Source organism: Janthinobacterium sp. BJB401, from assembly GCF_013372745.1.
GTDB lineage: Bacteria > Pseudomonadota > Gammaproteobacteria > Burkholderiales > Burkholderiaceae_D > Janthinobacterium > Janthinobacterium rivuli.
Map to the genome: position 1 here is coordinate 1 of NZ_JABXFH010000046.1, position 49,623 is coordinate 49,623.

At 62.4% G+C, this 49,623-nt stretch carries 45 protein-coding genes and 2 pseudogenes; 23 read left to right on the forward strand and 24 right to left on the reverse strand.

The window, feature by feature from the left end; genetic code table 11:
• The first annotated feature begins 337 nt into the window (after window positions 1–337).
• The 3 genes from HWE17_RS23000 to HWE17_RS23010 all read left to right on the forward strand — a co-directional run bounded on the left by HWE17_RS23000 (window position 338) and on the right by HWE17_RS23010 (window position 3,808).
• Window positions 338–1,630 (forward strand): sensor histidine kinase, encoded by a 1,293-nt coding sequence (locus HWE17_RS23000; protein ID WP_176390372.1) that lies wholly within the window; start codon window positions 338–340, stop codon window positions 1,628–1,630.
• A gap of 68 nt (window positions 1,631–1,698) precedes the next feature.
• Window positions 1,699–2,457 (forward strand): LytTR family DNA-binding domain-containing protein, encoded by a 759-nt coding sequence (locus HWE17_RS23005; protein WP_035825940.1) that lies wholly within the window; start codon window positions 1,699–1,701, stop codon window positions 2,455–2,457.
• A gap of 160 nt (window positions 2,458–2,617) precedes the next feature.
• Window positions 2,618–3,808, forward strand: coding sequence for a PAS domain-containing sensor histidine kinase (locus tag HWE17_RS23010; protein WP_176390373.1), 1,191 nt, complete (start codon window positions 2,618–2,620; stop codon window positions 3,806–3,808).
• Between the two features lie 46 nt (window positions 3,809–3,854).
• Here the strand turns inward: HWE17_RS23010 and HWE17_RS23015 are convergent, their stop codons facing one another.
• From HWE17_RS23015 to HWE17_RS23025, 3 genes are all read right to left on the reverse strand, one after another.
• Window positions 3,855–4,802: a porin gene (locus tag HWE17_RS23015; RefSeq protein ID WP_099401055.1), complete on the reverse strand. Its 948-nt coding sequence runs from the start codon at window positions 4,800–4,802 to the stop codon at window positions 3,855–3,857.
• Between the two features lie 309 nt (window positions 4,803–5,111).
• Complete coding sequence (locus tag HWE17_RS23020; protein ID WP_176390374.1) at window positions 5,112–5,762, reverse strand: class I SAM-dependent methyltransferase; 651 nt, start codon at window positions 5,760–5,762, stop codon at window positions 5,112–5,114.
• A gap of 62 nt (window positions 5,763–5,824) precedes the next feature.
• Window positions 5,825–6,766 (reverse strand): CysB family HTH-type transcriptional regulator, encoded by a 942-nt coding sequence (locus tag HWE17_RS23025; protein ID WP_035825933.1) that lies wholly within the window; start codon window positions 6,764–6,766, stop codon window positions 5,825–5,827.
• Between the two features lie 160 nt (window positions 6,767–6,926).
• Between HWE17_RS23025 and HWE17_RS23030 the strand changes: the two genes are divergently transcribed.
• From HWE17_RS23030 to HWE17_RS23065, 8 genes and pseudogenes are all read left to right on the forward strand, one after another.
• Entirely contained in the window at window positions 6,927–7,700 is a 774-nt protein-coding gene (locus tag HWE17_RS23030; RefSeq protein WP_034782225.1) for a sulfite exporter TauE/SafE family protein, read from the forward strand.
• Window positions 7,701–7,781: 81 nt separating this feature from the next.
• Window positions 7,782–9,470 (forward strand): nitrite/sulfite reductase, encoded by a 1,689-nt coding sequence (locus HWE17_RS23035; protein ID WP_176390375.1) that lies wholly within the window; start codon window positions 7,782–7,784, stop codon window positions 9,468–9,470.
• Window positions 9,463–10,023 (forward strand): DUF934 domain-containing protein, encoded by a 561-nt coding sequence (locus HWE17_RS23040; RefSeq protein WP_176390376.1) that lies wholly within the window; start codon window positions 9,463–9,465, stop codon window positions 10,021–10,023. The genes HWE17_RS23035 and HWE17_RS23040 overlap by 8 nt, the downstream gene beginning before the upstream one ends.
• Window positions 10,024–10,032: 9 nt before the next feature.
• On the forward strand, window positions 10,033–10,749 hold the full coding sequence (locus HWE17_RS23045) for a phosphoadenylyl-sulfate reductase (protein WP_035825926.1): 717 nt from the start codon (window positions 10,033–10,035) through the stop codon (window positions 10,747–10,749).
• A 33-nt stretch (window positions 10,750–10,782) separates the two neighbouring features.
• Window positions 10,783–11,700 (forward strand): annotated as a pseudogene (gene cysD / locus HWE17_RS23050) (sulfate adenylyltransferase subunit CysD); the annotation flags it as partial.
• On the forward strand, window positions 11,700–13,016 hold the full coding sequence (locus tag HWE17_RS23055; protein WP_176390378.1) for a sulfate adenylyltransferase subunit 1: 1,317 nt from the start codon (window positions 11,700–11,702) through the stop codon (window positions 13,014–13,016). The pseudogene cysD and the gene HWE17_RS23055, both read left to right, overlap by 1 nt.
• A 28-nt stretch (window positions 13,017–13,044) precedes the next feature.
• The gene (cobA, locus tag HWE17_RS23060) at window positions 13,045–13,809 is read left to right on the forward strand and encodes a uroporphyrinogen-III C-methyltransferase (protein ID WP_176390379.1); all 765 of its coding nucleotides are present in this window, start codon (window positions 13,045–13,047) and stop codon (window positions 13,807–13,809) included.
• Window positions 13,810–14,055: 246 nt separating this feature from the next.
• A complete protein-coding gene (locus HWE17_RS23065) occupies window positions 14,056–14,706 on the forward strand; it encodes a hypothetical protein (protein ID WP_176390380.1) in 651 nt (216 codons plus the stop codon).
• On the opposite strand, the gene HWE17_RS23070 is transcribed toward HWE17_RS23065, so the two are convergent.
• From HWE17_RS23070 to lptF, 4 genes are read right to left on the reverse strand one after another with little or no spacing between them, the layout of a single operon-like run.
• Window positions 14,703–15,671 carry a stealth family protein gene (locus HWE17_RS23070; protein ID WP_255206364.1) on the reverse strand — a complete coding sequence of 323 codons (969 nt, stop codon included), beginning with the start codon at window positions 15,669–15,671 and terminating at the stop codon, window positions 14,703–14,705. The genes HWE17_RS23065 and HWE17_RS23070 overlap by 4 nt on opposite strands.
• Entirely contained in the window at window positions 15,668–16,075 is a 408-nt protein-coding gene (locus tag HWE17_RS23075) for a sirohydrochlorin chelatase (protein WP_176390381.1), read from the reverse strand. Before HWE17_RS23075 ends, HWE17_RS23070 begins: the two co-directional genes overlap by 4 nt.
• The gene (gene lptG, locus HWE17_RS23080; protein ID WP_035825911.1) at window positions 16,075–17,244 is read right to left on the reverse strand and encodes an LPS export ABC transporter permease LptG; all 1,170 of its coding nucleotides are present in this window, start codon (window positions 17,242–17,244) and stop codon (window positions 16,075–16,077) included. Before lptG ends, HWE17_RS23075 begins: the two co-directional genes overlap by 1 nt.
• Complete coding sequence (lptF, locus tag HWE17_RS23085; protein ID WP_099401048.1) at window positions 17,241–18,386, reverse strand: LPS export ABC transporter permease LptF; 1,146 nt, start codon at window positions 18,384–18,386, stop codon at window positions 17,241–17,243. Before lptF ends, lptG begins: the two co-directional genes overlap by 4 nt.
• A gap of 67 nt (window positions 18,387–18,453) precedes the next feature.
• Between lptF and HWE17_RS23090 the strand changes: the two genes are divergently transcribed.
• Entirely contained in the window at window positions 18,454–19,947 is a 1,494-nt protein-coding gene (locus HWE17_RS23090) for a leucyl aminopeptidase (protein WP_176390382.1), read from the forward strand.
• Between the two features lie 93 nt (window positions 19,948–20,040).
• On the opposite strand, the gene HWE17_RS23095 is transcribed toward HWE17_RS23090, so the two are convergent.
• The 4 genes from HWE17_RS23095 to HWE17_RS23110 are packed head-to-tail and all read right to left on the reverse strand — an operon-like array spanning window position 20,041 to window position 21,653.
• On the reverse strand, window positions 20,041–20,568 hold the full coding sequence (locus tag HWE17_RS23095; RefSeq protein ID WP_070282795.1) for a hypothetical protein: 528 nt from the start codon (window positions 20,566–20,568) through the stop codon (window positions 20,041–20,043).
• An 11-nt stretch (window positions 20,569–20,579) separates the two neighbouring features.
• On the reverse strand, window positions 20,580–21,050 hold the full coding sequence (locus HWE17_RS23100) for a CreA family protein (protein ID WP_176390383.1): 471 nt from the start codon (window positions 21,048–21,050) through the stop codon (window positions 20,580–20,582).
• A gap of 32 nt (window positions 21,051–21,082) precedes the next feature.
• The gene (locus HWE17_RS23105; protein ID WP_034782199.1) at window positions 21,083–21,271 is read right to left on the reverse strand and encodes a DUF1653 domain-containing protein; all 189 of its coding nucleotides are present in this window, start codon (window positions 21,269–21,271) and stop codon (window positions 21,083–21,085) included.
• A gap of 10 nt (window positions 21,272–21,281) precedes the next feature.
• Entirely contained in the window at window positions 21,282–21,653 is a 372-nt protein-coding gene (locus HWE17_RS23110) for a hypothetical protein (protein ID WP_034751548.1), read from the reverse strand.
• A gap of 569 nt (window positions 21,654–22,222) precedes the next feature.
• Between HWE17_RS23110 and xth the strand changes: the two genes are divergently transcribed.
• Window positions 22,223–22,987, forward strand: a complete 765-nt coding sequence (gene xth, locus HWE17_RS23115; protein ID WP_176390384.1) for an exodeoxyribonuclease III — start codon at window positions 22,223–22,225, stop codon at window positions 22,985–22,987.
• On the opposite strand, the gene HWE17_RS23120 is transcribed toward xth, so the two are convergent.
• Window positions 22,984–26,643 carry a bifunctional diguanylate cyclase/phosphodiesterase gene (locus HWE17_RS23120; protein ID WP_176390385.1) on the reverse strand — a complete coding sequence of 1,220 codons (3,660 nt, stop codon included), beginning with the start codon at window positions 26,641–26,643 and terminating at the stop codon, window positions 22,984–22,986. The two genes, xth and HWE17_RS23120, sit on opposite strands and share 4 nt — an antisense overlap.
• Window positions 26,644–26,854: 211 nt before the next feature.
• Between HWE17_RS23120 and prpR the strand changes: the two genes are divergently transcribed.
• From prpR to HWE17_RS23145, 5 genes are all read left to right on the forward strand, one after another.
• Window positions 26,855–28,486 (forward strand): propionate catabolism operon regulatory protein PrpR, encoded by a 1,632-nt coding sequence (prpR, locus tag HWE17_RS23125; RefSeq protein ID WP_176390386.1) that lies wholly within the window; start codon window positions 26,855–26,857, stop codon window positions 28,484–28,486.
• A 24-nt stretch (window positions 28,487–28,510) separates the two neighbouring features.
• Window positions 28,511–29,455, forward strand: a complete 945-nt coding sequence (locus tag HWE17_RS23130) for a phytanoyl-CoA dioxygenase family protein (RefSeq protein WP_176390387.1) — start codon at window positions 28,511–28,513, stop codon at window positions 29,453–29,455.
• 90 nt (window positions 29,456–29,545) lie between these two features.
• Window positions 29,546–30,418, forward strand: a complete 873-nt coding sequence (locus HWE17_RS23135; protein WP_176390388.1) for an alpha/beta fold hydrolase — start codon at window positions 29,546–29,548, stop codon at window positions 30,416–30,418.
• Window positions 30,419–30,421: 3 nt separating this feature from the next.
• A complete protein-coding gene (locus tag HWE17_RS23140; RefSeq protein WP_278318142.1) occupies window positions 30,422–31,471 on the forward strand; it encodes a sensor histidine kinase in 1,050 nt (349 codons plus the stop codon).
• Complete coding sequence (locus tag HWE17_RS23145) at window positions 31,468–32,187, forward strand: LytTR family DNA-binding domain-containing protein (RefSeq protein WP_176390389.1); 720 nt, start codon at window positions 31,468–31,470, stop codon at window positions 32,185–32,187. The genes HWE17_RS23140 and HWE17_RS23145 overlap by 4 nt, the downstream gene beginning before the upstream one ends.
• A 5-nt stretch (window positions 32,188–32,192) precedes the next feature.
• On the opposite strand, the gene HWE17_RS23150 is transcribed toward HWE17_RS23145, so the two are convergent.
• The 3 genes from HWE17_RS23150 to clpS all read right to left on the reverse strand — a co-directional run bounded on the left by HWE17_RS23150 (window position 32,193) and on the right by clpS (window position 38,330).
• Entirely contained in the window at window positions 32,193–35,558 is a 3,366-nt protein-coding gene (locus HWE17_RS23150; protein ID WP_176390390.1) for a S41 family peptidase, read from the reverse strand.
• Between the two features lie 172 nt (window positions 35,559–35,730).
• Window positions 35,731–38,031, reverse strand: coding sequence for an ATP-dependent Clp protease ATP-binding subunit ClpA (gene clpA, locus HWE17_RS23155; RefSeq protein WP_035825884.1), 2,301 nt, complete (start codon window positions 38,029–38,031; stop codon window positions 35,731–35,733).
• Window positions 38,028–38,330, reverse strand: coding sequence for an ATP-dependent Clp protease adapter ClpS (gene clpS / locus HWE17_RS23160; RefSeq protein WP_034751577.1), 303 nt, complete (start codon window positions 38,328–38,330; stop codon window positions 38,028–38,030). Before clpS ends, clpA begins: the two co-directional genes overlap by 4 nt.
• Before the next feature lie 321 nt (window positions 38,331–38,651).
• Here clpS and HWE17_RS23165 point away from each other — a divergent pair, with 321 nt between their 5' ends.
• A complete protein-coding gene (locus HWE17_RS23165) occupies window positions 38,652–38,855 on the forward strand; it encodes a cold-shock protein (protein ID WP_010395943.1) in 204 nt (67 codons plus the stop codon).
• A gap of 90 nt (window positions 38,856–38,945) precedes the next feature.
• Here HWE17_RS23165 and icd read toward each other — a convergent pair whose 3' ends face one another.
• Window positions 38,946–40,199: an NADP-dependent isocitrate dehydrogenase gene (gene icd, locus HWE17_RS23170; protein WP_176390391.1), complete on the reverse strand. Its 1,254-nt coding sequence runs from the start codon at window positions 40,197–40,199 to the stop codon at window positions 38,946–38,948.
• 280 nt (window positions 40,200–40,479) lie between these two features.
• On the opposite strand from icd, the gene HWE17_RS23175 reads away from it, so the two are divergent.
• The 3 genes from HWE17_RS23175 to HWE17_RS23185 all read left to right on the forward strand — a co-directional run bounded on the left by HWE17_RS23175 (window position 40,480) and on the right by HWE17_RS23185 (window position 42,053).
• Window positions 40,480–41,043, forward strand: coding sequence for a pseudouridine synthase (locus tag HWE17_RS23175; RefSeq protein WP_096234386.1), 564 nt, complete (start codon window positions 40,480–40,482; stop codon window positions 41,041–41,043).
• A 107-nt stretch (window positions 41,044–41,150) separates the two neighbouring features.
• Window positions 41,151–41,477 (forward strand): hypothetical protein, encoded by a 327-nt coding sequence (locus HWE17_RS23180; RefSeq protein WP_176390392.1) that lies wholly within the window; start codon window positions 41,151–41,153, stop codon window positions 41,475–41,477.
• Window positions 41,478–41,609: 132 nt separating this feature from the next.
• Window positions 41,610–42,053 carry a DUF192 domain-containing protein gene (locus HWE17_RS23185; protein WP_176390393.1) on the forward strand — a complete coding sequence of 148 codons (444 nt, stop codon included), beginning with the start codon at window positions 41,610–41,612 and terminating at the stop codon, window positions 42,051–42,053.
• 157 nt (window positions 42,054–42,210) lie between these two features.
• On the opposite strand, the gene rpsT is transcribed toward HWE17_RS23185, so the two are convergent.
• A complete protein-coding gene (gene rpsT / locus HWE17_RS23190; RefSeq protein ID WP_010395935.1) occupies window positions 42,211–42,477 on the reverse strand; it encodes a 30S ribosomal protein S20 in 267 nt (88 codons plus the stop codon).
• Window positions 42,478–42,785: 308 nt separating this feature from the next.
• Here rpsT and murJ point away from each other — a divergent pair, with 308 nt between their 5' ends.
• Window positions 42,786–44,333 (forward strand): murein biosynthesis integral membrane protein MurJ, encoded by a 1,548-nt coding sequence (gene murJ / locus HWE17_RS23195; RefSeq protein WP_176390394.1) that lies wholly within the window; start codon window positions 42,786–42,788, stop codon window positions 44,331–44,333.
• Window positions 44,334–44,486: 153 nt separating this feature from the next.
• Here the strand turns inward: murJ and HWE17_RS23200 are convergent, their stop codons facing one another.
• The 7 genes and pseudogenes from HWE17_RS23200 to HWE17_RS23230 form a co-directional block, all read right to left on the reverse strand.
• Window positions 44,487–44,981: an FxDxF family PEP-CTERM protein gene (locus tag HWE17_RS23200; RefSeq protein WP_035825867.1), complete on the reverse strand. Its 495-nt coding sequence runs from the start codon at window positions 44,979–44,981 to the stop codon at window positions 44,487–44,489.
• Between the two features lie 245 nt (window positions 44,982–45,226).
• Window positions 45,227–45,871 (reverse strand): type II secretion system protein, encoded by a 645-nt coding sequence (locus HWE17_RS23205; RefSeq protein ID WP_176390395.1) that lies wholly within the window; start codon window positions 45,869–45,871, stop codon window positions 45,227–45,229.
• 5 nt (window positions 45,872–45,876) lie between these two features.
• The gene (locus HWE17_RS23210; RefSeq protein ID WP_176390396.1) at window positions 45,877–46,266 is read right to left on the reverse strand and encodes a type II secretion system protein; all 390 of its coding nucleotides are present in this window, start codon (window positions 46,264–46,266) and stop codon (window positions 45,877–45,879) included.
• 3 nt (window positions 46,267–46,269) lie between these two features.
• Complete coding sequence (locus HWE17_RS23215) at window positions 46,270–46,761, reverse strand: type II secretion system protein (protein ID WP_176390397.1); 492 nt, start codon at window positions 46,759–46,761, stop codon at window positions 46,270–46,272.
• Window positions 46,758–48,779 (reverse strand): secretin N-terminal domain-containing protein, encoded by a 2,022-nt coding sequence (locus HWE17_RS23220; protein ID WP_176390401.1) that lies wholly within the window; start codon window positions 48,777–48,779, stop codon window positions 46,758–46,760. Before HWE17_RS23220 ends, HWE17_RS23215 begins: the two co-directional genes overlap by 4 nt.
• Window positions 48,779–49,309, reverse strand: coding sequence for a hypothetical protein (locus HWE17_RS23225; protein ID WP_176390398.1), 531 nt, complete (start codon window positions 49,307–49,309; stop codon window positions 48,779–48,781). The genes HWE17_RS23220 and HWE17_RS23225 overlap by 1 nt, the downstream gene beginning before the upstream one ends.
• A pseudogene (locus tag HWE17_RS23230) lies at window positions 49,306–49,623 on the reverse strand (hypothetical protein); the annotation flags it as partial. The gene HWE17_RS23225 and the pseudogene HWE17_RS23230, both read right to left, overlap by 4 nt.

Here is a 49,623-nt window from a genome sequence, read left to right on the forward strand (position 1 = left end):
TGTTTGTCAGCTGCGAAGAAGGAAGAGTATGAAGCATTTCGCTAAATCCGTCAACTCCTTCTTTTTTCACCCTGCTTTACTCAGCATTTGCATGCGTCGTTCAGCGAGGGGGCGAATTATAGCCCTGCTCCGTGTGCCCCGCAAGCGCTATTTTTCCGCCCTCACCGCCCAGCAAGCATAGTCTTCACTTCAAGCGCCTTTTTGTGCAGCCTGTCGCAATCGGCTGGCGTAGTTCGTGGTCTTTAGGCACAGTGGCAACATCAGACTCTGACGCTACTCAACAAGGGGTTAAACTTGCCCGCCGCGTCGATTAACTCTTGTACTTGAAAGTGCTCCCATGCTTCCGATTTCCAGCCTGCCCCACTTGTTGAAAACCATCCTCGCTTGGTTGCAACGGGCATTCGACGCGACGACGACCTGGGTCACCCAACTGTCCTGGTGGAAATTCTTCCTGTTCGCTGCGCTGGCCCTGATCGCCGGTTCCATTTTGCAAGATGAGCTGTTCTCGTCCAGCCCGGACGAAGAAGTAGTCATCAAGTCGCATAAACGCAGCAGCAAGGGTTCGGGTGAAACCAATATCCTGATCGACGATACGGGTATTCACTTCAATCCCCGCAACAGCAAGAACCGACGCAGCAGCGCGGCCGATGCAGCCAGCGAGCCGGCCGATGCCACCGAGGCGGACGCACAAGCCAGTGCCGTGCCCCCTGAACCACCGGAGCCGCCGGCCGCCCCTGCCAAGCCCAGCTATCCAGTAACGACGAATGCCTCGGGCGAAGAAGTCCATATTGAATTGCCGCCACAAATCGGTGAAGAGTTGTCGAATGCCATCGAAGAAGCGGTCGATGATGCGGCGGAACAAAAAGTGTCGCGCTATCACCAGCAAGCCTCGACCTGGTTCAAGAGCTTTGTGTCCTTGCTGGTCTTGGCCCTGTTCGCCATGAAAGCCCTGGTCGGCGGCAAGAAACGTGCGGAAGCGGAAACCGTCACGGCGAATGAGGCGGCCGAACGGGAATCCATGCAGCGCCAGCTCAGCGAAGCAAAGATGCAGATGATGCAGGCGCAAGTCGAGCCGCACTTCCTGTTCAACACGCTTGCTTCCGTTGAACACCTGATCCAGGTCGATCCGCCGCGCGCGGCCAAGATGCAGCGCAGCCTGATCCAGTATCTGCGCGCCGTGCTGCCGCAAATGCGCGACAACGCCCTGATTACCAACCTGGGCCGCGAAGCGGACATGGTGCAAGCGTACCTGAACCTGCTGAAGATGCGCATGGAAGAACGCCTGACCGTCGACTTCCAGATTCCCGATGGCCTGCGCAGCGCCGCCTTCCCGCCCATGATGTTGCAATCGATGGTGGAAAATGCCATCAAGCACGGCCTGGAAGTCAAACCGGAGGGTGGCACCCTGCGCATCGTGGCCGAAGTGGCGCACAGCAAGCTGCGCGTCACGGTGACCGATGACGGCCTCGGCTTTGGCGTGGTGCCCAGCGATGGCACGGGCCTCGGTTTACCCACCATCCGCGAGCGCCTGAAGCTGCTGCATGGCGATGAGGGCAGCCTGACCATTACGCCAAATCAACCGTCCGGCGTGTGCGCCGTGATCGAAGTGCCATATCAATTGTCCAAATAAGACAGAGTAGTTGATAAAAACGCTAAATCATTGAATAATCAATCTTCGCCTGTTCACACTTGAGACCTATGCCTACCGCTATTATTGCCGACGACGAAAGACTGATGCGCGACCAGCTGCGCCTGCGCCTGGGCCAGGCCTGGCCTGAACTGGAAATCATCGGCGAAGCCAAGAATGGCGACGAAGCGATCGAACTGGTGGAGCAACTCAAGCCGGACTTTGCCTTCCTCGATATCCGCATGCCGGGCAAAACGGGCATGGAAGCGGCGCAAGTGATAGGCGGCAAGACGCATATCGTCTTCGTCACGGCCTATGATAGCCACGCCGTCGAAGCCTTCGAGCGGGGCGCCGTCGACTACGTGCTCAAGCCGCCCGAGCATGAGCGCTTGCTGGTCACGGTGGAACGCCTGAAAACGCACTTGAACAAGCCGGCTCTGGACGTCAACAGCAGCGTCACGGCCATGCTGTCGCAGCTGGCGGAGAAAATCACGGCCAAGCCCACCTATTTGCAATGGATACAGGCCAGCATCGGCCAGGACTTGCGCATGATCCCCGTGGAAGAAATCCTGTTCTTCCGTTCTGACGAGAAATACACCTGCGTGCAAACCGCCAAGTATGAGGCGCTGATCCGCAAGCCCGTGCGCGACCTGGCCGAAGAGCTCGATCCTTCGCTGTTCTGGCAAATCCACCGCGCCACCCTGGTCAACGTGAATGCCATCGAAGGCGTGACGCGCGACATCCGCGGCCGCCACCTTGTGCTCATCAAAGGCAAGTCCGACAAGCTCGAAGTGAGCCGCAGCTTCCTGCACCTGTTCAAGCAAATGTAAGTCCCTCGCCGCCGCCCGGCCCTGGCCGGCGCGGCGCATGCCTCTCTTCTTTCCCCTTCCTGCGCCACATCAAGCCGCGCCGCGCCAACAGGCATAGGCTAAAGTCCTGTCCGCCATTCCTGTCTTGCCTGCCTTCGCACACGTTCGCAAGGAGAAGCCCATGCCTGACCGAGGCAGTTCCACACTGCTGCGTATCCTGCCGCTCGGCATGGCGGCGGCGCTTTTGCTGTGCTTGTTTCCTCCCCTGAAAGCCCGCCGGCAACGGCAGGCGCGTGGCCAGGCCATCATCGACAGCGCCAGCGACGCCATCATCAGCATCGACAGCCGGCAAATCATCCTGCATGCGAACGCGGCGGCAGCCAGATTGTTCGGCGACACGCCGGCCGGCATGCGCGGCATGCGCCTGGGCCAGTACATCCTGCGCGACTTGCGCACCCTGGGCGGCCTGGGCAAGCACGAGGGCGATCCGCCGTTTGGCGACATCAACCTGGAGCTGCGCCTGACGGGCCGGCGCACCACCGACTACACCCTGACGGGACGGCGCAGCGACGGCGCCATGTTTCCCCTCGAAGGCTCGCTCTCGGCCATGCTGGAAGACGGCCAGAGCGTATTTACCATCATCGTGCGCGACATCAGCGCGCGCCAGCAGATGCATGAACAACTGGCCCGCTCCTTTTCGCAATTGCGCGAATTGTCGAGCGCGCTGCAATCGATCCGCGAGGAAGAGCGCAAGCATATCGCGCGTGAACTGCATGATGACTTGGGGCAACTGCTGGCCACCTTGCGCGTCGACCTGACCCTGGTGCGCCAGCACACGGACACCACCGCGTCCCTGCAGGCGTTGCTGCACAGCATGGATGGCTTGCTGGTAACGGCCATCACCTCGTTGCGGCGCATCGCCAGCAACCTGCGCCCACGCGCGCTCGATGAAGGGGGGTTGTATTTTGCGCTGCAAAAACTGCGCCACGACTTCCTGCTGCGCCGCGCCATCCATTTCGACTTGCTGGCCGACGAGGCCGACCTCGTGCTCGACGATGCGCGCAGCACGGCCATCTACCGCATCGTGCAGGAAGCGCTGACGAATATCGCGCGCCATGCCGAGGCCAGCCACATCACCATCGCCCTGCACCGCATCGATTCCTCGCTGGCCATCACCATCCAGGATGACGGCCGCGGCATCGCCGAACACGACCTGGAAAAGGCCACGGCCCTGGGCTTGCTGGGCATGCGCGAACGGGTATGGGGCTTGAACGGCAGCATCCATATCGGCGCCGATAGCGAACTGGGCGGCACTCGCATCGAAATCTCGCTGCCCATGCATGCGGAAGCGGCGGAAGCGGCCACGCCATAAAAAAGGCGCCCGCAGGCGCCTTCTACTTCGTCACATCGAATGCTGCTTAGAACTTGTGTGCCAGACCGATCTGGTACGAGGTCAGGGACTTGACGCGCTCGCGGCCAGCGTAGGCGTACACGTCGGTACGCTTCGACAGGTGGTAGTCGTAACCGACGCCGAATTCCTTGATGGTGTCCTGATCCTTGACCTTGTTGTTGCTTTGCTCTTGCTTGCCATACGACACTTTGGCATCGCCGCCGCCAACCGTGTAGTTCAGGCCGATCAGGTAGGACTTGAATTCGCCGTTGGCAGCCACCTTGGTGTCGCCCTTCGAGTAGGCGGCCGTGATCTTGGCCGGGCCGAATTTATAGCCGCCACCGATGGACCACAGGTCAGGCTTGGCGGCCGTTGCCGTTGCTTGTACGGCTTTTTCGTAGCCGGCGTGCAAGCTGATCGGGCCGTTGTCGTAGGTTGCCAGGCCAATCACGCCCGCGTCAGCGCTGTTGACTTCGCTCAGCACGTATTGCAGGCTGCCCACGAAACCGTCAAAGCTTGGGCTGTTGTAGGTCACGGCATTGTTGACGCGCGACGAGCCGACGCCCGAACGCAGCAGGGTTTCATTGTTCTTGCCGACCACGCCGTAGGTGTTGAATGGGTCGACGCGGGCGATGGTGCCATCGACCAGGTTCTTGGTGCGGCCCAGGATGGCGGTACCAAACGCGCCTTTCAAGCCCACGTAAGCTTGACGGTCGAACAACACGCCTTTTTGCGCGCCGGTGTCAGCCAGGAATTCACTTTCCAGGTTGAAAATTGCGGACAGGCCGCCACCCAGATCTTCCGTACCCTTGAAACCGAGGCGCGACGCGTTGTTTTCACGTTGTACCGTCGGCTGGCCAGTGGTCTTGGCAATACCGAGGTCAACCAGGCCATACACGGTGACGTTCGATTGTGCTTGTGCCGTAGCTGCTGCGAAGGTGCCGATGATCAATGCTGCCAGAGTAATTTTTTTCACTTGAGATTCTCTACATTAGGTTGGACAAGAATGGTGCTGCTCAGCTGCTGAACCGAATCATGCCCACCAAATACTTCAACAATATGACATCGACAAGATGTTGTTTTTTGGCACAACATCGTGTCAGATAAAAACAACAGGCGAAAAAAAACCGCCCGAGGGCGGCTCATGCGGCGGCAAGGCCTATTTACCGTAGGTCGGATTAGCGTGGCAAGGCCACGCGTAATCCGACAACATTGTTGGCAAGGCGGCGGTGTCGGATTACGCGGCTGCGCCGCTAATCCGACCTACCATATAGACAGATCAGCTTTATTTCAGGCGGCAGCTCAGCAGCCAGTAGTATTCCAGGCGCTTCATGCGGATTTCACGGGCCGAGTGAGCAAACTTCTTGCGCAGGTGGCTGTCCGATGGGAAATTCTTCAGCACTTCATAGCGCTCGCCCCCATCCGTCGTGCGGAACTGGTGGGTGTTGCCTTCCAGGTCGGTGCGCGCGATCACGGTGCTGCTGCCGTCGACATAGGAATTGTCGATCAGCACCAGCATGATGTCCTTGCCCAGCTTGCTGCGCAATTGCTTCAGGTATTTATCCTGGTCTTCACGCTTGACGTGCGACCACCAGAAACCGGCGAACACGGCCGTGAACTTGCCCAGCAGATCGTCGGGCAAGTTAAAGGCGTCGAGCTTGGCGAAACTGACGTTGTCCGGCAAGCCGCGCGACTGGGCCAGCGCCAGCATTTCATCGTTGATATCGGTGGCCAGCACGGAGTCGGCCGACTCGGCGACCACTTCCGTCCAGTAGCCGGTGCCGCAAGCCAGTTCCAGCACGGTGTGGCCTTCCAGCACGTCGGCGACCTTGTCGCGCAACACTTCCAGGTCTTCCTGGCGTTCGGGCTTGGCATAGACGCGCTCGTACTGCTGCGCGATGGTGGCGTAATATTTGGCAAGCTGATCGGTAATCATTGTTTCTTCTCTTCTTAAATAATCTTGGCCAGGCAACTCGCCCGGCCGACTTCCTGCATTGTTTATAGTTCGTAGTGCTCTTTATCACCGCTCATCGCCTGCTCGATGAGCTTGCGGTTCAGGGTCGGCGTCAGCAACTCGATAAAGGTATAAATATAGCTGCGCAAATACGCGCCTTGCTTGACGGCCACGCGCGACACATTCATGCCGAACAGGTGGCCGACAGGGATGGCGCGCAAGCCTTTGTCGCGCTCGGCATCGAAGGCCATACCCGCTATGATACCAATCCCCATGCCCAACTCGACATAAGTCTTGATCACGTCCGCATCAATGGCTTCGAGCAAGATGTCCGGCTTCAGGCCGCGCAGCACGAAAGCATGGTCGATCTTGTTGCGTCCGGCGAACGCGCTGTCATAGGTAATCAGGGGGAAGGCGGCGATTTCTTCCAGGGTCACGGACTTCGATTTGAGCAGCGGATGGTCGACCGGCACCACCACCACGTGCTCCCATTGATAGCATGGCAAGGTGATCAAGCCATCGATGGCGGCAATCGATTCCGTGGCGATGGCCAGGTCGGCCTGGTCGCGCTGCACCATCTCGGCGATCTGGCGCGGATTTCCTTGCAGTAAAGATAATCTTACTTTCGGGAACTTCAGCATGAAAGCTTGCACGACCTTCGGCAGGGTGTAGCGCGCCTGCGTGTGCGTGGTGGCAATGGTAAAGCTGCCGCTGTCCTGCGCCGCGAATTCCTTGCCGATGCGCTTCATGCTGTCGATTTCCTGCATGACCAGCTCGACCGACTCCAGCACCAGGCGGCCTGGCTCCGTCAAGCCGCGGATGCGCTTGCCATGGCGCGTAAAAATATCCACGCCCAGCTCTTCCTCCAGCTCGATGATGGCTTTCGATACGCCCGGTTGCGACGTAAACAAGGCCTTGGCGGCGTCCGTCAGGTTGTAATTCTGCCGGACCGCTTCGCGCACGAAGCGCAGTTGATGGAGATTCATTGCTGGTTTGCCCTAGATTGCCGTGATTTGCCGAGTTTCCGCCCCACCCATGATTTTGCGTTCATGCATATACGCATATCGCATATAAGCAAATGCGTACTTAGTAGTTTGGAATAAACACTAAGTTTATTACTATTGCGGGTACTTTGGGGGTGCAAGCATGACTTTGTCTTATATAGTCTCAGGATTTGCCGTAGGATTACTCGTAGGAATGACCGGCGTGGGCGGCGGCTCGCTGATGACGCCGCTGTTAACCCTGCTGTTTGGCGTGCCGCCTTCCGTGGCCGTGGGCACCGACCTGGCGTTCGCCTCGATCACCAAGAGCGCCGGCACCCTGACGCACCGCCTGCGCGGCACCATCCGCTGGGATATCGTCAAGCGCCTGTGCATCGGCGCCCTGCCCGCCGCCGTCATCGCGACCCTGGCGCTGAAATCGTTCGGCACCCTGTCGCCGGAAATCGGCCAGATCATCCGCTACTCGATCGCCGGCTCCGTGCTGCTGACCGTCGTGGCACTGATTTTCAAGGGCCGCATGCTGGCCTGGATCAACGCGCACCCTGAGAAACAATTGCAAGGTAATAAGCTTGCCGCTGCGACCATTATTTCCGGCGCCGTGCTGGGCGTGCTGGTGACGGTGTCGTCGATCGGCGCCGGCGCCATCGGCGCGACTTTGCTGGTGATGCTGTATCCACGCATGAGCTCAGCCGAAGTGGCGGGCACCGACATCGCCTACGCCGTGCCTCTGACGGCCATCGCCGCCCTGGGCCACTGGTGGCTCGGCTCCATCCACTGGGAATTGCTGGCCTCCTTGCTGGTCGGCTCCCTGCCCGGCATCACGCTCGGTTCCTGGGTTGCCCGCTCCGTGCCGGAAAAGTTTTTAAGAGTGCTGCTGGCGATGACCTTGACCGGCGTGGCAGTGAAGCTAATCTATTAATTACCGAACAAGTGACAAGAGCAGTATCAAGAACATAATCCCAGGCAATCTTCCAGCACCCCGGCTTTTTTAGGAATTGATATGTACCATTACGATCAGTACGACCACCTCATCATCAAAGAGCGCATCGCCCAGTACCGAGACCAGGTTGCGCGCCGTATCGCCAATGAACTGACGGAAGAGGAATTCATTCCGCTGCGCCTGCAAAACGGCCTGTACATGCAACGCCACGCCTACATGCTGCGCATCGCCGTGCCGTACGGCTTGCTGTCGTCGACGCAGATGCGCATGTTCGCGCACATCGCGCGCAAGTATGACCGCGGCTATGGCCACTTCACGACGCGCCAGAATATCCAGTTCAACTGGATCGAGCTGGAACAAACGCCCGATATCCTGACGGACCTGGCGTCCGTGGAAATGCACGCGATCCAGACGTCCGGCAACTGTATCCGTAATACAACATCGGACCCGTTCGCCGGCGTGGCGGCCGATGAAATCATCGATCCGCGCCCGTACGCGGAAGTGTTGCGCCAGTGGAGCACCTTCCACCCCGAGTTCATCGCCCTTCCCCGTAAATTCAAGGTCGCCATCAATGGCGCCGAGGAAGACCGCGCCGCCATCGCCGTGCACGACATCGGCTTGACGGCCGTGCGCAACGCCGCTGGCGAAGTGGGCTTCAAGGTGATGGCCGGCGGCGGCATGGGCCGCACGCCGATCCTGGGCAGCGTCGTGCGCGACTTCTTGCCGTGGCAGCATTTGCTGACGTACATCCAGGCCATCATGCGCGTGTACAACTTGCACGGCCGCCGCGACAACAAATACAAGGCGCGCATCAAAATCTTGCTGAAAGCCATCGGCGTGGAAGAATTCACGCGCCAGGTGGAAGCGGAATGGGTCGACTTGAAGGACGGTCCGGAAACCCTGACGGCCGAGGAAATGCAGCGCGTGGCGGACTTCTTCAATCCGCCTGCCTACCTGGCCCTGCCGGAACTCGACTACAAGAATGAACACGCAGACAACAAGGCATATGTGAACTGGCTGGCGCGCAACGTCAAGCCGCACCAGCGCCCCGGCTACGTGGCCGTGGTGCTGTCCCTGAAGAAAACGGGCGTGCCGCCCGGCGACGCGACGGCCGAGCAGATCGACTTCGTGGCCGACCTGGCAGACCGCTACAGCTTTGGCGAACTGCGCGTGACGCACGAGCAAAACCTGGTGCTGGCCGACGTGGAACAGTCGAAACTGTTCAAACTGTGGCAGGAAGCCAAGGCGCACGGCCTGGCCACGCCGAACATCGGTTTGCTGACGGACATGATCTGCTGCCCCGGCGGCGATTTCTGCTCGCTGGCCAACGCCAAGTCCTTGCCGATCGCGGCCGCCATCGCGGAACGCTTCGACAGCATCGACTTCCAGCACGACATCGGCGAGATCGAACTGAACATTTCCGGCTGCATCAATGCCTGCGGCCACCATCACGTGGGCAGCATCGGCATTCTCGGCGTCGACAAGGATGGCAGCGAATGGTATCAAGTGTCGATAGGCGGCGCGCAAGGCAACAACGCGGCCATCGGCAAGATCATCGGACCCTCGTTCTCTTCCCTGCAGATGCCTGAAGTCATCGGCCGCCTGCTGCACGTCTACGTGCGCGACCGCCATGAAGGCGAGCGTTTCGTCGACACGGCCCAGCGCCTGGGTGTGGCGCCGTTCAAGGAACACGTATATGCAACGCCGATCACGGTCGGCAACCTGGTGGGAGAAGACGAATATGTTTGAAGTACGCGAAGAAATCATCAAGAACGCCGCCGTGGTGCCAAATACCTGGGGCTTGCTGCGCCTCGATGAAACCGACACGCCGGAAACGGTGGTCGTGCCTGCCGGCAAGGTCATCGTGCCGCTGCCCGTATGGCAAGCCCAGCGCGAGACCCTGACCGCCCGCCTGCCCGACATCGGCGTGTGGCTGGCCAGCGACGAGCGTCCGGAAGAGTTGGCGGCTGATGTGGCGCAACTGCCCGTCATCGGCGTGGACTTCCCGAAATTCACGGATGGCCGCGGCTATTCCATCGCCTTCAACCTGCGCGCCCGCCTCGGTTTCCAGGGTGAATTGCGGGCGATTGGCGACGTGCTGCGCGACCAGCTGTTTTCCATGCACCGGGTCGGCTTTGACGCGTATGCGACACGCCCCGACCGCAGCATCCATGACGCCCTGAAAGGTTTATCGGTCTTTTCGGAAAGCTACCAGGCGTCGTGGGATCAAAAATCGCCGCTGTTCCGCCGCCACCAGCGCGAAGGCCAGAATCCTGACCTCGACAACGCGGCCGGCATCTGAGAACCCATCATGAGCGACTTGACTTCTTTGATTGACGCCACCGAGCAAACGCTGACACGCATCGCCGCGGATTTTTCGCCGGCTGTGTTCGCGTCCAGCCTGGCAGCCGAAGACATGGTGCTGACCGACATGATACTCAAGGCAAAGCTGCCCATCGGCATCTTTTCCCTGGAAACAGGCCGGCTGCACCAGGAAACCCTGGCCGTGCTCGACAAGGTCAAGACCCGTTACGACCACGACATCACCCTGTACCGCCCGCAGCCGGAAGCCGTCGCCGCCTACGTGGAACAAAATGGCCTGAACGCGTTCTACAACAGCGTCGAGATGCGCCGCGAATGCTGCCGCATCCGCAAGGTCGAGCCGCTGGGCCGCGCCCTGGCCGGCAACAAGGCCTGGGTCACGGGCCAGCGCCGCGCGCAATCCACCACGCGCGCCGAATTGCACGTGCAGGAAGACGACGCGGCCCACGCCATGACGAAATTCAATCCGCTGGCGGACTGGTCGGAAGAAGACGTGTGGGCCTACATCCGCGCCAACGACGTGCCCTACAACGCGCTGCACGACCAGGGCTACCCGTCGATCGGCTGCGAACCGTGTACGCGGGCCGTCCAGCCGGGCGAAGATGTGCGCGCCGGACGCTGGTGGTGGGAAAACCCGGACTCCAAGGAATGCGGCCTGCACATGGTGGACGGTAAGTTGATACGCATCAAATCCGTGGCAGCCTGAACAGACACAACAGACTCAGCAGAACAAGAAAGCACCCATATGAGCAATATTTTGAACCAGCGTCACCTCGACAGCCTTGAATCGGAAGCCATCCACATCATGCGCGAAGTGGCGGCCGAATCGGCCAACCCCGCGCTGCTGTTTTCGGGCGGCAAGGATTCCGTCGTCCTGCTGCGTTTGGCCGAGAAAGCCTTCCGCCCAGGCAAGTTTCCATTCCCCCTCGTGCATATCGACACGGGCCACAACTTCCCGGAAGTCATCACCTTCCGTGACAAGAAAGTGGCGGAACTGGGCGAGCGCCTGATCGTCGGCTCCGTGGAAGACTCGATCAAGCGCGGCACCGTGCGCCTGCGCAACCCGGCCACGGATTCGCGCAATGCGGCCCAAGCCGTGACCTTGCTGGAAACCATCGCCGAACATGGCTTTGACGCCTGCATCGGCGGCGCGCGCCGCGACGAAGAAAAGGCCCGCGCCAAGGAACGCATCTTTTCGTTCCGCGACGAATTCGGCGCCTGGGACCCGAAAGCCCAGCGTCCGGAACTGTGGGACCTGTATAACACCCGCGTGCATCCTGGTGAAAACATGCGCGTCTTCCCGATCTCGAACTGGACCGAACTGGATGTGTGGCAATACATTGCCCGCGAAAAGCTGGAATTGCCGCCGATCTACTTCGCGCACGAGCGCCAGGTGATCCCGCGCAACGGTTTATTAGTGCCGTTGACGGATCTGACGCCGCCGCGCGAAGGTGAAACGGTGGAAACGCAAGTCGTGCGCTTCCGCACGGTGGGCGACATCTCGTGCACCTGCCCCGTCTCGTCCGATGCGGCCACCGTCGACGCCATCATCGCCGAAACGGCAATCACGCAAATCACGGAACGTGGCGCCACCCGCATGGATGACCAGACTTCCGAAGCCTCGATGGAAAAACGCAAGAAAGCAGGGTATTTCTAATGAACGCAGCACTCCAGAACACCTCCTCCACCGACAGTTTAGAGCGCGGCATGTTGCGTTTTATTACGGCCGGTTCCGTCGATGACGGCAAGAGCACCCTGATCGGCCGTTTGCTGTTCGACAGCAAGGGCATCTTCGCCGACCAGCTCGACGCCATGTCGCGCTCCAAGCACAAGCGCACGGTGGGCGACACGGTCGACCTGTCGCTGCTGACGGACGGCCTGGAAGCGGAACGCGAGCAAGGCATCACCATCGACGTGGCCTACCGTTACTTTGCCACGCCGAAACGCAAGTTCATCATCGCCGACACGCCGGGCCACGAGCAATACACGCGCAACATGGTCACGGGCGCGTCCACGGCTGACGCCGTTATCATCCTGATCGACGTGTCGAAAGTGAAATTCGGCGACGACGGCAGCGTGGAATTGCTGATCCAGACCAAACGCCATTCAACGATCGCCCACTTGCTGCAGATCGAGCACGTGGTCGTGGCCGTCAACAAGATGGACCTGGTCGACTACGATGAAACGGTATACAACCGTATCGTCGCGGCCTACCGCACATTCGCCCAGTCGCTGGGCTTGAAGGACATCACGCCGATTCCATTGTCCGCCTTGACCGGCGACAACGTCGTCGAGCGCGGTGACAAGCTGGGCTGGTACACGGGCCCGACTTTGATCGAGCTGCTTGAGTCCTTGTCCGTCTACGACGAATCGCACGACACGCCTTTCCGCTTCCCGGTGCAGCTGGTGGCGCGCCACAACGGCCACGAAGCGAACGACTTCCGCGGCTACATGGGCCGCATCGAGGCGGGCAAGGTCAGCATCGGCGACACCCTGGTGGTGCAGCCATCGGGCCAGACGGCCACCGTCAAGGATATCGTCACCCTGGACGGCTCGCTGAGCACCGCCGTGGTGGGCCAGTCCGTCACCCTGCTGCTCAATGAATACCTCGACATTTCGCGCGGCGACTTGCTGGCGAGCAGCGAGCGCCCTGCCACTCTGCTGAAACAGGTGGTGGCCGACGTGTGCTGGCTGTCGGAAGACGCACTGGACCTGCGCCGCAAGTACTGGATCAAGCACGGCACCAAACAGACGGCGGCAAAAGTGACGGCGATCGAATCGATCCTCGACATCAATACGCAGCAGCGCCATCCGGCCGAAGGCTTGAAACTCAACGACATTGCCCGCATCAGCCTGAATGTGCAGCAGGCTCTGGCGGCCGACGCGTATGCCGATATCCGCGCCACCGGTGCCTTCATCCTGATCGATGAAGTCACCCACCAGACGGTCGCGGCCGGCATGGTTCGACTCTAACCCCGCATCGTCCAGGAAAGGCAGCCATATGAACAGCTCCCCATCTCTCCCCGGCAAGGTCTACCTGATCGGTGCCGGCCCCGGCGCGCAAGACCTGATGACCTTGCGCGGCGCGCGCCTGCTGGCGCAAGCGGACGTCGTGCTGCACGACGCGCTGGTCACCGAAGAGATGCTGGAGCTGTGCCCGCAGGCGCAAAAAATCCTGGTCGGCAAGCGCTGCGGCCAGTTGTCGACGGCGCAGGCGTTCATCAACAAGCAACTGGTCGACAACGCGCGCAAGCACGCCGTCGTCGTGCGCCTGAAAGGGGGCGACCCCATGCTGTTCGGCCGCGCCGACGAGGAATTGCGCGCGCTGGAAGAGGCGGGCATCGCCGTCGAAGTGGTGCCCGGCATCACCACGGCCCTGGCGGCGGCGGCGGCTACGCAGCAGCCGCTGACCAAGCGGGGCGTGTCGCGCAGCGTCGCCTTCTTTACTTCCAGCACGGCGCCGGGCGAACCGGACCAGACGCGCATTCCCGACTGCGACACCCTGGTGCAATACATGGGTGGCCGCGAAGCCATCGCCACGGCGCAGCGCCTGCTGGCGCAAGGCCGCCGCGCCGATACCCCGGTGGTGGTGATTGAAAACTGCAGCCGCCCGGACCAGCGCATCGTGCGCCTGCCGCTGAGCGCCCTGGCGCATGGCCTGGGCGACACCCACGGCCCCGTGCTGGTGATGCTGGGCGACGCCATGGCCGCGCGCGCGCACCAGGCCATCGACAAAACGGCCGCTTTTCTGGCGCGCCATGCCTGATTAAACACAGCGTATTTTACCGACTTTAAAGTCAGTAACCGACGTCTTCAGAGGAAACATGATACGATGCTGACGCATCTTTTCTCGAGAAGTTGTTGCGTGATAGCAATAAATTCACGCTTCGCCCCGCCATAGCGCTTGCCATGCGGTTTCCCGGTTGACGGGAAGCACTGGCAATCTCCCCGAAAAAAGCTGCGCCCGCAGGCTGCAATACCGCGCCGCGCAACTTTAGCCTTACGATCACACATGAATTTCACCTCCGTGCGCGAAGCCCTGACTTCGCTCAGCCGCAGCAATGTCGGCGTTGCCAGCGCTGTGCTGCTCAGCATGCTCGCCTCCATCGCCCTGTGGACAGTGTTCCCGAATATCGACGACGAAAACCATTTGCTGGAGTGGCTGCAAGCGCTGTTCCTGGCCCTGGCCTGCACCGTGCACGGCGTGCGCGCCTGGCAAGAGACTGACCGCCAGTCGCTGCGCTTCCTCATGCACGCAGGCCTGTGCGCGCTGCTGTTCGGCTTCCTGCTGCGCGAACTCGATATCGACCAGTTCGGCACGGCGCCAGCGTGGGCGCAACTGGAAAAAGCCCTGCGCGTGCTGGAATTGCTGATACTGATACGCATACTGATCTTTTTCGCGCCGCGCGCGCGCAAGGTGTTTGCCCATGCCGGCCTGATTTTCACCATGCGCATCACCATCCTGACGGCCATCGGCGGCTTGCTGATGGCCGCCGGCTGGCCGTTCGACAAGAAGGTCTTCCATGGCATGCCGGACGCTTACGCGCTGCTCGGCGAAGAAGTCTTCGAACTGGGCGCCTATTTGCTGCTGTTCCTCGCTTCGCTGTCCGACAGCTCGGCCGCTACCCGCATCAGCCTGGCGCCAAAGAAGAAAGCCGCTTAACCGCTTTCAAATGAAGATGGCAGTGGCAGCAGCCGCTGCAAGGTGGCGGCCACGCGCAGCAGGCGCGGGTCGTCATCATCCGCCTCATCGCAGGTATCGTTGATGCAGAAAAACGGCAAGCTGCCGAAACGCGCCGCCAGTTCCTCCAGCTGTCGCGGCGCCTGCACATCGCCGCTGGCGATATGCAGCGGGTCGAGCATGCGCGAGCGCGCAATCCCCTGATGCACCATCCAGCGCGGCACCAGGTCGGGCAGCAATGCCGGCACCTGCCACGAGCGGAACACCGTCGCGCGCACGCCGGCAAACATGGCCGGCGCCAGCCCTTCCAATGCATGCAGCGCGCTTTTCAGCATGGGCCGCGGCGCATGCGCATACAGGCGCGGTTCATGCAGGTATCCGGCGTACTGCGCCGACAGCCATTGCCGCGACAACGTGGCGCAGTTGGCTGGCGCGGCCACGTCGGCGCGCAAGTCCTGCAGATCATCGTGCAGCGCGCTCTCCGTGAAAACACTCAAACACCCCTCCCCTTCCTCCCCAAACCAGAACGCGGTCTCGAACGGCGCGCCAAAAAATACGTCGTCGTTCAGATACAGGAAGCGTTCGGACAGGCCCGGAATATGGTGCAGATACGATTCGATATGGCCCGAGTCGAACACCGGCAGGGATGCAGCGGGCATCAGGCTCGCATGGTCGATCACCGTCAGGCGCGGTGAGGTGCGCAGCCAGTCGGGCACTTGCCGGTCCGTCAGCAGGTAGATGTGGCCGTGGCCGGGGAAGAAGCGCTCGAGCGCGCGCAGGTTGTAGCGCAGTTCGCCGTTGTCGCGGTAGCGCCCCGCCACGTTGCCATGCAGGGCCAGCTGGCCGGGATGCGCCTGCGCCCAGGCGGCATAGGCGCGCTGCCGGCGCGTGCGCCAGGCGGGATCGGCGCCGTCCACCCACAGGTAGACGATGTCGATGCCGCTCAAGGGAGAATGCTGGAGCCTGGCGCCGCCACGCAGTAATCGGCGATGGCGGCGAGCACGCTGGCGTTCTCGCCCACTGCCTCGACCACCTTCAGGCGCAGTGCCGGATGCTGCTGGCGCAGTTCTTCCAGCAACAGCGGCAAGTCGCGCAGCACATGCCCGCCCTGCCCCAAGAACACGGGCACCACGGTGACGTCCAGGGTGGCGCCGGCGGGCAGCTCGGCCAGCAGGGTCGCCACCAGTTCGGGCAAGCGCGGCGTCATCAGCTCCAGGAAGGCCAGGTGCACGCTGGTGGCAGGCATGCGCGCCTGGGTCAGGTCGCGCAGGCGTTCGAAAGGCGCGGCCCACGATGCGGCGCGCGCGCCATGGGCAAACAAGATCAGTGCCTGTTGCACGTTCGTCTCCATCAGTGCCGCTCCACCCACCACAGGGCGCCCAGCGCCAGCAGCAGATACAGCGCGCTCGGCGCCACCGCCGTCAGGAAGGCCGGCCAGGTGCTGAGCAGCCCAAGATGCGAGAACAGCGTGTTGACCAGCATGAAACTGACGCCGATCATGATGCCGATGAAGATCTTCAGGCTGATGCCGCCGCTGCGCGTATGCATGTAGGCGAACGGCAGCGCCAGCGCCATCAGCACGAAAATGGCCAGCGGATCGATCAGCTTTTTCCAGAAGGCGATGCGGAAACGCTCGGTTTCCTGCTTGTTCTCGGCCAGGTGGCGCGTGTACACGGCCAGTTCGCTGGCCGACATGCGCTCGGGATCGGACGCCGACACCGTCAGGATCTTCGGCGTCACTTCCGACGTCATGTCCTTGCTGGCGCTTTGCACCGTGTGCACCAGGCTCGTTTCCTGTCCATAGTAGTTCGACAGCTTAGGCTCGAAGCCGGGCGAAGTGGCCGCGCTGTTCGAGAACGAGGTTTCCGTCACCTCGGTCAGGCGCCAGATATTATTGCCCTGATACGTCGCGCCCTTGGCCACGGTCAGGGTACGCAAGCGCATGTCGGTGTCGAATTCATACAGCTTGACGTTTTTCAGCTGGCCGTCCGGACGCGCTTCGCCGACATTGAAGAAGCGCGAGCCGGTGACGGTGCCCGTCAGGCCCTCGCTCTTGACCATGTCCTTGGTCCACAGGCCCGAGCGAAACTCGCTCGACACGGCCGCGCCGCGCGACGTCAGCTTGAGGCGTTCGGCCAGCGGCTCCGTGCGCGGCGTGATCAATTCGCCGAAGATGAAGGTGATGACGACGAAGACGATACCGATGCGGAACAGGAAACCGGCCGCCATCGCCGTCGACATGCTCGATGCGCGCATGATGGTAAATTCGGAACTGGCGGCAAACTGCGCCATCGTATAAATGGTGCCGATCAGCGCCGCGATCGGCATCACCTCGTACACGTGACCAGGCACCAGTACCAGCACATACAGGAAGGCGTACTGGATGGTATAGCCGTTGCGGCCCACCTTGGGCAGCTCGCCCGTCAGGTCGATGAAGGCTTGCAGTGCCAAAAAAGCGAGCAGCACGAACAGCACCGCCTGGAATATCGAGACCGCAAAATAGCGCTGTAAAATCTTCATTTCGATGCCGCTTTACTTGGTTTGCCGGCGCGGCGCGCGCGCTTGAAAGCCGCCAGCAGGACCAGCGGATGATAGCGGTGGTTCACATTCAGGCGCCACGCGAACAGCGCCACCACGGCCAGCGCCGCCAGCAGGTGCAACGGCCACCAGGCCAGGCCAAAGCTCAGGCGGCCCTGCTTCACGCTCGCTTCGATGACCTTGATCAGATTGCTGTACGTAAAGAAAATCAGCAAGGCGATGATCAGGTTGGTCGAACTGCCGGCACGCGGATTGACAAAGCCCAGCGGAATGGCCAGCAGGATCAGCATCAGGCCGATCAGGGGCGCGCTGACCCGCCACAGCAATTCGGCCATGGTGTAGGGATTCGCATTGGCGACCAGCGCCATGGTGCTCATGGCGCGTACGCCCAGTTCCGCGCCCAGTTCCTGCTGCTTGCTCTCGATGCGCATGATGTACTGTTCGAATTCCATGGTCTGGAAGTCCGCTTGCGTCGGCACGCCCTGGTAGCGGCGGCCGCTCTTGAGCACCAGGAAGCGTTCGCCCTTGGCGTCGGTATTGATCACGCCTTCCTTGGCGACGACGACGACGGCGCTGCCTTTTTCATCGACGGTATTGACGAAGACGTTTTGCACCACGGTCTTCTCGCCGCTGACGCCCTCGACAAAGAAGATGCGGTTGCTGCCGGCCGATTCGCGGAACTGGCCCGGCGTGACTTTCTGCAGGTCTTCGCGCTTTTCAAAGCGCGCCACATATTCATCGCTTTTCTTTTGCGCCCACGGCGTGGCGTACAGGCTCAGGACGCCGGTGGCCAGCACCAGCGGCAGGCCGAAGCTGAGCACGGGCCAGATCCAGCGCGACAGGCTCAGGCCGGAGGCGAACCACACCACCATCTCCGACTCCTTGTAGCTGCGCGTGACGACCATCAGCACCGAAATGAAACCGGTGAGGATGATGATGGTGGGCAGCTGCATCAGGGCGGAAAAAACCATCAGCGACATGACGTCGGACGACGCAATCTTGCCGCCCGCCGCCTTGCCGAGAATACCGATCAGCATCCAGGTGAGCAGGATGCTGAACAAAACTGTGAAGGTGGCCCCGGCGGCACTAGCCAATTCACGTCGAAGGGCGCGTTGAAAGATCATTCGGAGTTTATAATTCGGGTCAGTTAGTTGAGTAACACGTTACTAGTAAATGAAAACGGAGAACCAAATGGACTTTAGCATAAAAGCATTCGATACCAAGAGCACCCTCGGCACGGCCAAAAGCGGATGCATCGCGGTTGCGGTATTCGAAAACAAAAAACTGTCGCCAGCGGCAAAATCGCTGGACAGCAAGGGTGCGATTTCGGCTGCGCTGAAGTCCGGCGACATCAGCGGCAAGCCTGGCAGCACCTTGCTGCTGCGCGCAGTCGATGGCGTCGTCGCCGAACGTGTTCTGCTGGTAGGCATGGGCAGCGATGATACTGTCAGCGAAAAAAGCTTCACGACCGGCGTACAAGCCGCACTGAAGGCCTTCGGCTCGCTGGGCGCTGCGGACGCCATTATCGCATTACCGCTGGCTGAAGTGAAAGAGCGCGACGTAAATTGGGCAATCCGTTGCGTGGTGCAAGCCGCCCACGACAGCGAATACCGCTGCGACTCGCAAAAAAGCAAAAAAGATCCGGCGCCTGCAGGCGTGCGCAAGATCGTCCTGGCCGCTCCCGCAACAGCAGCGACGCGCGGCGCGCTGGCGCAAGCCATCGCCATCGCCAACGGTTCCGACCTGACGCGCAAGCTGGGCGACCTGCCGGCGAACGTCGCCAATCCGACCTACCTGGCCAACACGGCCAAGCAGCTGGCCAAGGATTACAAGTTCGAAGTCGAAGTACTGGACCGCAAACAGCTCGAAGCGCTGAAAATGGGCAGCTTCCTGTCCGTCACCAACGGCAGCGAGCAGCCGCCGAAATTCATCGTCCTGAAGCACATGGGCGGCAAGGCCAAGGATGCGCCAGTCGTCCTGGTCGGCAAAGGCATCACCTTCGACACGGGCGGCATTTCGATCAAGGCCGGTCCTGGCATGGATGAAATGAAGTACGACATGTGCGGCGCCGCCTCGGTGCTGGGCACCTTCCGCGCCATCGGCGAAATGAACCTGAAGCTGAACGTCATCGGCGTCATCGCCGCGTGCGAAAACATGCCGTCGGGCCGCGCCACCAAGCCGGGCGACATCGTCACCTCCATGAATGGCCTGACCATCGAAGTGCTGAACACGGACGCCGAAGGCCGTCTGGTGCTGTGCGACGCGCTGACCTATGCCGAACGCTTCAAGCCGGCAGCCGTGGTCGATATCGCCACCCTGACGGGCGCTTGCGTCGTCGCCCTGGGCCACCACAACAGCGGCCTGTTTACGCGCAGCGATGCGGCGCATGACCAGCTGGCCAACGAATTGCTGGCAGCGGGCAAGCAGTCGAGCGACACGGCATGGCGCATGCCGATCGAAGAGGCGTACAACGAGCAGCTGAAGTCGAACTTCGCCGACCTGGCCAACATCGGCACGCCAGGCGGCGGTTCGGTGACGGCAGCGGCCTTCCTGGAAAACTTCACCAAGAAGTACACCTGGGCGCATCTGGACATCGCCGGCACGGCATGGAAATCGGGCGGAGCAAAAGGCGCGACCGGTCGTCCAGTTCCCCTGCTGACGACGTTCCTGATCAACCGCGTGTAAGTTGACGCCTTGCCGGCAGCGCCCTGCGCTACCGGCGTCGCGAAGCAGCCGCCATGGTCACTGACCCTGGCGGCTTTTTTTCGTGTGTATGAATCAGTAGACGACGGGATTGGGCAAAGGCGACGGCGCCACCTTGGGCTGCACCACCGTTTCCGGCACGGCGGCCGGCTGCGGCTTCGCGGCGACAGGGGCGGGCGGCGGCGCCAGGCGCGCGGGGTCTTGCATGACGATGGTCAGAATCGATGGATAGTCAAAGCCGGCGCCCGTGTTGCGGTCGACGAAATAGCCGACGCCCAGGGTCAGGATGACATTGCCCCAGACGCTGCCATTGAGTTTGGGATCGATATGGTCGTCCGTCGCGATGGCAGGTGAACCGTGCTTGCGGCAATCGACCTTCAACGGTTCCTGGCTCTTGCGGATGGTGATACGGCCGGGCGTGGTGACGAACCACTTGCCCACGTCGTTGCTGAGGATGCAGCCGGCACCCGTCAGTTCGCGGTTGTCCTGGATGGTTTGCACCAGCACCATTTGCTCGGTGTTACCCGTCAGGGTGGCGCAGCCGCCCAGGCCGAACAGCAGCAGCGTCCTGGCGGCAAGGGCAGCAGACGATGGCACGCGCATGGGAAGCTCGCTTAACGGACGGGAATCGGCTGGTCGCCGGGCACGGCGACGGCGGTGACGCTGTTTTTTGGACTGCCTTCGATCAGGCGGTCGGAATACACGAGGTAGACCAGCGCATTGCGCTTGCTGTCGACCATGCGCACGACGCGTACGTGCTTGAAGAAGATCGAGGCACGCTCGGTAAACACTTCTTCCTGGCGCGGCAGCTTGCCCTTGAATTGCAGCGGCCCCACCTGGCGGCAAGCCACGGATGCATCGGCCTTGTCTTCGGCCAGACCGACGGCGCCCTTGATGCCGCCCGTCTTGGCGCGCGACAGGTAGCAGCTGACGCCAGCGACGCGCGGGTCGTCATACGCTTCGACGACGATCTTGTGGTCAGGGCCGATCAGTTTAAATACCGTATCGACCGAACCGATGGTTTCGGCATGCGCCGCGGCGCAGGCAAAGCCCAGCACCAGAGCGGCAGGCAGCAATTGACGCATGAAAGAATCCCGGGCACGCACGCAGGCGGCCATCAGTTGATGGGAGCGAAACGCTGGACCATGACGCCTTCGACTTCGATCAGTTGAAAGAACACGTCTTTCGGCCGGGTCCAGATGGAACCGTCGGCGGCGCGATAGACGATCATCGGCGTCAGATCCGCTTCCAGCGTGGCTTCGCACACCAGTTCGTAAATGCCGCCTTTATAGTGCCGATAACGCATCGCCGTCCCCTCAAGCCGTTGAATCTTCGCTCTTGTCGTCGGCCAGTGCCTTCTGCTTCTGCTTCAGGCCCTGGATTACTTTCAGTATGCCTTCCATGCCGGCCGCGCCATCGGCGCCGCTGAAGGCGTCGAGCACCTCATTGAGCACCTTGTTGCGCACGGTCGCTTCATCGGAAGACATTTCCAGCGCGCGCTGGGCTTTCGCCGCCTTCTCGGCCGCGCTCACGCGCGGCTTGGCAGCCGTCTTGCCATGCGTCAGAGCAGCCTGCCAGATAACCCAGCGGCGCTGGGTCTCGAAAATCAGGTACTCATCCGGTTTATCTTCTCTTCGCCGCACAATGTGGCCGTCACGCTGCGCCCACGCTTCAAATGCAGTTCGCATTTTCTTCCTTTGCAAATGCTACGCGCAAGTCTCACTATTAAAACTGCAACATTTCAAAATAGTACCATCTATTGATGTCGCAAAACAGTCTCATAGATATAGTACTGCAATTTATATAACAAGTCTGGCGGCGCCAGAGACGGAATTGACACTCCGTCCCCGGCACAGTGGTCATGTAATCGGAATAGCAATTACAACTAATTACAACTGCTTCCTGTTCGGTTCTTCACTTGGCTGTAACAAAGCCGTATGACACAGTTGTTACACGGTGCCATTTTAGTAGTTTTTATCGCGTTTTAGCGAGAAACTTTACACCTTTGTCGCGTTAAACGGCGGGACGCATCCTGCCGCGCCAGCCACTTATGCCAAATCAAACATAGGGGTTGATCAATGATACACAAAAACATAATATTCATGCGCCACGATTGGTTAAGTATAAAGATTTTATCCCTCCTCTTTTTCCCGGCCAGTCAATAAAGCCCATACCGGGCAAGGGGCGCAGGACGCCATCGACACGCATGCGGTAAGATTCGCGCCTATCGCCACCTATTCAAGCAAGGATTTTTCCCATGAAACTCGCCACCTGGAACGTCAACTCGCTCAAAGTGCGCCTGCCGCAAGTGCTGCAGTGGCTGACAGACAACCCGGTCGACATACTCTGCCTGCAAGAGACCAAACTGACGGATGACAAGTTCCCCGTCGCCGAGATCGAGGCGGCCGGCTACCAGGTGGTCTTCAGCGGCCAAAAAACGTACAACGGTGTGGCCATCCTGTCGAAGCTGCCGATCACCGACGTGGTCAAGAACAACCCGCGCTATGAAGATGCGCAGCAGCGCATCCTGGCCGCCACCATCGGTGGCGTGCGCGTCGTCTGCGCCTATGTGCCGAACGGCCAGAGCGTCGATTCGGACAAATACGAATACAAGCTGGGCTGGCTGGCCGCCCTGCACGACTGGCTGGCCGAAGAAGCGCAGCAGCATCCGCAACTGGCCGTCGTCGGCGACTACAATATCGCGCCCGACGACCGCGACGTGCACGATCCCGTCGCCTGGGCTGGCCAGGTGCTGGTGTCGGACAAGGAACGCGCCGCCCTGCAGCGCCTGTTCGACATCGGCCTGACGGACGCCTTCCGCCTGTTCGAGCAGGCCGACAAATCGTTCAGCTGGTGGGATTACCGCCAGCTGGGCTTCCGCCTGAACAAGGGCCTGCGCATCGACCATATCCTGCTCTCGCCTGCCCTCGCCGGCCGCTGCACGGCTTGCGTCATCGACCGCGTGCCCCGAAAATGGGAACAGCCATCCGACCATGCCCCGGTGGTCGCAACGATCGACTAAGCAGGTAACCGCTCCAACAGCGATTGCGCATTGGCAGCTGGCACTGGCGCGGAAAACAGATAACCCTGCGCATAGCGGCAGCCGTTCGCCTGCAGCAGGGCGAACTGTTCTTCCGTCTCCACGCCCTCGGCCACGGCCGACAATTGCAGGCTGTCGGCCAGCGCGATGATGGCCGCCACGATGGCGCGGTCTTCCGCGCTATGTTCGAGATCCTTGATGAAGGCGCGGTCGATCTTGACCTTCTTCACGGGGAAGCGCTTCAGGTAGGCCAGGCTGGAATAGCCGGTGCCGAAGTCGTCGATCGACAGGCGCAAGCCCATGCCGTTGATCTGGCGCAAAATCTCCAGCGTATGCTCGCCGTGCTGCATCAGCGCCGTCTCGGTGATCTCGAATTCCAGCAGCGCCGGATCGATGCCCGTTTCGCGCACCACGGCGCCGATGGCCGCCACCAGACCCTTGTGCATGAACTGGCGCGGCGACAGATTCACCGCCAGCGGCACCGGCTGCAAGCCCTGGCGCTGCCAGGCCATGCTTTGCTCGCACGCCTGGCGCATCACCCACTCGCCCACCGGCACGATCAAGCCGTTTTCCTCCATGATGGGAATGAAGCGGTCCGGCAGCACCAGGCCGTGGCCGGGGCGGCGCCAGCGCAGCAGCACTTCCATGCCGTGCAGCCGGCGCGTGGCGATATCGATGATCGGCTGGTAAAACAGCTCGAACTGCTGCAGCGCCAGCGCCGTGCGCAAGCTGCTTTCCAGATCAAAATGCAGGGCCGCCGCCTGGTTCATCGTCTGCGTGAAGAACTGGTAGTTGTTGCGGCCATTGCCCTTGGCGTGATACATGGCCGCATCGGCATGGCGCATCAGCGCGTCGACGTCGCCGCCATCGTCCGGATACAGGCAGATGCCGATCGACGGCGTCACGTGCAGCACGTGGCCGTCGAGCGGAAAGGCGGGCGTCAGCGCCTCGATGACCTTCTCGGCCACGCGCGCCGCCTCGTCGCTGCCACGGATGCCCGGCACCAGCACGACGAATTCATCGCCGCCCAGGCGCGCCACCGTGTCGCTGGCGCGCACGGCGCCGCACAGCCGGGCGGCCACTTCCTTGAGCAGCAAATCGCCCGTCATGTGGCCCAGCGAATCGTTGATGGTTTTAAAGCGATCCAGGTCGATGAACATCACGGCCAGCTTGCGCCCGGAGCGCTGCGCGGCCAGCATGGCCCGCTCCAGCCGGTCCGACAATAGCGCGCGGTTCGGCAAGCCCGTCAGGTTGTCGTGGTAAGCCATGTGATGCACGCGCGCCTCGGCCTGGCGCCGCTCGGCGATCTCGCCCTGCAGCAGCAGGTTGGCGCCAGCCAGTTCGGCCGTGCGTTCCTGCACCCGCAATTCCAGTTCGTCGCGCGCGCGGCGCACCGCCTCGGCCGCCTCGCGGCGCGCCGTCACGTCGTCGACCAGCCACACGGAACGGCCATGCGCATGCGCCAGGTCGAACGGCCGGCCGGACAGGCGCGCCCAGAAGCGGCTGCCATCCTTGCGCACCAGCTGGTATTCCGACATGTGCACGCGCCCCGCATCGAAATCGCGCGCCGTCTCGCCGCGCGCCACCTTCCACGCGGCCACGTCCGGATACAGGGCTTGCACCGACAGGCCGTTGATCTCGCCGGGGCCATAGCCGAACAGCTCTTCCATCTTGCTGTTGGCGCGCAAATTGTAGCCGCCCTCTATCACCGAGATGCCCAGCACGGCGCTGTCGAGGATGGCCTGGTTTTCCAGCAGCGCGTTGCGCAGGGATTCTTCGGCGCGCTTGGCTTCCGTGCGGTCTTCGATGATCCAGATGGTGCCGGCGGCGGGGTCGTCCGGATTGACGACGTAGGCGATCAGCTGCGCCCACAAGGTCGTGCCGTCGCGGCGCATCATCTCGACTTCCGTCTGGAAGGGCTTGGCCACCGACAGGAAGGGAAAGGCCGCCGCACCCAGCAACTCGTACGATTGCTGCGACACGTACAGCGCGCGTCCGGGCAAGCCCAGCGCCTCGTCGCCGCTGTAGCCGAACATCGCGGCAAAGCCCAGGTTATAGCGCGTGATCTGGCGGTTCTTGGTGTACAGGATGCTCACCGAGGCATTCGTCATGATGGCCGCCACCTCCATCTGCGCCTGGCGGCTGGCCGTGATGTCTTCCAGTATCCAGATGGCGCCCTGCTCGCTGTGCGTCTGGTCGACGGCCTTGGCGCGGATGCGGCACCAGAACAGGCTGCCGTCGCGGCGGCGGAACAGCGATTCATCCTGCTCGTACGGCAAGCCCTGCCCCAGCAGCGGCGTCGCTTGCACGCCAAACGCCTCGTAGGCGACGGGCGAGGGAAACAGCTCGGCGGCGGGCAAGCCCGTCATCTCTTCCTGTGCGTAGCCGAACATTTCGGCAAAGCGGGGATTGCAGCGCAGGATCAGGCGCGAACGGGAAAACAGGATGCCGACGGAGGCATTGTCGAGAATGGCCTGCTGCTCCAGCATCAGCTGGCGCGTCGCCTCCTCGGCCGCCTTTTGCGCGCTTCGGTCGTCGAACAGCCAGATCGTGTCGCGCAAGCCGCGATCCGTCTGGCTCTCGGGATTGAGCACATAGCCATACGCCAGCGCCCAGAACGTGGAGCCGTCGCGCCGGCGCATTTCCATCTCGCCCTGGAACGGCAGGCCGCGTCGCAGCAGGGGCGAAGCCTGCCGCACGACATTGTCATATGCCGCGCGCGACGGATACAGGTCGGCGACGGCCAGGCCCACGCCGCTGTCGCCGTCAAAGCCGAAGCATTCGGCGAAGCGCCGGTTGTAGCGCAGCACGCCCTTGTCGCGCTGGAAGCCGATGGCCAGCGGCGCGTTATCCATCACGGCCTGCATTTCCAGCATGGCGCGGCGCAACTGGTCTTCATCGCGCCGGTGGTCGCTGATGTCTTCGATGATCCAGACCGTGCCGTCATGCGTATTGAGGGGATCGACGGCGCGCCCGTGCAGCCGGCTCCAGAACAGCGTGCCATCCTGGCGCCGCAATTCCAGCTCGGTGCGGTATGGCTTGCCCTTCGAGAGCAGCGGCGCCGCTTCCAGCCCCAGGGCGCGGCAATGCTCGGCGGAGCGGTACAGCACCGCGCCCGGCATGCCCGTCAGCTGGTGGCGCGCATAGCCGAGCATCTCGGCGGCGCGGATATTGCACTCCTCGATGAAGCCGCCCTTGGAAAAGACGATGCCGACGGCCGCGCTTTCCAGGATGGCCTGCTGCTCGAGCAAGGTCTTGCGCAAGGCTTGCTGGTCGCGCTGCTGCACGCGGATGTCGGCAAACACGAGGGTCGCACCGGGCAAGCCATCGTCCACCAGAAGCGGCCTGGACCAGACCTGCACGGCGATGGCGCCCGATACCCCTTGCAGGCTGCTGTCCCACTGCCGCTCGCGTCCGGCCGCACCGAGCGCGCCGCGCAGCATGCTGGTGCTCGACGCGCGATAGGCGTCCGTAAAGCAATCGGTCAGCAAGCGCCCCGAAATATCTGTGCCCAGCAAGGCCTGCAAGGCGCCATTCGCCGCCACCACCATGCCGCAGGCATCGCAGGCACAGGCCGGCAAGGCGATCAGCTGCAAGGCATCGGCAATGAAATCGGGACTGGTGGGGACGCGGTTCATGGACACCATGGGACGGTTAGGGACGAGATAAACATGCGCTTGGGAAAATATTCTTCCAAGCATCATGGTGCTGCTAGATCATAAACCAGTTTCCACGGGTTTTTTCATATTCCTTATTGGCAATATCTGAAACGCCACAGACCACTTGCAACACGATCGTTGCAACGGCGTTGCATGGCAAGAAAATGAAACAAATCGTTTAGAATAAAGCATGCGCCGCCCTCCCCAACCTCCGCTCGACCACCGCGACAAACCCGTCATCTGGACCGTCTCCGTCTCGCGGCTGTTCGACCTGTTCCGCGACATCACGCTCGAATACGACGACCTGGCGACGATCGAACCGATCAACCTCGGTTTCGACGACGCCGTGCGCCACATCCGCGAACGCATGGCCACCGAGCGCTGCGACGCCGTCATCGCGGCCGGTTCCAACGGCGCCTACCTGAAAGGCCGGCTGTCGGTCCCCGTCATCATCGCCAAGGCCAGCGGCTACGACGTGATGCAGGCGCTGGCGCGCGCGCGGCGCATCTCGCCGCACATCGGCGTCGTCACCTACCAGGACCCGATGCCGGAACTGGCCGAATTTGCCGCCACCTTCGGCTTCCAGATCGCGCAGCGCACCTACGCCACCGAGGAAGACGCGCGCGCGCAGATCAATGAACTCAAGGCGGCCGGCGTCAAGGCCGTCGTCGGCGCGGGGCTCGTCACCGACCTGGCCGAAGAGGCCGGACTGGCCGCCGTCTTCGTGTATTCGGCCACGGCCATCCGGCGCGCCTTCGACGACGCGCTGGAACTGGCGCGCCTGACGCAGATCGAATCGACCCGGGGACGCCGCGCGGTGGTGGCCGACACCCTGCGCGCGCGCCACGGCCTGCACGATCTGCGCGGCGAATCGGAAGCGATGGAAGCGCTGCGCCAGTCGGTGGTGCTGTATGCCCGCTCGCCGGCGACGGTGCTGATCCAGGGCGAAACGGGCAGCGGCAAGGAACTGGTGGCGCAGGCGATCCACCGCGAAAGCCCGCGCAGCCTGGGCGCAAACCGCCCCTTCATCGCCATCAATTGCGGTGCCATCGCCGAGTCCTTGCTGGAATCGGAACTGTTCGGCCACGAGGACGGCGCCTTCACGGGCGCGCGCCGGGGCGGCCATGCGGGCCTGTTCGAAGCGGCCAACCACGGCACCCTGTTCCTCGACGAAATCGGCGAAATGCCGCTGGCCCTGCAAACGCGCCTGCTGCGCGTGCTGGAAGAGCGCGAAGTGGTGCGCGTGGGCGGCACGCGGCCCATCGCCATCAATGTGCGCATCATCAGCGCCACGCATTGCGACCTGGAGCAACGCATCCGCGAAGGCCGCTTCCGCGCCGACCTGTTCTACCGCCTGGCCGTGCTGCGCCTGCATTTGCCCGCCTTGCGCGAACGCGCCAGCGACATTCCTGGCCTCGCCGAGTGGTCGCTGAAAAACGCGCTGGCCGCGCTGGGTGCCCGTCCGCACCCCAACCTGCATGCGGAAATCCAGGCTTGCGCGCCGCTGCTGCGCCGCTACGACTGGCCCGGCAACGTGCGCGAACTGCGCAACCTGGCCGAGCGCCTGGCCCTGTTCCTGGCCGCCGAACCGCTGCAGGCGCTCACCCCCGCCTTCGTGCTGGGCGTGGCGCCGGAACTGGGCAACGCTGCCGGCACGGCACTGCCGCTGGCGCCGGCCGCCGCCGCTGTCACCGCCGCGCCGCGCCTGGAAGACGAAAGCGCCAGCGCCGTGCTGGCGCGCTTCGGCGGGCGCCGCGACGCCGCCGCCCACTATCTCGGCATCAGCCGCACCACCCTGTGGCGGCGCCTGCGCAGCGGCTGACTTTTCAACCATACCCCAAACACCATGGACGACTGGCCTCATTTGCACGAATTATGGCAACGCTGCACGGGACACGCTGGCGCGAGCGGCAACCAGGGACTGGCGCGCGACCACCAGGACATCAAGGCGCTGTACGCGCGCGGCATTTCCATGGAAGACGCCATGCAGTTCCTGTTCCAGCAGCGCCCTACCCTGGAAGCTTTCCAGGCGTGGCTGGCTGGCCGCACGCGCGTGCGCCCGGCGCACGCCGCCAGCGCGCACCAGGACGTGCTGTCCGCCGCCGAGCTGCGCCATTTCGAGGAGCACGGCTATCTGGTGCTGCGCGGCGCCGTGCCACGCGCGCAGTGCGAGGCAGCCCGGGCAGCCATCTGGGACTATCTGGACGCCAGTCCCGATGATGCCGCGTCGTGGTACCGGCCGCACCCGGGCAAGCGGGGCCTGATGCTGCAGTTTTCCGACCATCCGGCCCTCGAGGAAAACCGCCACAATGCGCACATCCGCCACGCCTGTCAGCAGCTATATGACACCGGCATCGGCACTGGCACTGGCACCGGCATCTACGCCAGCATCGACAAGGTCAGCTTCAATCCGCCGCAAACGCCGCAGCACAGCTTCCCTGGCAGCGCCCTGCACTGGGACGTCAGCCTGCAACTGCCGATTCCCTTCAAGCTGCAAGGCATGCTGTACCTGAGCGACTGTCCGGCGCAGCACGGCGCCTTTCACTGCGTGCCCGGCTTCCAGCACCACATGGCCGGCTGGCTGCGGCAAGTGCCGCCGGGCCGCCAGCCGCGCGAATGGGCCGTCGACAATTTGCGGCCCGTGCCCGTCGAAGGCATGGCCGGCGATTTCATCATCTGGCACCAGGCGCTGCCCCACTGCGCCACGCCCAACCACGGCCCGGCGCCGCGCATGGTGCAGTACCTGACCTACCTTCCCGACCATTGCCAGGACCAGGATGTGTGGATATGAACCGCTCATCCCGCCCTGCCGCCGTTCATCCCGCGGCGCTGGCAGCCGCACGCCTGTGCCGCTAGCATGGTCGTCAAGGAGGAGTACCCCATGAAACGAACACTGCAAACCTTGATCTTATCTAGTGCCCTGCTGGCGGCAGGCGCCAGCCAGGCCGCCGCCCCCAAGGCCTTCACGGTCGAAGTCACCGGACAAGGCCGGCCGCTGATCCTGATTCCCGGCCTGGCGTCGTCCGGCGAAGTGTGGCAAGGCACGGTGGCGCGCCTGTGCGGCCCACAAGCCGCACGCCAATGCCACGTGCTGACACTGGCCGGCTTTGCCGGCGCGGCGCCCATCGAAGGCGACTTGCTGGCGCAGGCGGAGCAGCAACTGGCCGACTACATCGGCACCCAAAAACTGGGCCAGCCGGCCATCATCGGACATAGTCTGGGCGGCTTCCTGGCCCTGAAAATGGCCATCGACCATCCGGCGCAAACGGGCAAGCTGGTGATCGTCGACTCGCTGCCGGCGCTGGGCGCGACGCAACTGCCCTCCATCACGCCGCCCCAGCTGCAAGCCATGGCGACGCAGATGCAATCGGCCATGCGCGCGCAGGATGGCGCCACCTACGCCGCCAGCCAGCGCCGCGCCGTGACCAGCATGGCCAGCGCGCCGGCCGACGTGGAACGCATCATCGGCTGGGGCCAGCGCTCGGACCGCGAGACGGTGATCAAGGCCATGGGCACCCTGATGGCCAGCGACCTGCGCCAGGACGTGGCGAAAATCAAATCGCCGACCCTGGTGCTGGGCACCTGGATCGCCTACAAGGACTTTGCGCCGCGCGCCGCCATCGAGGCTACCTTCCAGCAGCAGTATGCACAGCTGCCCGGCGTACAAGTCGCGCTGGCCGACACGGCGCGCCACTTCATCATGTACGACCAGCCGGACTGGATGCATGCGCGCATCGAACAGTTCCTGGACTAGGCAGTGAACACGCCCTTGCAACGGCCGCCGCTGCTGGCCAGGATCAACTGGTACTGGACCTTCCAGCTGGCCGGCTGGGGCGCGCTCACCCTGTTCAACAGCGTGTATGGCGGCTCCACGCAGCTGCGCACCGTCGTGACGATTGCCGGCTGGGGCTCGCTGGGCGGGCTGCTGCTGTCGCACCTGTGGCATGGCGTCCTGCAGCGGCGCGGCTGGGCGGCGAAAGGTCTGCGCTGGACACGCATCGTGCCGTCGCTGATCGTGCTGGCCGCCATCCAGACGGCCAGCGTGGCGAGCGCCTTCCACGTCATGTATCCGCCGCACACCATTCGCGGCATCGCCTGGCTGCCCGGCGCCCTGCTGTTCTGGTTCGGGGTATTCCTGACCTGGACGGTGTTCTACTTCACCGCGCTGTCGCTGCGCCGCGCCAGCCGCTTCGAGGCCGAGGCGCTGCGCCTGGAAGTGCTGGCCAAGGACGCCCAGTTGCGCGCCCTGCAGGCGCAAGTCAATCCGCATTTCTTCTTCAACAGCCTCAATAGCGTGCGCGCACTGATCTTCGAAGACCGCGAAGCGGCCGCGCACATGATCGACCAGCTGGCCGGCCTGATGCGCCACGCGCTGCAGTCCAGCCAGCACGCCACGGTGCCGCTGGCGGCAGAACTGGACGCCGTGCGCGCCTACCTGGCCATCGAACAGAGTCGCTTCGAGGAACGCCTGCGCGTCAGCTTCGACATTCTCCCCGGCCTGGAGCACGCGCGCGTGCCGCCCATGGCCCTGCAAACGCTGGTGGAAAACGCCGTCAAATACGGCGTCGAAGCGAGCGCCGAGGGCGGCGACATCCGCATCGCGGCGCGCCGCGGCGCCGACACGGACATGCTGCGGATCGAGGTGGCCAATACGGGTGAGCTGCGCGGCGCATCCGGCTCCACCGGCATCGGCCTGCGCAATGCGCGCCAGCGCCTGCAACTGGCCTGCGGCGAGCGCGCCAGCCTGGAACTGCGCCAGCAGGCGGGCTGGGTATATGCCACCATCGACTTGCCGGAGCCGGCATGAACGGATCGCCGCTGAAGGTAATGCTGGTCGATGACGAGCGCCTGGCGCGCGCCGAGCTGCGGCGGCTGCTGGCGCCGCATGTGCAGCAAGGCGTCGTGGAGATCGTGGGCGAGGCGGCCAGCGCGGCCGACGCCGTCGCGCAGATCGGCAAGCTGCGCCCCGACCTGCTGCTGCTCGACGTGCAGATGCCGGGCGGCTCCGGCTTCGACCTGCTGGCCGCGCTCGATGATGCGCCCGACGTCATCTTTTGCACGGCCTTCGACCAGTACGCGCTGCAGGCATTCGAGGTCAGCGCCCTCGACTACCTGCAAAAACCCGTGCAGGCGGCGCGCCTGGCCACGGCGCTGGCGCGTGCCGGTGCGCGGGCGCAAGCCGTGCCGCCGCCCGCGCCGCGCAAGGTCTTCATCAAGGACGGGGAACGCTGCTGGTTCGTGGCGTTTGACGATATCCGCCTGCTGGAATCGGAAGGCAACTACACGCGCGTGCATTTCGGCGCGCAGCGTCCGCTGATGCTGCGCACCCTGAACCAGCTGGAAGAAAAGCTCGATCCTGGCCTGTTCCTGCGCGCCAACCGGCGCCAGATCGTCAACCTGGCGCAGGTGACGCAGCTGGCGCCAAATGCCGCCGATGGCCTAGCCCTGCACCTGCAGGACGGCAGCGTGGTCGAGGTGTCGCGCCGCCGCGCGCAACAGTTCAAGGCCGCCTGCGGCCTGTAGCCGGACTACTTCAGCGCGGGAATCGGCTGCGCCTGGAATGCGGGGCGCGGCTGCTCCTTGAGCTTTTTCGCCAGCATGTCGAGCGCCACTTCCAGCTGGCGGTCGGCGCCATTGAAGGTGGCGTGCGGCGGGTTTTCCACCTCGACGTCCGGCACCACGCCCACGCCTTCGATCAGCCACTGGCCGTCGATGCCGAACTGGCCATTTTCCGCCACGCGCGCCATGCCATTGTCGGCCAGGCGCGTATTGTCGCTGAGCCAGACGCCGGCGCCGGCCGTGCGCTTGCCCACCAGCGGCGCCAGTTTCAATGCCTTGATGCCGGCGGCGAAAGTCTCGCCATCGGAATACGTGAGTTCATCGACCAGCACCACCAAATGGCCGCGGAAGGTGTTCTGCATGTTCGACGACGGCTGCACGCCCGGCGGCGCCCAGTAGGCCCAGGCCTTGCGCAGCAGTTTTTCAATGATCCAGCTGTCGATATTGCCGCCGTTATTGCGCCGCACGTCGATGATCAGGCCTTCGCGGTTGATGTTGGCGTAAAAGTCGCGTGCGAACGAGGCGATGTCATTGGCGCCCATGGCGCGCAGGTGCAGGTAGCCGATGCGCCCCTGCGAAGCGGCCGCCACCTGCTCGGCGCGGCTCAATTCCCAGTCGCCATAACGCAGCGCCGTCTGTTTCGCCATGTTCACGGGCGTGACGATGACGGCGCGCGGCGCGCCCCCTTTTCCATTACTCCGTTTGACCTGCAGCAGCACCTGCTTGTCGGCCTGGTTCAACAGCAGGTCGCTGATGTCGCGCGCGGCCAGCACGTCCTTGCCGTTGACGGCCGTGATCACGTCGCCCGCCTTCACGTCCACGTCGGGGCGCGACAGCGGCGCGCGCGCCGAGGGCAATTCCGCTTCGCTGCGGTAGACATGTTCGACCCGGTAGCCCTCGCCGGTGCGCGCCAGCACGGCGCCGAGGCCCGCCGGCGTGCCTTCCTGCTCCGTGCGGCGCAATTCGCCGGGACGGATCTGCGAATGCAGGGCGCCCACTTCGGCCACCATCATGCCGAGTACATCATTGAGTTCGGCGCGGTCCGTGACCCGCTCGACCAGCGGCGCATATTTGTCGCGCGCCGCTTTCCAGTTCACGCCGCGCATCTTCGCGTCGTACAGGAAGTCGCGGTGCAAACGCCACGCATCGTTGAACATCTGCTTCCATTCCAGGCGCGGATTCGACACGAACGTCCAGTCGTCGACCTTGACCTTGGCCTTCGACAGGTCGGCCGGCAGCTTGGCGCCCGCCTCGATCACCAGCATCTCGCCCGGCCCGGTGGCGGCCGCAGTACGGTAATACAAATGCTTTTTATCCTGCGCCAGGTCGAATTCGCGCACATTGGCCACCAGCAGTTCCGGCTTGGAGCCGGTATTGCCAATCGCCAGGGTCTTCAGGCTGGACTTGTTCTCGCCGCTTTCCCGTTCCAGGAAATACAGGCGCTTGTCGTCAGCGGCCAGCGCGCTGTAATTGCCCGCCGCCAGCGGCACTTCATACAGGCGCTCGGCCAGGCCCTGGCTGACGATGGCCGGCAAGGCGGCCGGCGCCTTTTTCACGGCGCCCTTGCCGCCGGCCTTTTCCAATGCCTTTTCCGCCGCCTGTTCAGCCGCCTTTTCATCGTCCGTCTCGGGTGGCTTGACGCCAGGGCGGCTCAGTTCATCGTCGGGCTGGAACGGGAAACGGTTGCCCGGCTGCAGCGCCAGCGCATATACGCCGATGCGCTTGTCGAACACGGGGCCCATGTTGCGATCGCCCCACGGCGAGCCGTTGGCCAGCTGGAAATTGCGCGCCGACATGAAATACAACCACTTGCCGTCGGGCGAAAACACGGGTGAACCGGACGTATAACGGTCGCTGGTGACGAATTGCAGCTGCTTCGATGCGAGGTTGTACAAGCCGATCTGCTCGCGCTGCTCGTTGCTGGCCACGCGCACGATGGCCAGGTTATGGCTGTCGGGCGACCATTGCACTTCGTCATGCTTGTCCACGCCGGCCTTGCCCGCGTCGTCGATCAGCTGGTTGCCCCTGGTCGCCAGGTCCAGCAGCCAGAAACGGCCCTTTTTGTCCGTGTGCGCCAGCCAGCGCCCGTCCGGCGATGGATACAGTTTCCAGCGGTGATTATCTCCCTGCGTCGTCAGCTGCTCGCCCTTGCCCGAGCCATCGGCAGCGTACTTCCAGATCTCATTCTCGCCGCTCGTGTCGACGATGGCAAAGACGGATTTCTCGTCGCTGGAAAACACGGCGTCGCGCGCCCGCGCCCCTTCGGGAATGGCGATATCGACTCGGCGCAAACTGCCCGTGCCGGCGATGCTGACCTTGCCGCGGGCGGTGAGGATGATGCGCTCATCCTTGCCCGACACCTGCACATTGGAGAGGGTGTCCAGTGGCGAGCGGATCTGGCGCGCGCGCTGCTGGACGAAGTCGGACACGAGGCTGATCGGCAATGGCGACGACTCCGTCCCTGCCGCCAGGTCCAGCACCTGCAGGTCCGCACCCAGTTGATACACGATCTTGCCGTCGCCCAGCTGGGCATTGCGCACGTCCCACTGCGTGTGGCTCGTCAACGCGCGGCGGTCGGAGCCGTCCGGCAGCATGCTCCACAGATTGTCGCTGCCGCCCTCGTCGCTGATGTAATAGACTCTGCCTTGCCACCACATGGGGCGCTTGTTGTTGCCAGCCAACACAGCAGGCTCCGCGTGCATGCGCACGGCCTCGCCCTTGCCATCGAGGTCATAGCGCCACAGGGTCGCATGCGCGCCACCCCGGTAGTTGCGCACATTGTCATTGGTCATGGCCAGGCCGAAACGCGTGAAGAACAGCGTCTTGCCAGAGTCATCGAGCACGGCGTCGTTGGCGTCGGCCACGGGAAACACGCGGCGCGTCTGTTTCACGGGATCGATGGCGGCGACGATGCGGCGCGAAGCGGGGCCATCCGTATTTTGCGTGCTGACCAGCACCTCGCCCTGCGCCGTCCAGCCCAGCACCAGCACGCCGCCATTGTCATACGAAATACGGCGCGGCAAGCCGCCGGCCAGCGGCATCACATACGCTTCCTGCGCCCCTTCATAGGCGGCGGAAAAGGCAATCCACTGGCCGTCGCGCGAAATCGCCGCGTTCGTTTCATAGCCGGGATGCGTGGTCAGGCGCTGCGCCGCGCCACCGCGCAGATTGCTTTTCCACAAATCGCCTTCGGCCGTGAAGACGACGGTATCGCCACGCACGGCGGGAAAGCGGAAATAGCTGCCGGCAGGCGCGGCGGCAACAGCGGCAGCGGCGGCGTTACCCAGCAAGCCGGCGGAAAACAACAGGAAGGCGAGAGTACGGGAAATTTTCATGTGGACATCCAGATGGCGGTCAGGCGGTATGGACACCATGTCGATACCGGATAGCAATTCTGGCATAACTATGACCAAAGAAAACCTTCTTAAAACCTTCTTTATTGCCCATAAAAACGTAAAAAAACCCGCGCCACTTGCGTGGGCGGGTTTTTCATTGACTGCAGGAAGCTTATTCGACTTCCACCGTTTCCGGTGCTGCCGTCGGCGCCGCGTCTGGCGGTTCCGGGAATTCCAGCAAGACCTGGTCCTTGTCGTCGAGGTCGACGGTGACACGTCCACCGGTGACCAGGCGGCCGAACAACAGTTCGTCGGCCAGGGCCTTGCGGATCATGTCCTGGATCAAGCGTGCCATCGGACGCGCACCCATGAGCGGATCGAAACCTTTCTTGCCGAGGAAAGCACGCAGCTTCTCGGTAAATACGGCTTCGACCTTTTTCTCGTGCAACTGCTCTTCCAGCTGCATCAGGAACTTGTCGACCACGCGCAGGATGATTTCCTGGTCCAGCGAGCGGAAGCTGATGGTCGCGTCGATGCGGTTGCGGAACTCCGGCGTAAACATGCGCTTGATGTCGGCCATCTCGTCGCCAGCCTGCTTCGAGTTGGTGAAGCCGATCGACGTCTTTTGCAAGCTTTCCGCGCCCGCATTGGTCGTCATGATGATGATCACGTTGCGGAAATCGGCTTTGCGGCCATTGTTGTCCGTCAAGGTGCCATGGTCCATGACTTGCAGCAGGATATTGAAAATGTCCGGATGGGCTTTTTCAATTTCATCGAGCAGCAAGACCGCATGCGGCTTCTTGGTGATCGCTTCCGTCAGCAAGCCGCCCTGGTCGAAACCGACGTAACCCGGCGGCGCACCGATCAGGCGCGACACGGCATGGCGTTCCATGTATTCCGACATGTCGAAACGGATCAGCTCGATACCGAGGATGAAGGCCAGCTGTTTCGCCACTTCGGTCTTGCCGACGCCGGTCGGACCGGAGAACAGGAAGGAACCGATCGGCTTGTCCGTCTTGCCAAGGCCCGCACGCGCCATCTTGATGGCCGACGCCAGCGCATCGATGGCGGGATCTTGCCCGAACACGACATTGCGCAAGTCGCGGTCGATCGTCTGCAGCTTGCTGCGGTCGTCCTGGTTGACCGTTTGCGGCGGAATGCGCGCGATCTTGGCGATGATGTCCTCGATCTCGGCCTTGCCGATGGTTTTCTTTTGCTTCGACTTCGGCAGGATGCGCTGCGCCGCGCCTGCTTCATCGATGACGTCGATCGCCTTGTCGGGCAGATGGCGGTCGTTGATGAAGCGCGCCGCCAGTTCGGCCGCCGTCGACAGGGCCGAGGCCGAGTATTTCACGCCATGGTGCTCTTCGAAGCGCGATTTGAGGCCGCGCAAGATTTGCACGGTTTGCTCGACGGTCGGCTCGTTGACGTCCACTTTCTGGAAGCGGCGGGAGAGCGCATGGTCTTTCTCGAACACGCCGCGGAATTCCGTGTACGTGGTCGCGCCGATGCATTTCAATTGACCATTCGCCAGTGCCGGTTTCAGCAGGTTGGACGCGTCCAGGGTGCCGCCCGACGCCGAACCCGCACCGATGATGGTGTGGATTTCGTCGATGAACAGGATGCCGTTCGGATTGTCCTTCAATTGCTTGAGCACAGCCTTCAGGCGCTGTTCGAAGTCGCCGCGGTATTTGGTCCCGGCCAGCAAGGCGCCCATGTCCAGCGAATACACGACGGCATTCTGCAGGATTTCCGGCACATCGCTTTGCGTGATGCGGTAAGCGAGGCCTTCGGCGATGGCCGTCTTGCCCACGCCCGCCTCGCCGACCAGCAGCGGATTGTTCTTGCGGCGACGGCACAGGATCTGGATCACGCGGTCGACTTCTTCCTCGCGACCGATCAGCGGGTCGATCTTGCCTTCGGCAGCGGCCTTGTTCAGGTTTTGCGTGAACTGGTCGAGCGGGCTTTCCTTCGGCTGGCCATCGACAGGCGCTTCTTCCACGCCTTCGGAGGCTTTCGCGCTTTCCGTCGACTGGTCCTTGCGCACGCCGTGCGAAATGAAATTGACCACGTCCAGGCGCGTCACGCCCTGCTGGTGCAGGTAGTAGACCGCATGCGAATCCTTTTCGCCGAAGATGGCCACCAGCACATTGGCGCCCGTGACTTCCTTCTTGCCATTCGAGGCGGACTGGACGTGCATGATGGCACGCTGGATCACGCGCTGGAAACCAAGCGTCGGCTGGGTGTCGACTTCGCCCGTGCCAGGCACGGTCGGCGTGTTATCGCCGATGAAATTGGTGAGGGTCTTGCGCAGGTCCTCTATATTGACCGCGCAGGCACGCAACACCTCGGCAGCGGAGGGATTGTCCAGCAGTGCCAGCAGTAAATGCTCAACCGTGATGAATTCGTGCCGTGCCTGCCGAGCTTCGACAAACGCCATGTGCAAACTTACTTCTAATTCCTGCGCAATCATACTTCCTCCATCACGCACTGCAGGGGGTGCCCCGCCTTGCGCGCATGCGTTAAAACGAACTCCACTTTGGTACACGCTATATCTTTAGAGAACACGCCGCACACTCCTTTGCCGTAGCGATGAACACTGAGCATGATTTGCGTCGCCGTTTCACGGTCCTTGTTGAAATACTCCTGAATGATGGCCACCACGAATTCCATCGGGGTGTAGTCGTCATTGAGCAAGGCTACCTGGTAGAGCGGTGGCGGCTTCAGCACTTGCCGCTCCAGCAGGGTTTCTGTGTCGTGCTTGGTTGCCATACGCTTATTCTAATGCTTTCACAGTGGTTGTCATGCGCAATATCTACGCCTTTCCAATTGTTTTCAATCTTACGCGTTTTCTTAATAGTGCGCAGATGGCGACCTTGCCGTCAAAATCAAGAGTTGCTTTTTTGGTTGCCGTGAAGAATTTGGCAATATCGATGGAAAAGCGCTTGACTTCATTATTTATTCCGCCAACAATGCTGTATCGACTGTTGCAGTAATGTACAGCTTGATAAGAAGTGAGACGTCGAGGAGGGGGCAAGAAGCTTCTTGCTTTTATGGCTCGTGTGATTTGTTTTAATTTTGAAAGTTCTTTTTATGGCAACAGGTACAGTTAAGTGGTTCAATGATTCCAAAGGTTTTGGCTTCATCACTCCAGATGACGGCGGCGAAGATTTGTTTGCTCACTTCTCCGCAATCAACATGAACGGTTTCAAGACCCTCAAAGAAGGTCAAAAAGTTCAATTCGAAGTCACGCAAGGCCCTAAAGGCAAGCAAGCTTCCAACATCCAAGCAGCCTAAGCATCGCCGGCCCTCAGATGTGAAAAACCCCGTTTCCTTGAAGCGGGGTTTTTTTTCGCCCGCAGGGTGTGCAACACCCTGCCCCTCCTATTACATGTGCTCGATCATCACGGCGCCAAAACCCGAACACGACACTTGCGTGGCGCCTTCCATCAGGCGGGCGAAGTCATAGGTGACGCGCTTCGAGGCGATCGATTTTTGCATCGAGGCAATGACCAGATCCGCCGCTTCCAGCCAGCCCATGTGGCGCAGCATCATTTCCGCCGACAAAATCAAGGAACCGGGATTGACGTAATCCTTGCCCGCGTACTTCGGCGCCGTGCCGTGCGTCGCTTCGAACATGGCGACGGAGTCCGACAGGTTGGCCCCCGGCGCGATGCCGATGCCGCCCACTTGCGCCGCCAGCGCGTCGGAAATGTAATCGCCGTTCAAATTCAAGGTGGCGATGACGCTGTATTCGACCGGACGCAGCAAAATCTGTTGCAGGAACGCGTCAGCGATGGAATCCTTGACGATGATGTCGCGGCCCGTCTTCGGATTCTTGAACTTGCACCATGGACCGCCATCGATCAGCTCGGCACCGAATTCCTTTTGCGCCAGCGCATACGCCCAGTCGCGGAAGCCGCCTTCCGTGTACTTCATGATGTTGCCTTTGTGCACGATCGTCACGGATGGCTTGTCATTGTCGATCGCGTACTGGATGGCCTTGCGCACCAGGCGCTCCGTGCCTTCGATGGAGACGGGCTTGATGCCCAGGCCCGACGTGGCCGGGAAACGGATTTTCGTCACGCCCATTTCATTGACGAGGAAATCCATCAATTTCTTGGCTTCGGGCGAACCCTGCTGGTACTCGATGCCGGCGTAGATATCTTCCGAGTTTTCGCGGAAAATCACCATGTCCGTCTTTTCCGGCTCTTTCACGGGCGATGGCACGCCCGTGAAGTAGCGCACGGGACGCAGGCAGACGTACAGATCGAGCTGCTGGCGCAAGGCCACGTTCAGCGAGCGGATGCCGCCGCCCACGGGTGTCGTCAGCGGGCCCTTGATGGAAACGACGTAATCCTTGAGTACTTGCAGGGTTTCTTCCGGCAGCCACACGTCGGGGCCGTACACATTCGTCGATTTTTCGCCAGCATAGATTTCCATCCAGCTGATCTTGCGCGCGCCGCCGTAGGCCTTGGCCACGGCAGCGTCGATCACCTTGATCATGACCGGGCTGATATCGATGCCCGTGCCATCGCCTTCAATGAAGGGAACGATGGGATTATCTGGTACATTCAGCGAAAAATCGGCGTTGACGGTGATTTTTTGGCCGTCAGCAGGTACAGTGATATGTTGATACATCGTGATCTCCGAAGTGGGACACACCGCTGGCGGGCAACACAGGCCGGCGACGCGCTCTGCGATTGCAGAGTTTACAAAAACAAGTCCGAACAAGGCGGCAACAACGCACTTTAGCAGGGAAAGAACACCCGGACCATCCGCGTCGCCAAAGAACCGCAGCGCCATAGTCTTCTATAAGACATAAGACTAACGTTTCACATTATGCACCAGTATCTTACAGGGCGCCACGCTTTTGCGGCGCCGACCAGCAGCCACCATCGTTTGCATCAATTTATCCAGCATGCCACTCATCCTCTTCAATAAACCATTCCAGGTCCTGTGCCAGTTTTCGCCACAGGATGGCCGCGCCACCCTGGCCGACCATCTCACCATCCCCGGCATCTACCCGGCCGGCCGGCTCGACGCCGACAGCGAAGGCTTGCTGCTGCTGACGGACGATGGCCGCCTGCAGCACGAGATCAGCCACCCGGACCGCAAGGAAGCGAAAACCTATCTGGTGCAGGTGGACGGCGTGCCCGACGCGGCCAGCCTGGCGCGCCTGCAGGCGCCGCTGGACCTGGGCGACTTCATCACCAAGCCATGCAAGGCCGTGCGCATCGCCGAGCCGGACTGGCTGTGGCCCCGCAATCCGCCCATCCGCGCGCGCGCCGACAAGCCCACCTCGTGGCTGGCGATCACTTTAAAAGAAGGAAAAAACCGGCAAGTGCGGCGCATGACGGCGGCCGTCGGCCTGCCCACCCTGCGCCTGGTGCGCAGCGCCATCGGCCCGTTCTCGCTGGCCAGCCATCCCTTGCTGCCCGGCGAATGGTGCGAAGTGCCGGCCGAGAACATAGGAAAAGCGTGAGCGGGACAAGAAAAAACAGCCGCGGCGTCGAATTTTGCCAATAAGCACTATTTATTTTTAGATAATGCATTAAAATCATCCCACCTTAACATGACAGAAAAGGAAAGATGATGACAAAAGTAATCCTGGCCCTGGCCGCTACCCTGTTTGCTGGCGCCGCACTGGCGCAATCGGGCGCCAAGGTGCACGCTTCCGCCGCGACCGATGCCGTCAAGCCGCCACCCGCCTCGGCTGCCAGCCATGCGTCGGCCGCCACCGACGCCGTCAAGCCGGCGCCGCCGGCCTCGGCCACCGTCAACGCTTCGGCCGCGACGGATGCGGCGCGTTCCGGTGCATCAACCAAGGCTTCGGCCGCAACCGATGCGCCACGCCTGATTCCCCAGGCACGCAAGACGAAGCAGCCGGCCGCTGAAGCTGGCAAGCCCGTGAAGTAAGTGCAGTTCCCGGGGTTACGGCAGCAGCCATGTTGCTGTAACCCCACGCTTTCGGCGCGGACAGGCAGCATGCTTGACCAGGCAGCCGCCAGCATGGCTTAATCGCCGCTTCGCAGCCACCGTCACGCCCCCATGAAAAATTCCCTACGCCGTCTGATCCTGTCCACCGCCCTGCTGGCCTGCGCCGGCATTGCCCAAGCGCAAACAAAGAGCGTGCAACTGTCGGCTGGCATGCACTTGATCCAGGCGAAAGTGGCCGCCACGGAAGCGCAGCGCGAACAGGGCTTGATGTACCGTGAAAAAATGGAGGCCAATGCGGGCATGCTGTTCGTCTTTGGCAATCCATCGACGCAATGCATGTGGATGAAAAACACGCCGCTGCCCTTGTCCGTCGCCTTTATCGATGCCGGCGGCAAGATCGTCAACATCGAAGACATGCAGCCGCACACGCTCGACAGCCATTGCTCGACGAAGACCGTGCCCGTGCGCTATGCGCTGGAAATGCATCTGGGCTGGTTCAAGCAAAAGAACATCAAGCCAGGCATGAGCATCGGCAACTTGCCGGCCGCGCGCTAGGCGGTGGCCGCTGTCCGCTGCGGACACGGCCGCGAGAAAGCGCGAAAAAGAACGCGAAAAAACCCGCCAGAATGAATCTGCGGGTTTTTGCTTTTCAACCAGTGCCAGCGTACCGGCACAGGCAAGGCCACCGTGGTGGCTTGCCTGCTGGCGAATATTAAGCGGACAGTGCTTTCAAAGCAGCTGCCAGACGGCTCTTATGGCGAGCTGCCTTGTTTTTGTGGATGATCTTCTTGTCAGCGATACGGTCGATGGTCGACACGGATGCTTGGAAGATTGCAGCAGCAGCTGCCTTGTCGCCGCCCTGGATCGCTTTGCGAGCAGCTTTGATAGCCGTGCGCAAGGTCGAACGTTGGGACGAATTGTGTGCGTTTTGCTTAACTGCTTGACGAGCGCGTTTGCGCGCTTGTGCGGTATTTGCCATGGAATTTCCTAAAACAGGGTCAAAGTGCGTTTGCAAACATTAGTGTTTGCCAACCGGTGCGTTCTGTGCGTCTGCCGAACCATGTGTGCCAAACCAGTGCCTGTCAAACATTAGTGTCTGCGTAACAGAATTCTGTACAGCCTTCGATTATAGCGATATTTTCAAGCGGGGGCAAATCAAAAAACCGTGTGTCACGTCAAAAACACGTGAAAATGGGCCTGACAAGGGCGAATAGGCGGCGCTTGTTACCCGCTTGTTACCATATTTTAAGCGTTTGCCGGTACCGCGCCCGGCTATAATCTGCCCCCATGAACTTGCTTAAAACCCTCGCCGCCATTTCCAGCATGACCATGCTGTCCCGTGTAACCGGATTATTGCGCGAAAGCCTGTTCGCGCGCGCCTTTGGCGCCGGCGCCTACACGGACGCCTTCATTGTTGCCTTCCGCATCCCCAACCTGTTGCGCCGATTGTTTGCCGAGGGCGCGTTCTCGCAAGCCTTCGTGCCGATCTTGTCTGAATACAAGAACCAGCATGGCCAGGAAGCGAGCAAGCAACTGGCCGACCATGTGGCCACCACCCTGGTCTGGGCCACCCTGCTCGTCTCGGCCATCGGCATCGTCGGCGCGCCGTGGTTCGTCTACGCGATCGCCACGGGCCTGTCCAAGGATCCGGGCGCTTTTGACGCGGCCGTGTGGATGACGCGCTTGATGTTCCCCTATATTACTTGCATGTCCTTCGTGGCTCTGGCCGGCGGCATTCTGAATACCTGGCGCGAATTCAAGATTCCCGCGTTCACGCCGGTGCTGCTGAACCTGTCGTTCATCGCCGCCTCGCTATTCCTCGCGCCCCATCTGGCGCAACCGATCTACGCCATGGCCATTGCCGTGTTCGCCGGTGGCCTGCTGCAAGTGGCGATCCAGATTCCCGCGCTGATCAAGATCGGCATGCTGCCGCGCCTGTCGATCAATCCCGCCATCGGCCTGTCCGACGGCGGCGTGCGCCGCGTGCTGAAGAAGATGGGGCCGGCCGTGTTCGCCGTCTCGGCAGCGCAGATCAGCCTGATGATCAACACCAGCATCGCGTCGCGCCTGGCAGAAGGCAGCATTTCCTGGCTGTCGTACGCGGACCGCCTGATGGAGTTCCCCACCGCCATGCTGGGCGTGGCCCTGGGCACCATCTTGCTGCCCAGCCTGTCGAAGGCGAACGTGGATGGCGACAAGACGGAATACTCGGCCCTGCTGGACTGGGGCTTGCGTTTGACCTTCCTGCTGGCCCTGCCCGCCGCCGTGGGCATGGCAACCCTGGCCACGCCGCTGATCGCCACCCTCTTCCATTACGGCAAGTTCACGGCCGAATCCGTGACCATGTCGACGCAGCCGCTGGTGGCTTACAGCCTGGGCCTGATCGGCATCATCTTGGTAAAAACCCTGGCCCCCGCCTTTTATGCGCGCCAGGACATCCGCACGCCCGTGAAAATCGCCATCGGCGTGCTGATCGCCACGCAGCTGATGAATCTGCTGTTCGTGCCCTACATCGCCGTGGCCGGCCTGGCCCTGTCGATCGGCCTGGGCGCCTGTCTGAACGCCACTTTTCTGTACTGGGGCTTGCGCAAGCGCGGCATCTACCAGCCGAAACCGGGCTGGGCCAAGTTCTTCCTGCGCCTGCTGCCGGCACTCATCGTGATGGGCGGCGTGGCGTATGCTGGCGCCATGCGCATCGACTGGATCGCCATGCAAGCCCATCCGCTGTTGCGGGCCGGCGCGCTGGCCCTGGTGGTGACCCTGTGCGGCGTGGCCTACTTTGCCACCTTGTTCCTCGTTGGCTTCCGCTTCCGCGATTTCAAGCGCCACGCGTAACAACATGCGCAGGACGTTGTTGCCTGCGTCTCGCCGTACTAGCGTACTGTCTTCGACTTGGCGCCTAGTCCTGCGCATGTTGTCGTAATCGCACACGTAACAAGAAACAAAAAAACCCGCCTCGGCGGGTTTTGTCATTCTAACCAACGAAAATCAGGCAGCTTTGCGGGCGCGGCGGGCCGCGAAGCCGACCAGCGCCAGGCCGCCCAGCAGCATGCCGTAGGTTTCCGGTTCCGGCACGGGCAAGGCGGAGACCGTGCCCACGTACTGGCCATTTTGCAAACCACTCAAGCCCGATACACGCACCTCGTAGTTGCCCGCAGCCAGGGAACCGGCCCAGCTCAGGCTCTGGATGCCGGCCACCGACGTCAGGGTCAGGTCGCCATAACCCACCAGTGTGGCCGCGAAGTTGCTGATCGCGCCTTCGGCAACGGAAAACGTTTGCAAGGCGCCAAACGAGGTCGACGATGGGGTCAGCAGCTTGAAGGTCCACAAATCATCGACCACCGAATTGGCGGCGAAATTGGTGGTGATCGATGCCCGCGTATCGAAGCCGCTCGGGTCCAGGATACCCAGATTGTAGGTGGCCGCCGATGCGCTGAACGATGCTGCAGCCAGAATGCCTGCCGCGATAAATTTCAATTTCATAAATTATCCCTTAAAAGTAATTTATGGCCGCCAAGTGGGCCAGCCATCGCTTTAGTACTGAAAGTACCAAGCGGAATGGTAGCATAAAGACATTAAATTACTTGTAATTATTTTATCGAAATTTCATTTATTGAAAGTGTTTCCTCTATGAAATGGTTATGAGTCAAGATGAATTTCCAGGTGAAAATAGTTACCCTTGGATACTCGTTGTTGACTTATGGTTAAAGCAGATTGCGCGCTTCTTGTTATGCGCCGGTCTCCTCCTCCGGCTCCACCACCTCGGCCGGTACCGGTTCGGACGCTGGCGCGGCAGCTTGTGGCGGTGGAAACAAGGCGGGCGGTGTGGTGGAGGACGGTGCGGCGGCGTCTGCCGGCGCCAGCGGCAGCCCTGCCGGCGCCAGCGGCAGCCCTGCCGGCGGCACGGGCCCACCGGCGACAAACTGCCACTCGGACAGGTGCGACCTGCCTTCGAAACCGGTGAAACGGGCCTCGAAATTACCCACTTTCAAAGGCGCGGACGACGACAGGCTATGCACGCCGATGATGCCCTGGCTGCCGGGCTGGTATAGCAAGCCCCACTCGGCGCGCCCCGTGATGGGGTCCACATACAGCTTGCGCAAATGCCGGCGCACTTGCGGAAAGCGGGGGTCGCGCAGCAAGGCAGCCAGGCTCGGCGGCTGCTGCGGCTGGCCGGCTGGCGTGGCGCCCGCGTAACTCTGCAGCGCATCGACAAACTGCGCGCCGATGTCGAGCAATTCCTGCTCGGCCGCCTGGCGCTGCAGCAGGGAACCCATCTTCAGCCCGGCCGCCCCCACGAGGCCCAGGATGGCCACCAGGATGATCAGGCCCAGGTAAGTGAAACCACGCTGGCGGCGCGCAGGACGGTGCATGGCCGCTACCAGTCGGCGAACGGCGTGCCGCTGCGGTCCTTGCCGGGCGCGCCGCTTTTCACGTCATACACCTGGCCCGGCGTGTCGTCGGGTGGCGGCACGATGAGCCAGCTGCTGTCGCTGTCCGTGATGGGGTCGATGGGCATGGCGCGCAGATATTTCTTTTCCACCAGTTGCTCCAGCGTATCGGGATAACGGCCCGTATCGCCGTGGAACTGGTCGATGGTCGCGCGCAGGTTGCGCAAGTTATCGGCCAGCACGGTTTCCTTCGCCTTGTCGAGGCTGGGAAAATAGCGGGGCACGGCCAGGGTCAGCAGCAGCGCCACGATGCCGAGCACCACCAGCAACTCGATCAGGGTAAAGCCGCGCGTGCGGGCGCGGTCATGTACGGGCATGGTTCACCATAGACGGTAAGGCACGTTGTTCAGGCCGGTCTTGTTGGAAGTCGAGTACACATCGTAGACATCGTCGCCCTCGCGCGGTTCGGCCGCTTCGCTGGCGTAGCTGCGCTTGCCCCACGTTTGCGCATCACTGAGGCCAGCATCCGCATTGAACGGGTCGCGCGGCACGCGGCGCAGGAAAAACAGCTTGCTGCGCTTCGGGTTGCGCTGGTCCGGCACGCCCTCGACCAGCAATTCCAGGCTTTTCGGATAGCCGCTGACGTCGGGCGCGCGCAGGACGCGGCCCTCGTCGCCGGCCCGTTTATAGGCGTCGAGCCCCTGGCGGATCTCGCGCAACGCGCGCCGCAGCTCCTGCTCCTGGCGCCGCTGCACCGTCACCTGCGTGACGGGGATCACCAGGGTGGCCAGCACGCCCAGGATGGTCAGGGTCACCAGCAGCTCGATCAGGGTGAAGCCGCCTCGCCCGCCTTGCGCTTGCGCCAGTCTCATTTGGCGGGAGGCGGCGCCACCGGCACCGGCTGGCTGGACGAGAACGGCAAAGGCGCCGCCTGCAGCGGCACGGGCTGGCCAGCCGGTATCGGCAAGGGAGAGGCGGCCGGCTCGGGCGACGGCGCCACGTCCGGCGCCGGCACGCTCTGCGGCAAGGCCGCTGGCACCTGGCCGGGCGCCATCATCGGCTGCGCCGGCGCCGGCTGCATGCCGACGGCCGACGGGCCGGAACGCACGATCACCGTGCCCGGCATCTGCGTGGGCGCCTTGGCCGCCATGTCGGGCCGGCGGCGGAAGCTGCCCTCGGTGCCAGCGGAAAACTCCGACTCCTTCGCTTCCGGACGCTGCACCGTGCGCACCAGGTGCGGCGTGATCGACAGCACGATTTCCGTCTTCTGGCTGTCGTCCTTGCTGCTGCCGAACAGCCGCCCCAGCACGGGGATGTCGCCCAGGCCCGGCACCTTGTTACCCGAGCTGCGCTCTTCATTGTTGATCAGGCCCGCCAGCACCTGGTTTTCACCATCCTTCAATTGCAGCATGGTCGACGCCTGGCGCGTGCCAATCTGGTACAGGGTCGAGCCGCTGCGGGTGGTGGTCGCCGCCCCCAGGTTGCTCACTTCCAGCGAGATGCGGATGCCCACTTCATTGTTCAAATAAATGGTCGGCTCGGCGTTCACCGTCAGGCCCACGTCCAGGTAGCTGACCGACTCGGACGCGAAGCCGCCCGTGCCCGGCGAAATGGTGGTGGTCACCACGGGTACCCTGTCGCCGATGACGAATTTCGCCTTTTCACGGTTGCGTACGCGGATGCGCGGGTTGGCCAGGATGTTCGCGTCACCATCCGTCTTGTTGGCGTTTGCCGTCACGGACAGGTCACTCACGCCGATGGTGCGCTGATTCAGTCTATTCAAGTCGCTGATGGTCAGCCCGATCCCGCCCGAGGTGGAAAGCGGCGTCAGGGTCAGGCTCGATGGCCAGGCCACGCCCAGTTCCATCAGGCGGCTGCGCTTGACTTCGAGGATTTCCAGCTCCAGCACCACTTCCGCCTCGGGCACGTCCTGCAGCGCGATCAGGCGCTCGGCCAGGCGGATCGCCTCGGGCGTGTCGCGCACGATGACGAGGTTGAGTTTTTCATCGGCCACCACGTCGCGCGTCTTCAAAATGGTCTTGAGCGTGTTGGCCACCTGCCTGGCGTCCGCGTTCGCCAGGAAGAAGGTCTTTACCAGCACTTCCTGGTACTCCTTCAATTTTGCCGCCACGTTCGGGTAAATCAGAATCGTGTTCGCATCCATCACCTGCTGTTCCAGCTGGTTCGTCACCAGCAGGAAGTAGACGGCCGATTCCACCGTGCTGTTTTTCAGGAAGATCGACGTTTTCGCATCCGCCTTGACGTCCTTGTCGAAGACGAAATTGAGGCCGGAACGGCGCGCGATCAGCTCGAACACCTGTTTTAACGGCGCGTCGCGAAACTCGATGGTGATCGGCTGCTTGTACGACTTGGCCAGGCCCGATTCGACGACGGGCGGCGCCGTCTTTTCATCGACTTCACGCAGCAGCGCGCGCGCGCCGGCGTGATTCGGCTGCTCCGTCAGGATGGCGTTCAGGCGCTGGCGCGCGGGGTCGTAGCGCTTGGCGTCGATATCCTTCTGCGCTTCGGCCAGCAGCTTGCCCTGGCGCTGCTCGCGCTCGAGCGCGCGCAAGCCGCTGTTGGCGCGCTCGTTCTGCGCATCGATTTCCAGCACACTCATGAAGGAAGCGCGCGCCAGCTCGCCCTGCCCCGTTTGCGCCTGGCGCTCGGCCTGCTGCAAGCGGCTGCCGGTTGCCCGTTCGCGCGCCTGCAAGTAGGCGCTGCGGTATTGCGCGTTGCCGGGATCCTGCCGCAGCGCTTCCTGCAACTTTTGCAGGCCAGCCGGCACCTGATCTTGCGCAATCAGCTCGCGCCCGTCGCGGTAAGCTTGCTGCCCGGCGCAGCCGGACAGCAACAAGAGCAGCAGCGCCGATGAAAAGGAACGAGACATCACTCGGAAACTCCAATGTTGAGCTGCTGAACCTGGTTCAACGGCAGATAAGTGAGCGTCATGACGGGCGGCGCGATCGTCACGACCTTGTAGGCGCCATCGATGACGGTATGGGCGCGCACGATATACGTCTTGTCGGCGCGCGACAAAAACACTTCCCAGGCGCCATCGGCGGCCGCCTTGCCCAGATAGACGAAGGGCAGCGGCGGCGCCATCGGCGGTGGTGGCGGCGGTGGCGCGACGGCTACGATTTTCGGCGGCGGCGGATTCCAGTTCTGGCTCTGGAAGACAGCGGCAGCGCCATCGGCGCCGCCAAACGTCTCGCCCTCCTCGCCCGCCACTTCGCTGCGCGGCAGCAGGGCCAGGATGGCCGGCTGCGCGGCCGGTGCCCTGGCGGCAGCATGGCGCGCGGGCGCGACGGCCCGCTCGACCGCCTCGGCCACCTCGGCCACGGGCTGGCGCTCGCCAAACAACAGCAAGGCGCCCGCGCCCAGCACGCCGGCCAGCATGAGACGATGGCGCGGGGTCAAGGAGCTTCTCCCGCGCTGTCAGCTAAATAAAAAGTCAGGCGCAAGCGCGCTTCGAGTTGCGTATCGGCGATCTGCTCGCGGCGGAAACTCAGTTCGTCGAGCGAAGCAAAGGGAACGGCGCGCAGCGCTTGCAGCGCGAACTGCGACACGGCCGCATAACTGCCTTTCAGCGGCAAGCTCACCTGGTATGTCGCGACCCTGCTGGCCTTGTCGTAACCACTCTTGTATTCACCCTGCGCCAGCAGCAGGCCGTTTTTCGCGGCCAGGTCGAACAGCTGCTTGACTTGCTGCTCCGCGTGGCGCTGCTGTCCCAA

Coding starts and splice junctions, on each gene's coding strand:
- HWE17_RS23000 (WP_176390372.1), top strand. CDS start 338: ATGCTTCCGATTTCCAGCCTGCCCCACTTGTTGAAAACCATCCTCGCT.
- HWE17_RS23005 (WP_035825940.1), top strand. CDS start 1,699: ATGCCTACCGCTATTATTGCCGACGACGAAAGACTGATGCGCGACCAG.
- HWE17_RS23010 (WP_176390373.1), top strand. CDS start 2,618: ATGCCTGACCGAGGCAGTTCCACACTGCTGCGTATCCTGCCGCTCGGC.
- HWE17_RS23020 (WP_176390374.1), bottom strand. CDS start 5,762: ATGATTACCGATCAGCTTGCCAAATATTACGCCACCATCGCGCAGCAG.
- HWE17_RS23025 (WP_035825933.1), bottom strand. CDS start 6,766: ATGAATCTCCATCAACTGCGCTTCGTGCGCGAAGCGGTCCGGCAGAAT.
- HWE17_RS23030 (WP_034782225.1), top strand. CDS start 6,927: ATGACTTTGTCTTATATAGTCTCAGGATTTGCCGTAGGATTACTCGTA.
- HWE17_RS23035 (WP_176390375.1), top strand. CDS start 7,782: ATGTACCATTACGATCAGTACGACCACCTCATCATCAAAGAGCGCATC.
- HWE17_RS23040 (WP_176390376.1), top strand. CDS start 9,463: ATGTTTGAAGTACGCGAAGAAATCATCAAGAACGCCGCCGTGGTGCCA.
- HWE17_RS23045 (WP_035825926.1), top strand. CDS start 10,033: ATGAGCGACTTGACTTCTTTGATTGACGCCACCGAGCAAACGCTGACA.
- HWE17_RS23055 (WP_176390378.1), top strand. CDS start 11,700: ATGAACGCAGCACTCCAGAACACCTCCTCCACCGACAGTTTAGAGCGC.
- cobA (WP_176390379.1), top strand. CDS start 13,045: ATGAACAGCTCCCCATCTCTCCCCGGCAAGGTCTACCTGATCGGTGCC.
- HWE17_RS23065 (WP_176390380.1), top strand. CDS start 14,056: ATGAATTTCACCTCCGTGCGCGAAGCCCTGACTTCGCTCAGCCGCAGC.
- HWE17_RS23075 (WP_176390381.1), bottom strand. CDS start 16,075: ATGGAGACGAACGTGCAACAGGCACTGATCTTGTTTGCCCATGGCGCG.
- lptG (WP_035825911.1), bottom strand. CDS start 17,244: ATGAAGATTTTACAGCGCTATTTTGCGGTCTCGATATTCCAGGCGGTG.
- lptF (WP_099401048.1), bottom strand. CDS start 18,386: ATGATCTTTCAACGCGCCCTTCGACGTGAATTGGCTAGTGCCGCCGGG.
- HWE17_RS23090 (WP_176390382.1), top strand. CDS start 18,454: ATGGACTTTAGCATAAAAGCATTCGATACCAAGAGCACCCTCGGCACG.
- HWE17_RS23095 (WP_070282795.1), bottom strand. CDS start 20,568: ATGCGCGTGCCATCGTCTGCTGCCCTTGCCGCCAGGACGCTGCTGCTG.
- HWE17_RS23100 (WP_176390383.1), bottom strand. CDS start 21,050: ATGCGTCAATTGCTGCCTGCCGCTCTGGTGCTGGGCTTTGCCTGCGCC.
- HWE17_RS23105 (WP_034782199.1), bottom strand. CDS start 21,271: ATGCGTTATCGGCACTATAAAGGCGGCATTTACGAACTGGTGTGCGAA.
- HWE17_RS23110 (WP_034751548.1), bottom strand. CDS start 21,653: ATGCGAACTGCATTTGAAGCGTGGGCGCAGCGTGACGGCCACATTGTG.
- xth (WP_176390384.1), top strand. CDS start 22,223: ATGAAACTCGCCACCTGGAACGTCAACTCGCTCAAAGTGCGCCTGCCG.
- HWE17_RS23120 (WP_176390385.1), bottom strand. CDS start 26,643: ATGAACCGCGTCCCCACCAGTCCCGATTTCATTGCCGATGCCTTGCAG.
- prpR (WP_176390386.1), top strand. CDS start 26,855: ATGCGCCGCCCTCCCCAACCTCCGCTCGACCACCGCGACAAACCCGTC.
- HWE17_RS23130 (WP_176390387.1), top strand. CDS start 28,511: ATGGACGACTGGCCTCATTTGCACGAATTATGGCAACGCTGCACGGGA.
- HWE17_RS23135 (WP_176390388.1), top strand. CDS start 29,546: ATGAAACGAACACTGCAAACCTTGATCTTATCTAGTGCCCTGCTGGCG.
- HWE17_RS23145 (WP_176390389.1), top strand. CDS start 31,468: ATGAACGGATCGCCGCTGAAGGTAATGCTGGTCGATGACGAGCGCCTG.
- HWE17_RS23150 (WP_176390390.1), bottom strand. CDS start 35,558: ATGAAAATTTCCCGTACTCTCGCCTTCCTGTTGTTTTCCGCCGGCTTG.
- clpA (WP_035825884.1), bottom strand. CDS start 38,031: ATGATTGCGCAGGAATTAGAAGTAAGTTTGCACATGGCGTTTGTCGAA.
- clpS (WP_034751577.1), bottom strand. CDS start 38,330: ATGGCAACCAAGCACGACACAGAAACCCTGCTGGAGCGGCAAGTGCTG.
- HWE17_RS23165 (WP_010395943.1), top strand. CDS start 38,652: ATGGCAACAGGTACAGTTAAGTGGTTCAATGATTCCAAAGGTTTTGGC.
- icd (WP_176390391.1), bottom strand. CDS start 40,199: ATGTATCAACATATCACTGTACCTGCTGACGGCCAAAAAATCACCGTC.
- HWE17_RS23175 (WP_096234386.1), top strand. CDS start 40,480: ATGCCACTCATCCTCTTCAATAAACCATTCCAGGTCCTGTGCCAGTTT.
- HWE17_RS23180 (WP_176390392.1), top strand. CDS start 41,151: ATGATGACAAAAGTAATCCTGGCCCTGGCCGCTACCCTGTTTGCTGGC.
- HWE17_RS23185 (WP_176390393.1), top strand. CDS start 41,610: ATGAAAAATTCCCTACGCCGTCTGATCCTGTCCACCGCCCTGCTGGCC.
- rpsT (WP_010395935.1), bottom strand. CDS start 42,477: ATGGCAAATACCGCACAAGCGCGCAAACGCGCTCGTCAAGCAGTTAAG.
- murJ (WP_176390394.1), top strand. CDS start 42,786: ATGAACTTGCTTAAAACCCTCGCCGCCATTTCCAGCATGACCATGCTG.
- HWE17_RS23200 (WP_035825867.1), bottom strand. CDS start 44,981: ATGAAATTGAAATTTATCGCGGCAGGCATTCTGGCTGCAGCATCGTTC.
- HWE17_RS23205 (WP_176390395.1), bottom strand. CDS start 45,871: ATGCACCGTCCTGCGCGCCGCCAGCGTGGTTTCACTTACCTGGGCCTG.
- HWE17_RS23210 (WP_176390396.1), bottom strand. CDS start 46,266: ATGCCCGTACATGACCGCGCCCGCACGCGCGGCTTTACCCTGATCGAG.
- HWE17_RS23215 (WP_176390397.1), bottom strand. CDS start 46,761: ATGAGACTGGCGCAAGCGCAAGGCGGGCGAGGCGGCTTCACCCTGATC.
- HWE17_RS23220 (WP_176390401.1), bottom strand. CDS start 48,779: ATGTCTCGTTCCTTTTCATCGGCGCTGCTGCTCTTGTTGCTGTCCGGC.